The sequence below is a fragment of the Gemmiger formicilis genome (assembly GCF_024462815.1).
Classification (GTDB): Bacteria; Bacillota; Clostridia; order Oscillospirales; family Ruminococcaceae; genus Gemmiger.
The window spans coordinates 113,524-162,588 of the sequence record NZ_JANGCG010000006.1 but is presented as its reverse complement, the minus strand read 5'-3'; the positions used below and the strand labels follow the sequence as shown (position 1 = coordinate 162,588).

Below are 49,065 nucleotides of genomic sequence, written 5' to 3'. Positions count from 1 at the left end.
TAAATCTCTGTAATCACTCAGACACAATCGCTTGCGTCCTGTATGAATTACTTGTAAAATTTGGAATTGATTATCGTGGGTTTCCAAACCCACGTTCAAGGTTCCACAAGTTTCAGTTTTGTTCAATTTTCAAGGTCCTGCTGCGCTGTCGCATCTCTGTGACAGCTTGTATATTATATATCAGATTCTCTTGTTTGTCAAGAGGTTTTCTGAAAGTTTTTTGAAGAAGTTTTCTTCAAAAAACGCCTACAAGCTGTACCTAAAGGCTTCAGCGGCTGTGCTGCGGGCCCCGCCCGCGAGACAACTTTGATATATTACCACACCCCCCTATACTTTGTCAACACCTTTTTTCGGATTTTTTGACAAATTTTGATAGAGGTATTTGGGCAAGGTGTATATTGCGGAGGTGGGGAAGTATGACTACCAAATGTGGGTGCGGAGGGTTCAGCGGTTTACCAGTAACAGCAGATATTGGGAAACAACCGGGCCGGGCACGCCCCGCCCCCTACAGGGGTGGCAAGACAGAAACTGCAACAAAAAAATAGAGCCAAGCATCAGGCTGGCTCTATTATATATAGTATGTAGATTACTTCTTATGGTACATCCGGTCATCCTCTTCATAGAGAGGCTCACAGGTCAGGTACATTCCCAGCTTTTTGAGGGTATCGGCGTCAACGCTGGACAGAATAACCGTAGAGTGGATGTCGCAGCCCTTCAGATTGGGTATCTGGCGCATTGCCTTGGCGGCGTACTCGTTCTCGGACACAGAGCTGGACAGCGCAATCAGAATCTCATCGGTGTGAAGGCATGGGTTTTTGCTGCCCAGATAGGTGGTCTTGAGGGTCTGAATCGGCTCGATGGCGCGGGCGGAGACCAAATCCGTCTCCTGGTCAATACCGGCCAGCTTCTTCAGCGCGTTCAGCAGGGCTGCAGACGCCGCGCCCAGCAGCGGGCCGGTCTTGCCGGTGACAATCGTGCCGTCTGCCAGCTCAATGGCGGCGGCAGGCTTGCCGTTTGTGGCTTCAGAGGTGGCATGGGCGCGCTTTTCGACTTCGCGCTCCCCCAGCGCAATGCCCGCCTGGTTCATCAGCAGCTCGAGCTTGAAGCGCTCCTGCTTAACAATGCCGCTGGCCTTCTGGTCACAGAGACACTTGAAATAGCGGCGGACAATCTCGTTCAGGGACGCCTCGCGGCAGACCTCATCATCAATGATGCAGTTGCCCGCCATATTGACGCCCATATCCGTGGGAGAGCGATAGGGGCTTTTGCCCGCAATCAGCTCAAACATCGCGTTGACAACCGGGAAAATCTCAACATCGCGGTTATAGTTGACCGTGGTCTCGCCGTAGGCCTCCAGATGGAACGGGTCAATCATATTGACATCGTTCAGATCTGCCGTTGCTGCCTCATAGGCCAAGTTGACAGGGTGCTTGAGGGGAAGGTTCCAGATGGGGAAGGTTTCAAACTTGGCATAGCCTGCCTTGACGCCGCGCTTATGCTCATGATAGAGCTGGGACAGGCAGACCGCCATCTTGCCGCTGCCGGGGCCGGGGGCCGTAATGACCACCAGCGGGCGCTCGGTCTCGATATAATCATTCTTGCCGTAGCCCTCATCGCTGACAATGTGGGCCACATCGTTGGGGTAGCCGGGAATCTTGTAATGACGGAAGGTGCGGATGCCCAGACCGTTGAGCTTCTGCTCAAAGGCCGTGACCTCGGGGGCATCGGTATATTTGGTCACGCAGACGCTGCCCACAAAGAGACCGACCCCCTGGAAGGCGTCAATCAGGCGCAGCACATCCGCATCATAAGTAATGCCGTAGTCACCGCGCATCTTGTTGGCCACAATGTCCTCTGCGCTGATGACGATGACAACCTCAGCCTGCTCCTTCAGCTGCAGAAGCATCTGCAGTTTGGAGTCCGGCTGAAAGCCCGGCAGCACGCGGGATGCATGGTAATCGTCAAACAGCTTGCCGCCAAACTCCAGATACAGCTTATTGTCAAACTGTGCAATGCGCTCCCGGATGTGGGCAGACTGCATGGCAAGATATTTGTCATTATCAAATCCAATCTTCATCAACAATCCCCTTTTCCCTAATAGTAAACCAATTCAAATTCAGTATAGCATTTTTTGCGGCCGCTTGCAATGGCATTTTGTGGGTGCGGGCCGCTTCTTATAGTTTTATAATCGTGACAAAGGTTTGAAAACCTTGAACCTGACCGAAAAGTACAAAAAGTAAGTGCTGGCAACAAAGAAAATAAGCCCAGCGGAAAGAGAGAAAGAAAATGCTGTATCAGGTTATTGGCGTTGAGCGTAAAGAGGGCGAGTTCACTCCGCAGGACAAGCCGAACCAGAAGATTCACTATGACAACATCGTGTTCCACGTTGTCGGTCTGAAAAAGTCCATTGGCGTGACCGGCCAGATTGCCGAACAGCTGTCCATCAAAACTGTGGACGCCGGGGAAATCGTCGAAGCTGTCGGCGGCAAGGTCGAAAACGCTGTTGGTCGTCAGTTCGACTTTGAGACTCGCTACGGCAATAAGATTCGCGCGTGGGAGTTGGTTAAGTAATGCTCCCCGCCCCACCAGAAAACGCCCAGCCGTCACCATGTAAATAATTGCCGTCAGCCGCGCGGCTGACACTCCAAAGGCGCTACGTCCTTTGGAGTGTCAGTGTCAGTGCCAAGACACAAAACAAAAATGACAGTAAACAGGATGGTAAAGTTATGGGCGACACAAAAGCTCCACCACGTTTGCGCAGTCGGCAGTGTATGTTTGTACTGTACCCCGAGAGCCAGCAAGCAGCAATCGACTATTGCAAACAAAACCTGCCCTGCGCGTGGGCGCTGCATGATAAAGACGTGTACACGCAAGCGGCGTTCGACGCCTACGTGAAAAAGCACGAGGGCACGCTTCCGGATTGGATGCCGGGCGACCTCAAGAAACCGCACGTTCACTTTGTGTGCAGCTTTCCCAATGCCCGGTATTTCTCCGGCATTGCAAAAGAAATCGGCGTTGAGGTCAACGTCATTCGCAAGGTGAACAACCTTTATAAGGCGTATGTCTATCTGTGGCATATGCTTGACCCCGACAAATATCAGTATAGCAAGGATATCGTCGGCACTCACGAATTTGAAGAACCCAGCGAACACGCCGGTATGTCCCAGATGGAAGATGACCAAGTGCAAATTCTACTGGATATGCCCACGTTCGACACCTTCAACGAACTGTGCCGGTGGGCGTATGAGCAAGGCTGTTGGGCCACCTTCAAAAACAACTACGCCATGTGGCGCGACCAGTTCATTGAACGCCAGCGCCTACGGGATATGGCCCAGACGGCCAGCGAACGGCTAGAAATGCAAGCCCGCCTTGCCGAACTGGGCAACAGCCAAAAGGTCAACGATGTGGACGGCTTTGTTATGATTGCCGATGATTTGAAGGGAAATTTCTAATGAGAATCACACAAAAAACCTTGTATGATTACGGCGAACTTCTTCCGGAGATTTGCCAAGCCTCTATTGATGAAAATCTTGAATTTCTCCTGCTGCTGATTGCCGCGAAAACAGATATCGAACGAGCATACGCCAGCCAGTGCAACAACTATTCCGTGCTGGTTACCTGTTTTGAAGATGAACCGGACGATTACAAAATCGTTCCACACGATTACCAGTTGTAACGCAAGCCCCCAAAAGCAAGCGATTACATAAAAATTCTAGGAAAGGAGAAGCAACTATGTACACCATGTTCGCCGCTGGCGACGGTGCAGAGGTTGCAAAGAGCGCTATGGAAACCGTTATCGCCGCAATGGCCGATGTTTTCACCCTGTCCGGCACCGTCGTTACCGAGATTACCAAGCAGCCCATCCTGCTGTTCTGTCTCGCCGCTGGTCTGGTTCCTGTGGGTATCGGCATCTTCGCCCGCTTGAAGAACGCCGCCCGCGGCTAATCCAGCACGGCCCATGTGGGGCAGGGCGAATGCCCTGCCCCACATTTTTTTGCTTTTTCCTTGAAAGAGGGTTCATATATGAAAAACTACCGCCTTATTGCAATTCGCCGCTTCTGCTCCCGCATTGCTTGCGGTAGACTTTCGCAAATGTACGCGCAAGCGTTCTACGTCCCCAGAAAATAAAAAAGCCGCCAGCGGCGGCGGGTTTAGTGGAAGATTTTAAATAGAAGCCAAATTATCAAGCCGATATTGATAACCAATCCAATCGGCATAAAAACTATATCGCCTAGGGAACCTATAATTAGCAACAAAGCAATTTTTAGGCGTTCTCTGTTTTCGTCCGTCATTCTCAACTTCTCCTTTCGGTGGTGTCTATGAAAAAGCGTCTTGTATCTATAATTTTAACTGTATTTTTGGTTTTGTCAATGATGCCTTTTGCGGCTTTCGCTGATAACGCCATCGTTTGCCCCGCCTGTGGTGGTGAAGTCACAAAAAAGACGTATCACTTGGTCGGTAACTATTGGGATTTCTACAAATGCAATACTTGCGGCAAATGGGCATATTTAAGCGCTGTTGCCGGTCTTAAACTTTTATCTGCTGGTGACCAAGCTATTATAAACGCCGCTGATGCAAACGCAATTCTGAATTTTGCGTTCAACAACGGTCACTTAATTCCAGCCGAAAAAGCCCCCTCCGGCATCGGCCGGAAAGACCTACCGGGTTTTGAAGATGAGGAAGGCACTGCACAAGTCAGCAAAGAGGGAAAACTAACCTATGTTGCACATCCTCGTCTTGCTTTAAATTCTAATTGTGTTTCTGTGCCCTATCAGGATTTTTTTGTTGAACAAGAGTATCATACGGATGACTGTAAAAGAACCGGAAATCATCAATCGTATTGTAAGCATTATCAACTTTCGTTCAATTACAATCAGTACGATTATGATTATATCCTTGTTGATGCTTTACGGCATACTAGAACATATGCTACATTCAATGTTGTTTATGAAGTTCAAAACGGTGTACCCGGCACTTATTATGTCGCGAAGGGTCAACCCCTATTTCGCTATCGAAAATCATTAGGCGCAGATGAACAGATTTTCTACTCGCCTAAACAAGAAACTATGAAGCTCCCGACAGATTCGGCTCGTTATGATGATTATGGAATATCTCGGTATCAAGCGTATGATTTTAGTTATACAGTCTATTCAGCCGCAAAAGGTGAAGCTATTAAAGCTCGTGTTTTTCGCCTTGTAGTAACTTGTGACCCTGATGATAATAAAATCACCTCTGACACAAATATTACAATTACCAATAACACATGGAACGGCAACATCTATGTAGACAACAGCACCAATCTAACTTACATCTACCCGCAGTACACCACCATCAACGAGAAAAACGAAACCGTTACAAACATTTCCAATACGCCCATCATCTACAACAACGAAACCAACAAATATTACACCTACGATTCAGTAACTAACAATTACTACTATATCAATTATGAAGATACCCCGACCCCCACACCTTCGCCCTCGCCGTCTCCTACACCTTCTCCGTCTCCTTCTCCGTCTCCCGACCCTACGGAAACACCCGCTCCCGATGTTACACCTACACCGACAGACCCGCCCACACCCACTACACCGCCTACTCCCGGAGGTGACAATCCGGGTGGCTCTGGCTCCGGCTCTGGTTCTGGTGATAATTCTTGGAATCCGTTCAAATGGCTTGCTGATTTGCTGAAAGACATCGTCGAAAAAATTCTCAAAGCGATATGGAAGCTAATCACGTCAATTTTCAGTTTCCTGCTTTGGCTGCTCTCTCTTGTCGGAAAGCTGTTCCCCTTTATTCCTACGCAAGCCATTACAGCAATAACCGCAGGCGCGGTTATTGTAACAGTTATCCGCATCATCAAATTTATTACAGGTAGGTGATACCATGAAAAAATTGTGCGCTATTCTGGCGCTGTTCTGCGTCCTGATTTGCACGGCCTGCCCGGTCTTTGCGGACGGAGTGGTTAGCGATATTAGCACCAGCGAGACAGCGCAGACCGGTGACGATATGGCCAACGCTACCATGGATTCAGCCGATGCGCTTACAAACCTTATGAACGGAGTAAAAGAAAAATGGGAAGAACTTTTCGGCGGTTTAGAAGGAGTTTTAGAATTTACTACCGTCTGCGTCGGCGGTGTTATCGGTTGTTTACCTTCGTCCTTCGCGCTGTATCTCATTATGTTGTCAGTCTGTGTTGCGGTGGTCGCTATCTTTAATGCCTTGGGCGGAAAGGATAAATAGAAATGTTTGTAGCAGTTATGACAGAAATTGCAAGATTTTTGCAAATCAAAATGGACATATACGGCGCTGTATTCTCGTTTTGGGATTTTATGCTCTGGACGCTGTTAGCCGCGCTGGTCGTCTGGGTAGTAAAGGAGATGCTGTGGTAATGAGCGACAATTTCAATAAATTCTGTGGCGTTCTCATCCTGCTGTTGCTCGGTCTTTCCACGCTGTTCACGCTCCGGGCCAGCGCCGAGGACTACACCCCGCCCGCCGATGTAGCAGAAACGACCGGGGAAGAAACACATGAAGTAATTCAAGTGCAGGGCGTTCAGACTTATGACCCCCAGCTATATGAAAAGCTGGACACCCTGCAAGAATCCATCAACACATTAGTGGACATTCTGACCCCTGCCGAGGATGCAGCCGATGTGCCCGATATGCAAACCGCCGAACCGGCGCAGGATTACACGGCCCAGTTGGACACGATTTCAGAACAACTTGTGGATCTGCGCACAGCTGCGGAAATGGCGACCGCCGAGACGGCCCAGCCCGCCGCATTCGAGAAAGAGTTTTCTGATTACAGCGTATCCGAGGTGCTGCTGTTGGTACTGGCCGCCGTGGTCGTCGGTGCAATCGTTGTCGGTTTGGTTCGTGGCTTTTAAGCAAAAGCGGCAAGCGCGTCCGGGGCGCGGGGGCTATTGCCCCCGCCCCGCGCGCGCGTCGCCGCAAAGTGAGGTGTAAAAAATGGTATCTCTGTTCTATGATTTGCTGGCGTTCTTCGGTATCTCTGCCGACGCGCCGCAAAACCTGTCCGAGTTCTTCCCCTGGTTTCTGGCAATTCTTGTGGCCGTGGCGCTATTTCTGTTCGTGTTCGGCATCATCAAGGATTTCACTCACACATTTGCTCGTGGGGGTCGCTTCTGATGAACGGTTACATGGTTCTGCTTCTGGTCGCTGCGCTCATTACGCTGGGTGTCTCTCGCATTGCGCGGCAAATAACGTTCCATCCCTTCCAAACCGGCTTCAACGCTATCAAAGACCTGTACTATTACCAGCTTCACCGGGGCTGGCATAACTGCCCTGTGGGTGCGCTGGATATCTACTGCGGCTATTTCGGCTCCGGAAAAACTCTGTCTCTGGTACATAAGGTTGTTGGCCTGTATAACTGCTACAATGACAAAGTAGTATGGTGTCCCCGGCGCAAAAAATTTGTTGTGCAGAAAATCAACATTCTTTCAAATGTGGATTTGGCTGTTCCGTACATAAAATTAGAAAGTCTTGCGCAGGTCGTTAAGGCAAGCAAAACCACAAATGTGGTGGACGATGAAAACGATACACTAACTGTTACCATCGTGGCAATGGATGAATTGTCGGTGCAAATGAACAGCCGGTCATTCAAGGACAACTTTAACGCTTATTTCCTCAACACGTTGCTTTGTTGCCGACACTACCATATTAGTTTTTACGGCTCGGCCCAGCGATTTCAGCACGTGGACAAACTGCTGCGGGATGTTACCCATACAGTCATTCAGTGTAACAAGATTTGGCGTTTTCAGCTGTGGGCTAGCTACGACGCGTGGGAAATGGAGAACGCCACCAACGCCGAGATGATACGCCCGCTCCGGCGCGGCCTGTGGTTCGTGCGTGACCGCGATTATAACGCCTATGATACCTTGGCTGTGGTAGATAACTTGCAAAAGAAGTTTGAGGAAGGCGACATTCTCCCTGAAGCGGAAATTATCAGCAATCAGGCACCGGCCGGGCCGCTGGGTCTGGAAGTGGCCAGCAAGCCCACGAAAAAGGCCCAGCGCCGTATGTCCGGGCAAATTAAGAGGTGATCTGTATGACCGAAGAAGAAGTGTATAAATTGGCCCGTAATGCCGCCTTAGTTGGCCTGTACATATCTAACAATTTCATAAGCATACCCCTTGTTTCACAAAGAGTGGAATATCTTGAATCCTGCCTTGTATATCTGAACGAAACCATAAAAGAAAGGTGGCCCGAAGATGAAACAGGTTTGTCGGATGGACAAAACAAATAAGCGTCCTTACTGCCTTCGCAAGCCCTGCAGTTACTTTGCAGACGGTTCGTGCCCCGGGCCTGTTGTGGCCATAGCCAATTACTATAGCCGTGTAAACTGCCCGAACGAACCACGCTCGGGCGGTCTGCCACTCTGCGGCTTGCACCCAGAGTGCGCCTATTGCCGTGAAAATGCAAGCCATATATAATTTTAGCCGTTGCTGTCCTTTCGGATTGCAACGGTTTTTCTTTTTGAGGTGCAATATGTATACAGAACCACGACCAAAAGGCCGACCATTGACAGAGAACGAACGGAATCTAATAGCACATCTGCATAAGATGGGCTACACCCAGACTGCTATAGCAAAAGAGGTCGGCGTCTGGCCCTCTACCATCTGTCGGGAGTTGAAACGCGGAGAAGTTGAACAGCTGAACGGTGATACGTGGGAATACTATACCACTTACAGCCCCCAGAAAGCGCAAGACCGCGCCGATTATATGAGAACCGCCCACGGCCCGGACCTTAAAATAGCAAACCGCCGCGACTACCTCGCCGCGCTGGAGGCGTATATACTGGACGGCTCCAGCCCTGAGGATGCCATTCATCATGTCGGGGACGCTTTCGGAATCACCATAAGCAAGACCACCTGTTACCGATACATAGAAATGAAACTGTTTCAAACCTTGCGGTATAAGCACCTTCCGCAAGGCCACCCTAAGACCGGCAAAGGTAGCGGCTCGCACAGTAACATTGCCAACCCCGGCCACCGAAGTATAGAACGCCGTGCCAAGGAAGTGCAAGACCGTGAAACGGTTGGCCATTGGGAAATAGACAGTGTTATAGGCAAGGCTGTAGGTCAGAAAGAAAGTCTGTTGGTTATCTCTGAGAGAAAAACAAGAACCGAAATCATCTTGAAAGCAGAGAGCAAAACAGCAGCCGAAACCGTGCGCCAGCTCCGCCGTCTGCGCCGATACTTTGGCCGGGATTGGAAAACCATCTTTCACACACTGACTTCCGATAACGGTTCGGAATTTGCAGACCAAAGCGGTATAGACGCGCTGGGCGTTACAATGTTCTATTGCCATCCTCAAAGCCCACACGAACGTGGCACGAACGAGGTCACAAACAAGCTGATTCGCCGCAAATTTCCTAAAGGCCAAAGCCTGGCACACGTCACCCAGACTCAGGCCGCCGAGGTACAGTATTGGGTGAACCACTATTCCCGCCCGATGTTCGGCGGACGTTGTGCCGCCGATGTGCTGAAAGAGGAGCTAGACCGGCTCCCGCTGTACAACCGCGAGAAAGTTTACCGCTTTTTCGGCTTGCTGTAGCCGGACGGCCCTTTGCTTACTAGATTCTGAGCCGGAGAACCTACCGTTTAGCACCGCCTAGGGGGAACGGTTTTTCGTGCTACAATGGGCTGATAGGCGAGGCTCTTTATTTTCCCTTGCTTCCTGAGTTCCTCGCCGTGACTACGGCACGCACGAAAAATCGGCCAAGTCAAGGGCTTGAATTTTTTCCCAATTTATAAAGAAAAAATTTTTGGCGTAAGCCAAACCCTTTACTTGACCGAAGTTCTCCCGAACCCTTTAGCCGCCTGTTTTCGGCAGCATATGAAGGCCGCAAGGCCCGAATGTTTTAAAAGACACTTTAGACGCGCGGCCCGCGCACGCGGGCCTTGTGCATCTTTTGATAGCCGGAACCCTTCAGGGTTTCGGCGTCTGAGCGGCACAAGCGCCGCAGGCTCCTAATTATGCAACATTCATCTATTGACACTTTTCAATTTTTAGTGCAATTTTGTCACGAACCCTTGACAGTAGCGGGTGCGGGCCGCTTTCCTGGCCGGAGGAGGCCCTGCGCGCCAATATTATTGCGCAAGTCAGTCTGGCACTGAACCGTATCTGGACCGAGTGGTACCCCAGCCGGGGCTACAGCTTCAACATTACCGGCTCGCCCGGGTATGACCAGGCCTATGTCAACGGACGAACGGTCTTTGCGGTGATGGAGCGCCTGACCGCAGAGTTGTTCAACACCTACGTGCAGCGCACCGGCGATGTCGAGCCGTATTTTACCGAATACTGCGACGGCAAGACTGTGACCTGTCCCGGCATGAAGCAGTGGGGTACGGTGGACCGTGCGCGGGAGGGCATGAACGCGCTACAGATTCTGCGCTACTACTACGGCAACCGCGTCCAGCTGGTGACCACCGACAGCATTGCGGCCATTCCGTCCAGCTATCCCGGCAGCCCGCTGCGGCGCGGCAGCACCGGCACAAATGTCCGGATCCTGCAAAAGCAGCTGTCCCGCATTGCAAAGGATTACCCCTCCTTCGGCAAACCCACCGTGAACGGTACCTTTGACGAGGCCACCGAGAACAGCGTGAAGAAATTCCAGAAACAGTTCAGCCTGACCGCGGACGGCATTGTGGGCCGGGCCACATGGAACAAGATAAGCTATATCTACGTCAGCGTCAAGGACTTAGCCGAGCTGACCAGCGAGGGTGAAACCGCGGAGGGCACCCAGAGCGCGGGCGGCTGGCCGGGCACGGTGCTGCGGCGCGGGGCCACCGGTAGCAGAGTGGAGCAGGTGCAATTCTGGCTTTCGGACTTGGCGCAGTTTGATTCGTCACTGGTAAGCGTAACCGTGGACGGCAGCTACGGCGCGGCCACCGAGCGTGCGGTCCGCGCCTTTCAGCAAAAGCAGGGGCTGACCGCCGACGGCGCAGTCGGGCAGGCTACGTGGAACGCCCTGTATTCCGCCTGGGTGGATGCGCAGAGTGACCTTGGCGGCACGGCATGGCCGGGCACGGCACTGCGCCGCGGAGCCACCGGGATGGAGGTGCGGCTGGTACAGTTCTGGCTGCGTCTGGCCGCGGGCAACTACAGTGCCCTGCGCACCGTCACGGTGGACGGCAGCTACGGCGCGGCCACCGTGAGCGCGGTGGAGGCATTCCAGAGCCTGTTCGGACTGACGGCAGATGGCGTAGTGGGGCGCAGCACGTGGAACAAGCTGAAGGAGGTCGCCTTGGCCGTGGCCAACAAAATTGTGGCCGCCAACACCGCGCCCGGGCAGTTCACCACCACCGTGCGGGAGGGCAGCACCGGCACGACAGTGCGGGCTGTGCAGTTCTATCTGCGGCGGCTGTCGGCCTATTACAGCGATATTCCCACCGTGACCGTGGATGGGCGCTTCGGCGCGGCTACCACGCGGGCGGTAAAGGCGTGGCAGGCACGGGCCGGGCTGACCGTGGACGGCGTGGTGGGGCGGCTGACTTTCCAGAGTTTGTACGATGCCGTGCAGGCTCTGGACACCAGCGGCCCGGTGGTGCGCACCGTCAGCCTGCCGACGCCCTCTGCCACGCTGCGCCCCGGCAGCACCGGCCCTGCGGTGCTGCGGCTGAACCGGCTGCTGCTGTTTATGAGCCAGTGGATACCGGAAATCAACTTCCCCGCCAGCGATACACCGGCCAACAGCTTTGACCTCGAGCTGGAAACTGCTGTGCGCAGCGCACAGCGGTACTTCGGGCTGACAGAAACCGGCGTGGTAACTGCAGCCGACTGGGAGACTTTCCGCACCGCTGCCGAGGAGCTTCTGGCCGCGAACCCCGCCGCCGCCAGCCCCGAGCCGGGCGGTATCTGGCCCGCCGGGGCGCTGGCGCTGGGCAGTGCCGGGCCCGCCGTGCTGCAGGTGCAGCGGTGGCTCAACGTGATTGCCTCCGCCGACCAGAGCGCTGATTTTGTGCCCGAAACCGGCCAGTTTGACGCCGTGACCGAGGCCGCGCTGGAGAGCTACCAGCTGACCGCCGGGCTGAAAACGCTGGGCGTTGTGGACGCCGACACATGGGAAAGCCTGCGCCTGGCCGCGCAGGAGCTTTGCCGCGAATGCCAGGAGGGATAAGTCATGCCAAAGGTTTTTGTGTACGATTCCTATGACAATAAATTTTTCCGCTACTATCTGAGCGAGAATGATCCCATGCCCTACAGCACCGGCACCACCCTGCGTGTGCGGGAGTTCCGCGGTGCCAGCAAGGGCAACGTGCTGTGGACCACAACCGCCGCCATGGAGGCGTGGAACCTGACCCGCCGTACCTACGGCAGCGGCATCCCGGTGGGGTACGCTTTCCGGCGCATCTGGGAGGGTGGCCACGGCACAACCAGCCAGCACTATGCGGGCGTTGCCTTTGACGTGGGGCAGCGCACCACCGCCGCCAACCGCCGCAAAATTTACAACGCTGCCGTGGCCACCGGCGCATGGGGCTATGTGGAGCCGCTTTCAATGACGCCCACATGGGTACACTTTGACCGGCGGTACGGCAAGCCTGCCTGTGCCAACACCACCGCGGGCTTCCCCACCCTGCGCCGCGGCAGCCGCAGCACCTATGTGCTGGTTCTGCAGGACGCGCTGAACGCGCTGGGGTATTCCACCAACAAGCTGGACGGCATTTTCGGGCAGGCAACCGAAAGCGCGCTGAAGGGCTGCCAGCGCCGGTTCGGGCTGACCGCAGACGGCGTGTGCGGCTGTGCCAGCTGGAAAAAGATTGCCGAAGCCACGGTGGGCATCGGCCGGACGGCAACCGTCATTGACAAGTGAAGGCGGGCGATTATAATTAGGATAAAAGGTCTTTGCAGGGGCTGCCTGCAAGAAGCTACTATATAATAAGGAAGTGTTCCGATATGGATATGATGGAGTTTCTGCGTTCCCGCCGCACTTACCGCCGTTTTGCACAGCGCGCCGTGCCCCATGAGATTCTGACCGAGGCCGTGGACGCGGCCCGCATGGCCAGCTGCGGCGCGAACCGCCAGACCGTGCGGTATATCGTTGTGGAAAGCGCCGATGCCGTGGCCACCGTGCAGCCGCTGGTGCACTGGGCCGCGTATCTGCCGCCGGAACAGGGCACGCCCAAGGCCGACGAGCTGCCCACCGCCTTTATTGCCGTTTTGCAGGATGACAATCTGCCGGGTGCCTCCGATGTGGATGTCGGCCTCGCGCTGGGCAGCCTGACCGCGGCGGCGTGGGCGCACGGCGTGGGCAGCTGCATTATGGGTGCCATCGACCGCCCGGCCCTCAAAGAGCTGCTGGCGCTGCCCGAGGGCGTGCGCCTGTGCTATATGGTAGCCCTCGGCTACCCCACCCATGAGAGCCATCTGGTGGAAATGCAGGACGGCAGCGTGAAGTATTATCTTGACGCCGACCGCAACTACTGCGTGCCCAAGCGTGGGATGGATGAAGTGCTGTTGAAAACCTTATAAACTCGCAAATAAAAAGTGCTGCTTCCTGCAAAGGAGAGCAGCACTTTGTTTTTGCTTTACCCCAGAATTGCGAAGCTCTGGGCACCGAGGGAGAGGGTGTCATTGACAATCTCAGCCTTGCCGATGGTGTACTGAATGTGCAGGTCCTCGGCCAGCTCCAGCGGCAGCTCCGCGGCAACGCCTGCCGGGTTGACGGCGCAAATCAGATCGCCGCGTTGCCACACGAAAGGACGATAGTCCTTCTTGGCCTTGGGGGCGTACAGCACCTTGAACGGTGCATCGGAGTTCAGGTCCTTGTGGGCGTGGCGGAAGGCCAGCAGGCTCTTGACGGTGTTCAGCAGGCTGTCCGGGTCCTCTGTCTGCGCGGCAACCGTGGGCGCATCGGCAGCAGTGTCCACCGGCAGATAGAGGTCCTTTGCTTCGGCTGTCGAGAAGCCGTGGTTGGCTGTGTCATCCCACTGCATCGGCGTGCGGGAGCCGGTGCGGAAGTAGCCGCCCTCCTTGGTGGGCAGAGGCAGATAGCGCATACCGATTTCATCGCCGTAGTAGACGAACGGCGCGCCGGGCAGCGTGAAAATCGTGGCGTAGGCCAGGCGCAGCTCGTCCGGCGTCAGACCCGCGGAGGGGCGGATGGTATCATGGTTGCAGGTGATGAAGCACCACAGGCCGTCCTTGTGGGTGGCCTTGTAGGTGGGCAGATAGTCATCCAGGAACTTGTCGATGCCGGTGCCGGAGTCCTTGCAGAAATAGGCCTTGCCGATGTTGTGCGGGTTGGAGTCGGTCGCGCCGTCATAGTTACGCATCAACCAGCTGTAGCCGTTGCCCTGCCACTCGAGATAGAAGTCCATATCAAAGCCGTTCTTCAGCGACATCTTCGGGCCGTTCCACTCGGAGACGAGGGCCGCCTCGGGGTACTCCTTTTTGAGCATGGCGGAGATATTGCGCCAGACCGCACAGGTGTACTTTTTATTTTTCGTATCGTTCTTGACAAGGCTCGACGCCATATCCACGCGGAAGCCATCACAGCCCATATCCAGCCAGAACCGCATGACGTCCTTCATGGCCTCGACCGTGCCCACACAGGCGGGGTCGGTGGTGGGCTTCTGCCACTTCTGGTTGATTTTGCCGTAGCCGTAGTTCAGTGCGGGCTGACATTTGAAGAAGTTCAGGATATAGGTGCCGTTGCGGTCGGTCTCACCGCCGATGAAGGGCATACCGTCCCCCGCTGTGAAGCAGGAATCCGTCCAGATGAAGCGGTCGGAATATTCGTTGTGCTCGGGCTTGCAGCTCTCCTGGAACCATGCGTGTTCCTCGCTGGTGTGGCCGGGCACAAGGTCAAACAACACGCGGATGCCCTTCTCGTGCGCGGCCTTGAAAAGCGCCTCGGCGTCCTCGTTCGTGCCGTAGCGCGGGGCGATCTTCTTGTAGTCGCGCACATCATAGCCGGCATCCTTGAAAGGTGAGTCAAAGCAGGGGTTAATCCACAGAGCGTTGCAGCCCAGCTCCTTGATATAATCCAGCTTGGCGATAATGCCCTGCAAGTCACCGATGCCGTCACCGTTGGTATCGTAGAAGCTCTGGGGATAGATTTCATAAAAAACTGCGTCTTTGAGCCACTGTTTCATACTGGTTCTCCTTTGCAATGCCTATATACGGCGGAAGCGTCCGCGGGGTGGGTTGGTTTGCCCTGCCGCTTTTGGAAACGTTTCACACCATTCCAGTTTTATACTACCTTCTTCTTTGGCGTTTGTCAACGCCGCAAAGGGTACAAAATAACCTATAATTTTTCTACATTTTGCACCAAAATACAACATATTGCTAAAATGTGAACATTTCATTGACAAATTACGAACATCGCAGTAAAGTAAGTAGCACAAGCGATTGTAAAATCTAACAGGAAAGAGGGATTCATGTAAAATGAATACGCTTGTAATCGTTCTGATTGCCGCGGTCGTTCTGGTATGTGCGTACGCCGGATATGGCCGTTGGCTCGCAAAGACCTGGGGCATCGACCCCAACGCCAAGACTCCTGCTGTGCGGCTGGAGGATGGCAAGGATTACGTTCCCACCAACGGCTGGACGGTGTTTGCCCACCAGTTCTCCTCCATTGCAGGTGCAGGCCCTGTCACCGGTGCCATTCAGGCTGCCGCGTTCGGCTGGCTGCCCGTTCTGCTCTGGGTTCTGATTGGCGGCGTTTTCTTTGGCGCTGTCACCGACTTTGGCGCTCTGTACGCCTCCGTCAAGAATGACGGCAAGTCCATGGGCCTGCTGATTGAGAAGTACATCGGCAAGACCGGCCGCAAGCTGTTCCTGCTGTTCTGCTGGCTGTTCTGCGGTATCGTCATTGCCGCCTTCGCAGATATGGTTGCCGGTACCTTCAACGCCTATGTCACCACCGATGGCGTTACCAGCCTGTCTGACGCCGCTGTCACCAACGGTTCTGCCGGTATGGTCTCCATCATGTTCATGGTGTTCGCCGTTATCTTCGGCCTGATTCAGAAGAAGTTCAACTTCTCCGGCTGGAAAGAAGCCGTCATCGGCATCGTTTTCATCGTCCTCTCCTTCGTGATTGGCATGAACTGCCCGCTGATCTTCGGCAAGGCCGCCTGGAGCTACATCACCTTCGTCTACATCTTCTTCGCTGCTGTTCTGCCCATGTGGCTCCTCAAGCAGCCCCGCGACTATATGACCACCTTTATGTTCGGTGCCATGATTGCCGGTGCCGTTATCGGTCTGGTTGTTGCACACCCCGCGATGAACCTGCCTGTCTTTACCGGCTTCAACAATGAGAAGCTCGGCACGATGTTCCCCATCCTCTTCGTCACGGTTGCCTGCGGCGCGGTTTCCGGCTTCCACGGCCTGGTTTCCTCCGGCACCTCCTCCAAGACCGTTGAGAACGAGAAGGATATGCTGAAGGTTGGCTACGGCGCCATGGTGCTCGAGAGCCTGCTGGCTGTTCTGGCCCTCTGCGTGGCCGGTGCTGCCGCTGCCGCGGACGGCACCCCCGCCTCCGGCACTCCGTTCCAGATTTTCAGCCGCGGCGTTGCCGGCTTCTTTGAGATGTTCGGCGTGCCTGTTTCCGTTGCCACCGTCTTTATGACGATGTGCGTTTCTGCTCTGGCCCTGACCAGTCTGGACGCCGTGGCCCGTATCGGCCGTATGAGCTTCCAGGAGCTGTTCAGCGTTGACGATATGGAGCATACTGAGGGCTGGCGCAAGCTGTTCTGCAACGTCTACTTCTCCACCTTCATCACCCTGGCCTTCGGCTTCCTGCTGACCCAGATTGGTTACGCCAACATCTGGCCGCTGTTCGGCTCTGCCAACCAGCTGCTGAGCGCTCTGGTTCTGGCCACCCTGTGCGTCTTTCTCAAGGTCACCGGCCGCAACAACAAGATGCTGTTCCCGCCGCTGGTCATCATGCTCTGCGTCACCTTCACCGCACTGGTGCAGCGCCTGATTGCCATGGTCAAGGCCATCGCTGCCGCCGCCTCCACCACCATCCCGGCCGGTGAGACGACCTGGGGCGCCGTTTTTATCGCCAACGGTCTGCAGCTGATTCTGGCCATCCTGCTGATTGTTCTGGGCCTGAACATTGTGTTCCACAGTGTCAAGAGCTACAAAACCAGCGAGAAGGGCAGCGAAAAGGCGGCTGTCTGAGCAAAACACTGCTTGACAAATATACACACATAGTGTACTATTTATACGGCCGCAATGGCGCGGCAGCACACTGCACCATTCGGCAGTCATAAAGACATCTAGCCCCGGTGATCCGCACAGTGGAACGCCGGGGCTTTTTGTATGAATATAAGGGAAATTTTATAAAGGTAAAGGAGAACACCAACCATGAAGCTCAAGAACGCGCTGGCCCTTGCTATGGCCGCTGTGCTGGCTGCGGGCCTGACCGCCTGCGGCTCCAGCACTGACACCACCTCCCCTGCTGCAGATTCCACCGCAGCCGAAAGCACCGAGGCCGCCGCGGACACCACCGCTGCCCCGGACGGTGACGGTGACCCCACCACCCTGACCGTTGCTATGGAGTGCGCTTACGCCCCCTACAACTGGACCCAGAGCGATGATGCCAACGGCGCTGTGGAGATCCGCGGCTCCAGCGATTACGCCTACGGCTACGATGTTATGATGGCCAAGAAGATTGGCGAGGCTCTGGGCCAGAAGGTGCAGATCGTCAAGCTGGACTGGGATAGCCTGATTCCCGCCGTCATGAGCGGCGATGTGGACTGCGTCATTGCCGGTCAGTCCATCACGGCTGACCGCGCCGCACAGGTCGATTTCAGTGACCCGTACTACTACGCCTCCATCATCACGCTGACCAAAAAGGACAGCGCCTACGCCAACGCCGCCAGCGTGGCCGATCTGGCCGGCGCTACCGCCACCAGCCAGCTGGGCACCATCTGGTATGACACCTGCCTGCCGCAGATTGAGAACGCCAACATTCTGCCCGCGCAGGAGACTGCCCCCGCCATGCTGGTTGCCCTGAACAGCGGTGCCTGCGACATCGTTGTCACCGACCGTCCCACCGCTCAGGCCGCGCTGGTTGCCTACCCCGACTTCACCCTGCTGGACTTCGGCGGCGGTGACAAGGACTTTGCCGTCAGCGATGAGGACATCAACATCGGCATCTCGATGAAGAAGGGCAACACCGCCCTGAAGGACGCCATCAATGAGGTGCTGGCCACCATGACCACCGATGATTACAACAAGATGATGGATGAAGCCATCAGCGTTCAGCCCCTGAGCGAGTAATTTACCCGCCTGCCCCTGCCGTTTTGCGCGGCAGGGGCCTTGGTGTTGGTGAAGCGGAATTATGGCAACACCGCACAATTCGCGCCTTACGGCTTAAGCGGTATTGCCTTATAAAAGGAGAACTTCCCTATGCAAGACTTTTTCGCAAACTGTGCCACCGTGCTGCAGCGATACGGTTTTTCGTATCTGCGCGGCGCGGGCACAACCCTGCTGCTGGCCCTGGTCGGCACGTTTTTCGGCTGCCTGATTGGCTTTGCAGTCGGCGCTTTGCAGACCATCCCCATTGACAAGCAGCGCGACCCCATCTGGAAGCGCGTGCTGCTGAAAATCCTGCACGTTGTATTGCGCTGCTATGTGGAGCTGTTCCGCGGCACGCCTATGATTGTGCAGGCCGTCTTTATCTACTACGGCCTGCTGCAGGTGTTCGGCATCAAGATGGGTATGTGGCAGGCAGGCTTTTTCATTGTCTCCATCAATACCGGTGCCTATATGGCCGAGACCGTGCGCGGCGGCATTGTCTCCATCGACCCCGGCCAGACCGAGGGTGCCATGGCCATTGGTATGAACCACTGGCAGACGATGCTGCACGTCATTCTGCCGCAGGCACTGCGCAACATCATCCCGCAGATTGGCAACAACTTCATCATCAACATCAAGGACACCTCTGTGCTGAGCGTTATCTCCATCACCGACCTGTTCTTTGTACACAAGAGCGTGGTCGGCGCGCTGTACACCTACTTTGAGAGCGCGGCCATCGTCATGGTGATTTACCTGACGATGACGCTGTTTGCCAGCTATCTACTCCGTTTGTGGGAGAAGGCGCTGGACGGCCCGCAGAACTATGACCTGAACACCACCGACTCACTGGCCTATACCAGCGGTATGTACAATGCCCCCGACCCGAACCATGAGTCCCAGAATCTGGATATGAAGGGAGGCGCAGCCCATGTCTGAGCCTGTTATTGAGGTACGCCACCTCTCCAAGAGCTTCGGCACCCATGTTGTCCTGCGCGATGTGGATTTCACCGTCAATTCCGGCGACGTCACCTGCATCATCGGCGCGTCCGGCAGCGGCAAATCCACCCTGCTGCGCTGCATCAATCTGCTGGAGACCCCCACGAACGGCGCTGTGCTGTTCCACGGCAAGGACATCACGGCCAAGGGCTCTGACCCCTGCGCCTACCGCGCCAAGGTCGGCATGGTATTCCAGAGCTTCAACCTCTTCAACAATATGACCGTGCTGGACAACTGCACCGCGGGCCTGCGGTACGTACTGCATCAGGACAAGGAGACCGCCAGAAAGACCGCCCTTGCCAATTTGGAAAAGGTCGGTATGGCCCCCTACATCCACGCAAAGCCGCGCCAGCTTTCCGGCGGCCAGAAGCAGCGTGTGGCCATTGCCCGTGCTTTGGCCATGCAGCCCGAGGTTCTGCTGTTTGATGAGCCGACCAGCGCACTGGACCCCCAGATGGTAGGCGAGGTGCTGGCCGTTATGCGCCAGCTGGCCAAGGAGGGCCTGACGATGATTGTCGTGACCCACGAGATGGCCTTTGCACGCGATGTTTCGAGCCACGTGGTCTATATGGCGGACGGCGTCATCTGTGAGGAGGGCACCCCCGCCGACATCTTTGAGCACCCCCAGAACCCGAAAACCGTCGAGTTCCTGAGCCGCTTCCGGCAGGCGTAACTTGCACAAATAAAAAGGACGTATCGGCATCCCTTTGCCGATACGTCCTTTTGTTTATCACAGATTTTGTAGGGGCGAGCATCGCTCGCCCGCAGGCCGGCACCAGACACTGCCCCCTGCAAATTACCTCACAGCGGTATGTCAATCTCATCCGCCAGCGCGAAGCTGTAAATCGTCAGCTTTGTCACCGGCACGCTCAGCCGCTGGGCAAAGGCGCGGCGGTAGAGCCGCAGCTGGGCGGCGTACTCATCCACGTAAAACTGCGCGTCACGGCTGCGGTCGGTCTTGTAGTCGAGGATTTCCGCGTGCTCGTCGAACACCAGCACCAAATCCGCAATGCCCTGCACCAGCACCTCGGCTGCGGCGGCACTTCCCTGCCCAGCGGCGGGGGTGATTTCTGCGGCGGGTAGCGCCGTGATGAACGGCTCCTCGCGCAGAATCTGCTTAGCCAGCCGGATACGCCGCCAGACGGCGCTCTCAAAAAACGGCCGCACGGCGTCCAGATCCAGCTTGTCCGCCAGCGCCGGGTCAAGCAGCTGCAGCTCGGTCTGGCGGCGCACCTCGGCGGTAAGGTCGGGGGCCGGGCCGTCAAATGGCACGCTCTGCATAAAGGCATGGATGGCGGTACCGCGCTCGGCCCCGGTCATACCGCTTTTTTGCAGGAAAGCCGGGCGCTCCAGCGCCACGGGCCGCGCCGCGTGGACCACCGCACTGACACTGACCTTGGCGGGGACCTTTTCCAGCGCGGCACGCGGGCTCTGCCAGGCAAAGCTCGCCCGCAGGCGGGCTACCGCCGCCGGGTCTGCGGCGGGTGCGGGCGGCGCAGGTGGCTGCTCGGTCTGCTCGGGCAGGGGCAGCAGCCGGATGCCCAGTGCCACCTTTGTGGGGCGGTGGTGGGGCAGAAAGCTCGTGTAGTTCCACAGCACATCACTGTCCGGGTGCAGCATCGTGGCGGTCAGTATCCAGCCCGCCCAACTGCCCATGCTGCGCATAGCCTCCGGGCCGGTGGCCTCGGCGGCGGCGCAGACCGCGGGTGTTTTCAGCGAACTGGCGGTATTTTTCAGCGGCACCGTGATAATCAGCGCGTCCTGTGCGCGGGTCAGCGCCACATACAAAACGCGCATTTCCTCGCTCAGGGTCTCAGTGCGGATTGCCTGCGCCAGCGCCGCATAGGGCAGCGTCTTGAACCGTTTGGCAGCGCGGGGTGCGCGCAGCATAACGCCAACACCCAGACGGCTGTGGGTCAGCACCGGGCGAATGGCATCGCTCTGGTTGAACTTGTGGTCGGTGTCCGCCACAAAGACGACCGGGAACTCCAGCCCTTTGGAACGGTGCACCGTCATAATCGAGACACAGCCCGGCCGGGTCTGGCCGCCCGCGCTCTGGTTCAGTCCACCGTTGGCCGCGGCGGCGTCCATAGCGCGGATGAGTGCCGGCAGTCCCGCACGCCCCGCGCCAGAGGCCCACGCCGTGAAGCTGAGCAAATCCTCGCGGCAGCGCGCACCGTCCGGCAGGGCTCCCACCGCAGCCAGATACCCGGTGCGGGCCAGCAACTCCTCCAAGAGCTCTGCCACCGGCAGGGTGCGGGCCAGACGGCGGTACTCGGTCAGGGCCGCAATAAACTCCGCAAAGCGGTCTGCAGCATCGCCCAGCACAGCGCCGTACAGGCTGCCCTGCGGGCAGGCGCGGCGCAGGGCCACCAGATCATCGGCCGTATAGGGGAACAGCGGGCTGAGCAGCACCGCCGCCAGCGGAATATCCTGCGCGGGATTGTCAATGACCCGCAGCAACGCCGCAAAGGGGCGGATGTGCGGCTCGTCCAAGAGGTCTGCCGCGGAATCCGCAAACACCGGGATGCCCGCCGTGCGCAGCGCCCCCTCATAGGTGGGAAAGCCCTTGCGACCGCGCAGCAGAATACAGAAATCATCGTACCGGCAGGGACGCACGCCCTCCTTGCCGCGCACAGCGAAGCCGCTTTGCACCATTTCCGCAATGCGGCGGGCGATGTGCTGTGCCTCGGCCTCGGTGTCGGCACCGTCCATCACGTCAACCTCACACATTCCCTGATAGGCGGCGTTCTTGTCGCCGCCCACCACAAGGCGCTGGCCGTCCCCATAATCGACGCCGCCCAGACCCTTTGAGAAGAAGGTCTCAAACAGGTAGTTGATGCCCGCAATCACGCCGGGCGCACTGCGAAAGTTGGCATCCAGCGCGAGGGTTGCCGGGGCAGGTGCGGGCTGCGGGTGGGGCTTCCACTGCTGCTGCTTGCCCACAAAGATGCTGGGGTCCGCAAGGCGGAAGCGATAGATGCTCTGCTTGATATCACCGACAAAAAAGAGGTTGTCCGCCTCGGGCCGGGCCAGCGCAAAATAGATGGCGTCCTGCAGGGCGTTCGTGTCCTGATACTCGTCCACCAGCACGGCCCTGTAGCGGCTGCTGACCGTGCGGCAAAGCGGCGTGCGCTCGTTGCGCTCGTCCAGCAGCAAGTCCAGCGTCAAGTGCTCATAATCGGCGTAGTCCAGCACCTTTTCGGCGCACTTGGCCGCAAAGCAGCTGTCGGCAAAGGTCTGGGCCGCCCGCACCAGCGCCGCCACAAGCGGTGCGGCGCGGCGGCGGTCGGCGGCAAACTCCTCCCCGGTGCAGAGCAGGGCATCCTTGCGCAGGCTTTCCAGCTGCTTTTTGGCGCGGTCGCGCAGCTCGGACGCGGCGGAGGCCGCCTGGTTGCTGTCCTTGCCGCCCTTGACAGCCCCGGCACGCCGCCAGCCGCCAAGCGCCAGCTCCAGCGCGTTCAGGCTGCCCTCCCAGTCCTTTTCGGCCAGACGGTAGCAGAGGTTCTCCACCCGGGCGGCATCGTCCTGCATCACGGCGGTGTAGGCGGCGTCCGCCTTCTCGTCCCGTGCGGCAATCGCAGCGCCGCTTTCCAGCAGCGTTTTGGCCCCCTGTGCGCGGGCCAGCGCAATGCCCAGCAGCTCCTGCCCCCACGGGGTGTCCTGCGGCAGGGCATCGGTCTGCCACATCTCGGCAAACGCCTTCAGCGAAGCCGCCGGGTGAGGCAAAGCGCGGGTGAAGTGGTACAAATCCAGAATGGCGTCCCCCGCCGTGTTGTCGGTGCGGCCCCGGTCATACAAATCCGCAAAGGCACGGAAATCCGGGTCGTTATAGGCTGTTTCCAGCGTGGCGGCCAGCGTTTCCTGCTCAATGCGGGCCAGATCAGCCTCCTCCGCCGTCTCAAAATCCGGTGGCACGTCCAGCATGGCAAAGTGCTGCTGGACAAAATGCAGGCAGAAAGCATCCACCGTGCCGATGGACGCCCGCTGCAAAAGCAGCTGCTGGCGGCGCAGGTTCCTGTCGCCGGGATGGGCGCGCACCTCCTGCGCAAGGCGGGTGGTAATATCCGCCCGCAGCTTGGCCGCCGCCGCGTTGGTAAAGGTCATAATCAGCAGGCTGTCGGCGTCCGCTGGGTGCTCCGGGTCGGTAATCAGGCCGACCACGCGCTCCACCAGCACGCGGGTCTTGCCGGAGCCCGCCGCCGCGGAAACCAGCAAACTGCCCCCGCGGGCCGTGATGGCCGCGGCCTGGGCGTCTGTAAATTTGATTTTGGGTTGTTCAGGCATGGTTACACCTCAAACGGGTCATCTTTCAGGTTGATTGTCCGCTCATGCTCACCATCGCGGTGGGCGCAGGCCGTGCGGAATTCACAGTAGGTGCAGGGGGATTTTGTGCCCACGCAGAGCGGCTCGGCGTCAATGCGCCCGCCGTACAGGTTTTTTGCCATATCAATCAGCAGACCATCCAGATGGTCGCGGATGCGGCCCAGCTTGGCCTCATCGGCCAGCGTGCTCTTGGCGTTTGTCACCCGGCCGGTCTTGGCGTTGAAATTCAGCGGCACAAACTCACCGGTGCCGCGGGTGTCCATCGCACGGTAGATGCTCTCATCATCCAGCAGCAGGCCATTCATCGGGTAGGTCGGCGCGGGGTCTGCGTCCTCGGTCAGTGTACGGCGCTCAACGCTCTCGGGTGCGGGGTCTGCCAGCAGATACTCCACCCCGGCCGCCGCCGCATGGGGGAACAGCGCCCCGCCGTTGCGTTCCAGCGTGAAAAGATAGAGCAGCATCTGGCAATCCAGCCCGCAGTAAACCTCCTTCAGCTTGAACTCCTTGCCGCCGGTCTTGTAGTCCACGACCCTCAGGTAGGTTTTGCCCGGCTTTTCCAGCGGCATGGCGTCCACGCGGTCCACCGTGCCCACAATCCGTATCGTGTGGCCCGCGCCGTCCTCCAGCTGCACCGGGTCAATATGGGGTGCATCGGAGTTGTCGGCATCGGGGCGGTCATCAATGCGCAGCTCAAACGCTACCGGCTGGAAGCCCGACTGCCGCAAGTCCCGCTGGATGAAGCCCAGCAGCCCCACCAAATTGCGGCGGATGCGGCCAATCAGGTATTCCATCCGCACGGTCATACCGGGCAGATTGTCAGCGACATACTCATCGACCAGCGCATTGACCAGCGTCTCCAGCTGTTCCGCATCAAGGTCCTTAAAGGCAGCTCCCTGCCGCCGCAGGGCGTTTTCCAGCACCCAGTGGGTCAGCGTGCCGCTGATGTTGGGGGCCAGCTCGGCCTTCTGGCGCGGCGCGGCCTTTAAAATGTACTGCAAGAAGTAGCCGAAGGGGCAGCTCTGGTATTTTTCAAACCGGGTGGGGCTGATGCGCAGCCCGCGGCCCAGCAGCTTTTCCAGCTCTGCGGTGTTTTCCACACGCTGCTTCTGCCCTGCAGTGTCGGCGGCGCGGCGCACGGCGGCATAGCCGGGGGCCAGCGCCGGGTCGGCGTCAAGCGCGGCGCGCACAGCGGCCCCCTCCCCCGCCTGCGCGGGGTTCTGGCTCATCGGGCCCAGCACGTCCAACGCGGCGGCGGGGCTTGCGGCCAGCTGCTCCGCCGTAGGCGTATAGGGCGGCACCTGTAAGTAATTCAGCACCGGGACCAGCGCGGCACTGGCGGGGGCGGTGTCCTCGGCATGGGCGGCGGTGGGCCAGCTCAGCCAGAGGTATTTCCGCGCCACGGTCAGTGCCTTGTAAAAGCAGATGCCCTCGCGCAGGACCTTGTTGGCAAAGCAATCGGGCAGTTCGGCACCCTGCTCCATCATCATATCGCGGTCGGCGTGGGTCAGCAGGCCCTGGTCGCCGGGCGTCTGGGGGAACTCTCCTTCCAGCAAGCCCACCACAAAGACGGCGTCTGTCTCCGGCAGGCGCATACGGCCCGCCGTGGTCACAATGACACTGTCGAGGCTCTGCGGGATATGCCCCATATCGGTTGTGCGCAGCAGCAGGGTGAAGAGCTCGGCATAGTCCGCGGGGGCAAATACCTCATCCCCCAGCAGGCGGGCCAGCTGGTCGAGCAAGCCCATAACCACGTTCCACTCGCGCAGAGCCTCGTCCGCATCGGGCAGACGGCCCTGTGCGCGCAGCTCCTCCGCCAGCCGGTCAAGGGTCTTTTCCGCGCCGAGCGACTCTAAAAACAGGTAAAGCTGCTTGGTCAGCGCGGCAGCGGGGGCCCCGCTGGCCTTGGGCACAAAGGCGGCAATGCGTTCCATAAGATAGGCGCGGGCGGCCTCGGCATCGGCAAGGGTCTGCTTATCCTGCTCGGTGTCGCGCCCGGCGTAGCCTGCAGCACTGCAGGTAAAGGGGGCACGCCAGTCGGCAGCGGTCAGCTGCCACGTGTAGGCGTAGTTTTCCAGCGCACACTGCTGGGCGTCCGGCAAATCCACCAGCCCGGTCTTGAGCAGGCGCAGAATACTGCGGCTGGACACACCGCGCAGCAAATCCAGCGCCGCGTGCACGGCGCGGGCGGGGGCGGTGTTTTCCGGCGTGGTGGCTTCATCGCAGAACAGTGGGATGCCCTGCAGGCGGAACTCATACCGCAGCGGGGCCAGATACTGCTCCGCATTGCGGCAGATGACCGCCATACGGCTGTAGGGGGTACCGGCGCGGGCGCGGACAGCAATCTCCGCCGCCACGGCCTTGGCTTCGGCCTGCCGGGATGCTGCTGCGTGGTAGGTGATGGCCGGGTGTGCGGGGTCCACGGTATGCTCCGGCGTGTAGGCCGGGTCGGCCAGCAGCAGGTTCAGCTCTGCCAGCGCGGGGGCGTCCGCGTGGCGGCGGTCGGCGGTCAGCACCGTGGTGTGGGTGGGGATGCCGCCCTCCTGCGCCATGCGTTTCAACGTATGTACAACATTTTTAGCACCGCTGAACAGCCCCATACCGCCGTCGGGGTCCTGCTCGCCGTCACAGCAAAGGCAGATGGTCACATCCGCCACCGGCAGCATGGCCGCCAGCAAAGCGCGCTTGGGCGCGTTGAAGGTGTCAAACTCGTCAATAAAGACCGCCCGCCCCGTAAAGAAGGCGGCGTCCAGACGCTCCGCCGCACGCTGCTGGCGGTCGCCGGGGTCCATCGCGCTCTGGGTCAGCATCCCCTCATAGGCGGCATAAATCAGCGCCAGCTCGTCCAGTTTTTCCCGGTCTGCGCCGGGGGTCTTGGCATAATCGGCCAGCATTTCCGGCGTGACACCGGCACTTTTCAGCTCGCTGATGGTCTGGGCCGCCTTCTCACAGAAGGCCGCACTGCGCCGCTGGCGGCTATAGTAGACCACCTTATCCAGCAGCGAGTCGGTAGCGCGGCGCAGCAGCAGGGCGCGCCCAGCCTCGGTCAGGGTGGGCACAGCCGCCCCGCCGTAGCGGCGCAGCAGCGCCTCGGACAGCGAGGTGAAAGAGTAGCTCTCCACATAGGCGGAAAGGCTGTCCCCCAGCGTGCGAAAGAGTACACCTTCCGTGGAGGAGGTAAACTGCTCCGGCACAATGAGGATGCTGCGCTCCCCGCGCTCGGCGCGTGCGCGCAGCGCGGCCAGCATCTGTTGCGATTTGCCCGACCCGGAGGGGCCAAGGATAAAATTCAGCATAGAAGCGTCCTTTCCGTTCGAATTCATTGGATGCGGGCGGCAAGCCCACGCACAAAGTCCACCGCCGCCAGCCGCACCGTAAACCGGCCGAACACCATGGCATTTTCCCCGGCGGTCGGGTAGTCGGCCTGTGCCCCGGCCACGCATAGCGCGGGATAGAGCACGCAGAACCAGTTGTGGCCCGCCGCCGCGCCCAGCTCGACGCGCAGGGCGGTATAGCGGCCGCCGGGCAGAGCAAAGCTGCCGTAATCCCGCGCTGCAAACTCGGCTTGCTCCAGCCGCAGCCGGGCGGTCTGGGCACTGTGGGCACGGTGCAGGGCGGCGTTGGCGGCAGCCTGCAAGGCGGGCAGGGCCTGCCGCAGGGCCGCAGCGGCCTCCTCCGGGCTGGACGCCGCGCAGACCGCGGGCGGCAGGGCATCCAGCACGGCATCCCGCACCTGTAATTTCAGGAGCTGATCCTCCCATGTATCGCTGTTGGCCAGCACGTGCAGCCTCAGCGTGTCAGCGCGCACGCGGGCGGCGGTGCGCTGCCAGCCGGTCAGCGCGGTAAGTACAACGGTCAATGCCAGGCCCAGACCAAAGCCCCATTCCAGCACGCGGCGGGTGTGGTTCATCATAACAGTTCTCCCCTTTCCACCGGTATTGTGGGCAGAAAGGGGAGGCTTTAAACTTACTTCGTTGCTTTTGCGCCAAACACACGGCGCTGCGTTACGCGGGGGCCACCGTGGGTGGGCTTGCAGAGGTACACCTGACGGTAGCTCTTTTTCAGCTCGGCCACCGCGTTGCGGGCGGCGTTCTCCTCGGTAAAGATGCCGAACACCGCCGCACCGCTGCCGGTCATCTGGGCCATGGCCGCACCGTGTGCCCGCAGCGTTCGGCAGATGGCGGGCGTCTCCTCGGCGCCGGAGCAGTGCTCCAGCGCGTTGCCCGCCGCGGCGCAGACCCCGGCCAGATTGCATTGGCGGATGGCCTGTTCCTGTGCCTCGCAGTCGGGGTGAACCGGGCTGCCCATCGTGTCATACCGGGCAAAGGCCTCTGGGGTGGAGACGCCCACACTGGGCATAGCCACCACAAGCCAGCAGTCCGGGCAGGGCGGCAGGGCCTTCATCAAGTCCCCCACGCCGCGCACGCGGCAGGTGCCGCCCAGCAGCGCAAACGGCACGTCCGCGCCGATGCCCGCTCCAATCGCGCAGAGCTCGCTCATCGAGAGGTGCGCGCCGTACAGTTCATTCAGGCCGACCAGCACACCGGCGGCATCGGCACTGCCGCCCGCCATACCGGCACGCACCGGCACGCGCTTGTAAATGGTCATATTCACGCCCGCCAGCAGGCCGGTATAATCAAAAAAGGCCAGCGCCGCCTTGATGGCAGTGTTCTTATCATTGACCGGCACAAAGCTGCCGGGCAGCGTCAGCGACAGGTCATTACTGCGGCGCAGCGTGATTTTCTCATACAAATCAATCGTCTGCATAACCATATCAAGGTCATGGTAGCCGTTGGGCAGCGTGCCCACAACATCCAGCGAAAGATTCAGCTTGGCCGGTGCCAGCACCGTAACGGAACGGTATTGCATAAGGGGTCACTCTCCTGTTTTTACTTCTGTACCCAGCCGTGCTCGGTCAAAAATTCACGGATGCGCTTCATGGCCGTCTGCAGATGGTCCACGCTGTAGGCGTAGCTGATGCGGGCGTATCCCTCGCCGGAGGCACCGAAGGCCGAGCCGGGGATGATGGCGACCTCCTTCTCGCGCAGGAGCCTCTCGCAGAATTCCGCGCTGGTCAGGCCGCTAATCTGGATGGATGGGAACACGTAGAACGCACCCCGCGGCTCAAAGCAGGTCAGGCCCATATCGTTGAGGGCCTTCACCACGTAACGGCGGCGGCGGTTATACTCGTCGCGCATCATCTCAATCTGGTCGTCGCACTGGCGCAGAGCCGTGATGGCGGCGTACTGGCTGGTGGTGGGGGCCGACATAATGCAGCTCTGGTGAATCTTGGTCATCACCTTGATGATGGGCACCGGACCCGCGGCGTAGCCCAGCCGCCAGCCGGTCATGGCGTAGGACTTGGAGAAGCCGTTGACCACAATCGTGCGCTCCGCCATATCGGGCAGCGAGGCGATCGAAACGTGCCGGTCAAGGCCGTAGGTCAGCTCGGAGTAGATTTCATCGGACAGCACCAGAATGTTGTGCTCCCGCAGGACGGCGGCAATCTCCTCCATCTCGGCGGCGCTCATCACGGCGCCGGTGGGGTTGTTCGGGTAGGGGAAGATGACCAGCTTGGTGCGCGGGGTGATAGCCGCCCGCAGCTGGTCAGCCGTCAGGCGGAACTGATCCTCGGCCCGGGTGGCAATGTGCACCGGCACGCCGCCGGTCAGCTGGGTAATCGGCTCATAGCAGACAAAGCATGGCTCCGGGATGATGACCTCATCCCCGGGCTGCACCACCGCACGGATGGCAAGGTCGATGGCCTCGCTGCCGCCGACCGTGACAAGAATGTTTTCCTCTTTATAATGCAGCTCAAAGCGGCGCTGCAGGTAGCTGCAAATCTCGCCGCGCAGCTCCTTCAGGCCGGCGTTGGCCGTGTACTTGGTGCGGCCCAGCTCCAGGCTGCGGATGCCCGCATCGCGGACGCTCCACGGCGTTTTGAAGTCCGGCTCCCCCACGCCCAGTGAGATGCAGTGCGGCATATCCGCCGCCAGATCAAAGAACTTGCGGATGCCGGAGGGGCGCATGGCCTTGGCAGCAGGCGCAAGCAGTTCATCGTAATTCATCACAGGACGGTACACTCTCTTTCATCGGGTTCTTCGGGCAGATAGAGACGCCCGCCGCGCTTGTAGGGGCGCAGCACAAAGCTGGTGGCGGTGGAAAGCACATCGTCCAGCGGAGAGAGCCGCTTTGCCACAAAGATGGCGATTTCCTGGAAGGAGCGGCCCTTGATGATTACCTGTAAATCATAGCTGCCACTCATCAGCAGCACGGTGTCCACCTCGTCAAACTGCGCGATGGTCATACCGATATCGTCAAAGCCGCGGGCCTTGTGGGGGGTCACACGCAGCTCAATCACAGCCTCGACCTGATTGACCCCGGCCTGCTCCCAGTCCACCAGCGTCTCAAAGCCGCGGATATAGCCCTTCTCGGCGGCCTCGTCCATCATGGCGGCAATCTCCTCGGGCGTTTTGTCCAGCATGGCCGCAATGTCCTCAATCGGCATCCGGGCGTTCTTTTCAAGAATACGCAGCAGTTCTTCCATTATGTGCACACCTCTCTAAACTATATATGTAGCTATTATAGCATATCCGGGGGCGGATTGCATCCCTGTTTATGGGATTTTGTGTCCCCGGGGCACAAAAAAATGCCTGCCTCTGCACAGGGCAGAAGCAGGCACGTATAGACATTCAGGCTCAGCCGACGGCAGCCTCATCGGTGGGCTGCTCACCGTCCGTGGGCTGTTCACCCTCGGCAGGCGCGGCATCGCTGCCGTCCTCCGGCAGGGCCTCGCCCTCCGCAGACTGCTGCTCGGGCTGGGCGGCATCCGTGCCCAGCTCCTCATTTTGCAGGCTGTCCACGCTGGCGTCGGTGGGTGCGGGTGTCGGGGTAGCCTCCACCTGCATCTCACTGGTGCGCAGGGCCGTCAGATACCACTGGCGGTTCTCCCCGCGGGTAAAGACATAATCCATATACTTGGTCGGCTCGGTGGGTGCCGTCAGAGAGAGCTCGCCGGTCGCATTGTTGGAGGTGGTGGGCACGTAGCCGACCGTCACAATGCGCTGGCCGTCCTTGCGGGAAATTTTCTCCACCTGCGGGGTGTACAGCGCCACAGAGCTGGTGACCGGCACCAGATAGGCCTGCTTTTCCTCGTCATACTGGTAGACAAATTCCTCGGTGCTGAAGGTACCCTCGGTGATCTTGTAGTCAGGGCCCAGCAGATTGGAGATGTAGGTGTCAATCTCCAGCGCGGGAATCAGCGCCGAGCCGGTGTCGGGGTCGCGCTCATACTGGTCAAGGCTGCCGCCGCTGTTCTGCACCTGATAGACGGTGCCCCAGATGGCAGCCTGCTTGAACACGCCCTCGTCCACGGCGTTGACATCGTCAAAGGCCACCGGGTCCAGCATGACCATACCATACAGGCGGTCGCGGTATTTCAGGCGCAGGTCGCTGTCATCCAACGCCACACGCACCAGCCCGACAATCCAGCCCAGCACGGTGAACAGGCCGATAAACGCCAGCAGCAGGGCCGCCGCGCCTACCATCTGCCGTGCCAGACGGCGGCTATTGCGGATATGTTCTTCTTTGTAATTTGCCATTGTGGAAATGTTGCTCCTTTAGGGGAATTGGTTTGCGCGCAGATCACTTGTTTTTATACATCTGCTCGTAGTATTTCTGGTAATCGCCGCTGGTGACGTGGGCCATCCACTCGGGGTGGGCCAGATACCAGTCGATGGTCAGCACAATGCCCTTCTCAAACGGAGTCTCGGGGTACCAGCCCAGATCCTCCTTGATTTTGGTGGGGTCAATGCCGTAGCGGCGGTCATGGCCCAGACGGTCGGCCACGTGGGTAATCAGCTCCTCGCTGATGCCCTCGTCCTTCAGGCGGTCATGCAGCTGGGCAATGACGGTCTTGACGATGAAGATGTTGGGGCGCTCGTTGTGGCCGCCGACATTGTACACCTCGCCGTCCTTGCCCCCCTGGGCAACCATATCAATGGCCTTGCAGTGGTCCATAACGTATAGCCAGTCACGAATCTGCATACCATCGCCGTAAACCGGCAGGGTCTTGTGCTGTTTGGCGTTGTTGATGAGCAGCGGAATCAGCTTTTCGGGGAACTGGTAGGGGCCGTAGTTGTTGGAGCAGCGGGTGATGTTCATCGGCATACCGTAGGTATCGTGGAACGCCTTGACGAACATATCAGCGCTGGCCTTGGAGGCAGAATACGGGCTGTGCGGGCACAGCGGGGTGGTCTCCATGAAGTAGCCCTCGGCACCCAGTGCGCCGTAGACCTCATCGGTGGAAACCTGCAGGTATTTTTTGCCTTCCTTCCAGGTCTTGGCGGCGGCGTCATACCAAGCATCCTTGCAGCACTGCAGCAGGTTGACCGTGCCCAGGACATTGCTCTCGACAAAGATTTCGGGGTTCTTGATGCTGCGGTCCACGTGGCTCTCAGCGGCAAAGTTGATGACGTAGTCGGGGTCATACTTAGCAATCAGGTCGGTGACCAGCGCCTTGTCGCAGATATCGCCCTGCACAAAGATGTGGCGGGCGTCGTTCTCGATGTCCTGCAGATTCTCCAGGTTGCCGGCGTAGGTCAGCTTGTCGAGGTTAATCAGGCGGATATCCTCATACTTGTCCAGCATATAGTGGACGAAGTTAGAGCCGATGAAACCGGCGCAGCCGGTAACAAGATAGGTTTTCATAGATTAAAGTTCTCCATTCCAGTTTGCAAAATAATCCTTGAGGGCGTCCTGCCAGTCGCGCATTTCATCGCCGACCGTGCAGCGCAGCATACGGTTGTCCAGTGCGCTCCACGCCGGGCGGTTGGCGCTGGCCGGGTTCATGGCCGCGTACTGCTCGCTGGTCACAGGCTCAACCTTGCAGGCCAGCCCTGCGCCCTGCATAATAGCCGTGGCAAAGTCACACCAGCTGCAGATGCCGTTGCCGGTGCAGTGGTAGATGCCGTAGTCATGGCTGACCGCCAGCTTGAGGATGTGGTACGCCAGGTCAACCGCATTGGTCGGGTTGCCCAGCTGGTCATTGACCACGGTAATTTTATCATGGGTCTGGCCCAGGCGGATCATCGTCTTGACGAAGTTCTTGCCATAGTTGCTGTAGAGCCACGCCGTGCGCACAATGAAGTAGCGGCGGCAGAAGCGCTCGACATACTGCTCGCCCAGCAGCTTGGTCTGGCCGTAGGCAGAAATCGGCGCGGGCACGGCGCACTCGTCCAGCGGCACACCGCCGTTGGCCGTGCCGGGGAACACATAGTCGGTGGAAACGTGAATCAGCCGGGCACCGACCTTCTCACAGGCCAGCGCCAGATTGCGCGGCCCGATGGCGTTGACCTTAAAGGCCACGTCACGGTTGGTCTCGCAGCCGTCCACGTTGGTGAAGGCCGCGCAGTTGATAACGGTATCAGGCTGGTGGCGGCGGATATAGTTGATGGTAGCCTCACGGTCGGTAATGTCAAGCTCATCGACATCCACCGGGATGACCGTAGCCTTGCGCAGGCGCTCGGGCAGCGGGCCGAGGGCGCAGCCCTCGTCAGAAAGCTGCTTCTGCAGCTCGGTGCCCAGCTGACCGCGGCAGCCGGTAATCAGAATTTTCATGTCTACTCCCCTACTCTATCAGTATTGCAGCTTGTCGTCGGCGACATTCTTCAGATGCTGACCATAGGGGGATTTGCCATAGCGGGCGGCGCTCTCCAGCAGCTTCTCCTTGGTGATCCAGCCGTATTTGTAGGCGATTTCCTCGGGTGCGGAAATCTTGATGCCCTGGCGCTGCTCCACGGTCTGCACAAAGGTAGCAGCCTCGACCAGAGAATCCATCGTGCCGGTGTCCAGCCAGGCATAGCCGCGGCCGAGCAGCTGGACATCCAGCTTGCCCTCATCGAGGTACATCTGGTTCAGGGTGGTGATTTCCAGCTCGCCGCGGGCGCTGGGCTTGACCTGCTTGGCCATCTTTACGACCTCATTATTGTAGAAGTAAAGGCCGGTGACGGCGTAGTTGCTCTTGGGGTTGGCGGGCTTTTCCTCAATGTCGGTCGCGTGGCCGTCCTTGTCAAAGGCCACCACGCCGAAGCGCTCAGGGTCATTGACATAGTAGCCGAACACGGTGCTGCGGCCGGCGGCGGCGTTGGCGGCGGCGGTTTTCAGCCGCTTGGAGAAGCCTGCGCCGTAGAAGATGTTGTCGCCCAGAACCATGGCGCAGCAGTCATCGCCGATAAACTCCTCGCCCAGAATGAAGGCCTGTGCAAGGCCGTCCGGGCTGGGCTGCACCTTGTACTGCAGGTGCAGGCCATACTGGCTGCCGTCCCCCAGCAGTGCCTCAAAGCGCGGCGTGTCGGTGGGGGTAGAGATAATCAGAATGTCCTGGATGCCCGCCAGCATCAGCGTAGACAGTGGATAATAAATCATCGGCTTGTCATAGACGGGCAGCAGCTGCTTGGATGTGACCATCGTCAGCGGGTAAAGTCGGGTACCGGCACCGCCGGCAAGGATAATACCTTTCATCGTTACAACTCCTTTTACAATTATGGTGCAGTGCGCGCCGCCCATCCCATCGGGGCATAATCTCACACAATACGATTAAAGCTATTATACAGCATTTGCCCCCGCCACGCAAGGGGCAAATCTTGCCGGGTGCGGTGCATTTGTTGCGGGGCGCGCGTGCGGGTTTGTTGCCAATTTGTTACTATTTCTTTGTAAGTCCTTGACGGATACGCCGGACTGTGTTACAATACAGAAAGTATAAATCACGATGTAGTGTGTTTACATCGTTTTCGATAGAGTTCACATTCCCCAAAAAGACTGAAATTAAGGAGGCGTTTTCTCGATGAAACGCTTTTTTTGTGCGGCCTTTTTTGTCGCCATCGTTGTGTTGCTGGCAGCCTGCGGCGCGCTGAATTCCTCTGCCGCTACGGCACAGGCCACGGCCACCCCCACCAGTTCCACCTCCCGCACCCAGAAGAGTGATTCCACGGTCAAGGTCAACGAGACCGCCGCCAAGGTGGAAATTACCACTGCGCAGAACAGCGCCACCCCCACCGCCACGGCAGCCCCTGCCCCGGTTGAGACCCCGGCCACCGGGGATTTCCCTGTTATGTATCTGGTCGGCGTAATCGGATTGATTCTGATTTGCTCCGCCGGGCTTCTGATGCTGCGCAAAATCTGATTTTTCAACGCCCTGCGGGGCGTTTTTTGTTTTCACCACGTTTTAAGGAGGTCTGCCGCCGTGTCCAAGCATTACCGCCGCCTGCGCGGGGACAGCGCCTACTACCCCTTTGCCGCACGCACCGGCCTGCGTGCACGCCAGCGCCGCCGCGCACGGCTGCTGCGCTGTGCGGGTACGGCCGCGCTGGCCCTTGCCGCCGTGCTGCTGGTGCGCCAGAGCCTTTTCCGGGGCGGCCAGCCCGCCGCGCCCGTGGCCGTGCCCACTGTCTGCCCAACCGATGCGCCCGCACCCGCCCACGTGACCGTGCAGCCGCTGGCCGCAACACAGGACGCCCTGGCCGGGACCCAGCAGGCCGACAGCAGCGCCCATACCACGCCGGAGAGCGCCGCGCCGCCTTCCGCCAGCAAAACCGCCGCCGTGCTGCCCCAGTACCGCGCCCTGTACGCCGAGAACCCCGACCTCATCGGCTGGCTGCGGATAGACGGCACTGACATTGACCTGCCGGTGGTGCAGACCCCCGGCGATAACGAATACTATCTGCGCCGCGGTTTTGACCGCTTCTATGCGGTCGGCGGCACCCTTTTTCTGGACGAACGCTGCAGCACTGACCCGGACGCCCCCTCCGCCAACTGGCTTATCTACGGCCACAATATGCGCGATGGCTCGATGTTCGGCCAGTTGACCCGCTACCGGGACGAGGCTTTTTACACCGCACACCCCACCTTCACCTTTGACACCCTCTATGAAACAGCCACGTGGCAGGTGGTGGCCGCCGTGAGCACCACCCTCGGCGCGGATGAGCTGCCCTATTACACGTTTTTTGACGCCGACAACAAGCTGGACTGGCAGCACCGTGTACAGGCCATCACCGGGAGCGCCCTCTATGACACCGGCATAACGCCGGAGTACGGCACGCAGCTGCTGACTCTTTCCACCTGCGGCGACACCCGCCCCGGCACCGAGGCCCGCTTTGCCCTGCTGGCCATGCGGGTAGAGTAACTGCCCGCGCAAATTTTGCCCTTGCATTTTCGGTGCGAATCGGCTATTATGATGCTTGACCTATTTTATTTATAAAAGGAGCCTGTAATCATGGCAGAATTCACCTATGAAGTCACCGAACGCATCGCCGTTCTTTCCACCAACGCCCGCGGCTGGGAGCGTCAGCTGAATATGGTCAGCTGGAACGGCAACCCGCCGAAGTATGATATCCGCGACTGGTCCCCCGACGGCAGCCGTATGGCCAAGGGCATCAGCCTGACCGAGGAAGAGCTCAAGACGCTGAAGGGTATTCTGGACGAAATGGAGCTGTGAGGTTCATATGCAGGACTACCACGCCGAGTTTGTGGCGATTTACAACAAAAACATCACCCGTCCCGGTGCCGACCGCCTGCTGAACTGGCTGGAGACCACGGATTTCTTCACCGCCCCGGCCTCGACCCGCTTCCACGGCGCGTGTGAGTGCGGCCTTGTCATGCACAGTCTGAACGTCTACAACGCCATGATGCAGCATTTCTACACCGAAGGCGAAAACGCTGAGAGCTACGCCATCTGCGGCCTGCTGCACGACCTGTGCAAGGCAAACTTTTACAAGGTGGGCACCCGCAACGTCAAGAATGACGCCACCGGCCAGTGGGAGAAGGTTCCCTTCTATCAGGTAGCCGACCAGCTGCCCTACGGCCACGGTGAAAAAAGCGTCTACCTGATTGAGCATTTTATGCGGCTGAAAACCGCCGAGGCCATCGCCATCCGCTGGCATATGGGCGGCTTTGATGACGCCGTGCGCGGCGGCAGCTATGCCGTCAGCGACGCCTACAACAGTTACCCGCTTGCCGTCAAACTGCACATTGCTGACCTGACCGCCACCTATCTGATGGAGCAGGGCACCAGCGAGGTGGAGAACGGCCACCCCAAAGCCAAATAATCCGCACCCGGCACGCTTTTGCCGAAGGGCATTGTAACCGCACGATTTTTGTGGTATACTAGCCCTTTGGATAGGAGCGTGTTTTTTTATGGATACTAAACAGTCAAAGCGCAGTGCCTTTTCGGGCAAAATTGGATTTGTGCTGTCCGCCGCCGGGGCCTCCGTCGGGCTTGGCAACATCTGGCGTTTCCCCTACCTTGCCGCCAAATACGGCGGCGGTATTTTTCTGCTGGTCTACATTGTGCTGGCCGTAACTTTCGGCTACACAATGATTATGGCGGAAACCGCACTGGGCCGTATGACCCGCAAAAGCCCGGTCGGCGCGTTCGCGGCGTTCGGCAAAAAGGGCGGGCTGCGGTTCGGCGGCTGGATCAACGCCGTCATTCCCATTCTGATTGTGCCGTACTACTCGGTCATCGGCGGATGGGTCATCCGGTATCTGTCCGCCTATGTCAGCGGCCACGGCAGTGAGCTGGCGCAGGACGGCTATTTTGCTGATTTCATCTCCAACGGCTCGTCGGCGGAGGTATGCTTCCTCATCTTCACCGCCTTCACGCTGGCCATCATCTTTGCCGGGGTTCGCAACGGCGTGGAGCGCGTCTCCAAGCTGATGATGCCGGTGCTGGTGGTGCTGTCGGTTATCATTGCCGTCTACTCGGTCACACGCCCGGGCGCACTGGCCGGTGTAAAGTATTTCCTGATTCCCAACGTGTCCAACTTCTCCTGGATGACGGTGGTAGCCGCCATGGGCCAGATGTTCTACTCGCTGTCGATTGCAATGGGCATTCTGGTCACCTTCGGCTCGTATATGAAAAAGGATATCTCGATTGAGGAATCCACCGAGAACGTCGAAATTTTTGACACCGCGATTGCGATTATGGCCGGTCTGATGATTATCCCGGCGGTGTTTTCCTTCTCCGGCGGCGACCCGGACACCCTGCAGGCAGGCCCCTCGCTGATGTTCATCACGATTCCGAAGGTCTTTGAAAGCATGGCCTTCGGGCACGTTGTGGGCGTGCTGTTCTTCCTGCTGGTGCTTTTTGCTGCGGTCACAAGCTCCATTGCCCTGACCGAGAGCGCCGTCTCCACCTTTGAGGATGAGCTCGGCTGGCACCGCCAGAAGGCCACCGGCTGCATCGGCATTATCATGCTGGTGCTGGGCAGCCTGTCCGCGCTGGGCTACGGCCCGCTGGCCGGGGTGACGGTGTTCGGGATGCAGCTGCTTGACTTCTTTGATTTCCTGACGAACTCGGTCATGATGCCAATCGCGGCCATCGCCATCTGCCTGCTCGTCTCCCGCGTCATTGGGGTGGACAAGCTCGAGGAGGAGGTCACCGCCGACGGCAAGCCCTTCCGCCGGAAGAAGATTTTCCGGTTTATGATTCGCTACCTCTGCCCGGTGTTTGCCGCAATCATTCTTGTCAGCTCCGTTGCCAACGCGCTGGGCTGGATTGCGATGTGATTCACTTTTTATAAAGAAAGAGAGCTCCCGGCGGGACTGAACCGTGTCCCGCCGGGAGCTCTCTGCTTAGCTGGCGGTCAGGTCAACCGCCTCCGCCGGGGCTTGCATCAGCACCGTGATGCCCATGGCAAAATGCGGTGTCACCGCAAGAAAATGCAAGTTTTATCAGCAAATCCGCCGCTGCACTTGACAATCTGCCCCGGCGCGGGTATAATATAAAAGTTGAATACGCGCCGGTGTGTTGGAATTGGCAGACGAGACGGACTCAAAATCCGTTGGTGGTGACACCGTATGGGTTCGACCCCCATCACCGGCACTCCTTATACCTAAGCCTTTTAGCGGCTTAGGTATTTTTTGTGTGGCAGACAAGATTTCGTCTTGTCTGCCATTTTGTCTGCCACTTTTGCCCCAAATGGCAGACAAAACGGATTCAATCTCCGCTGGGCTTGTCGGTTCTCTCAAGCGATTTTTTGCTTGGGAGATTTCTTTTTTTTGGGGAGTCCGTTGAGATTGATTTTGCTGGCAATCATGTTCGCGGCTTCCATCTTGCTGTCCACGTCGATGTGGGCGTAAATATTGGCTGTGGTGGAAAAGCTGGAATGCCCCAGCCACATTTGTACCTCTTTCATTGTGACCTTGTTCTTGATAAGCAAGCTGGCGCAGGAGTGGCGAAGATCGTGATAGCGAATCGGGCGGAAACCGTTCTTCAAGAGCATTTCGCGGAAAACCCGTGTTACATAGTCCGGGGTCACAAGATGCCCCATATCGTCCACGCAGATGTAGTCCTTATACTCTTTGCAATAGCTGCCGCCGCAAAGTTTCATTTGCTGGTGCTGGCATTTTTGGGCTTTCAGTAAAGCCTGTTCAACTGCGGGAATCAGAGGCAAACTGCGGAAACTGGCCTTGTTTTTCGTCCGACACTTGGAAACATCCACTACTTTGCCGTCCACATTGATGCGTTCAAAGGTACGCGAAATTGTGATGATTTTTCGATCAAAGTCGATGGCCGACCATTGCAGACCGATTACCTCGCTGCGGCGCAATCCATAGAAAGCGGCAAGCATAACAGGAAGTTCCATCTTGGTATTCGCAAAAATGGGCAGGACCTCCATCAATTCATCCGCTGAATAATAGCTGGCAACATAGTTGTCCTTTTTGGGGCGTTCTACTTCGGCAGCAGGGTTATAGGGAATCAATTTGAGCTTTGCCGCGTCAGATAAAGCCTTGCGGATGTTGGCATGGTAATGGAGTACGGTGTTTCCGCTTACTCCGCGCTGGTTGATTTCATGTGTGTAGAACATTTCAATATCCAGCACTGTGATTTCGTTCAAACGTACTTTCCGTGCGGAAAAATACGGCGCAATCCACGATCTGACATTTTGGCAATAGCCGGAGTAAGTGACCTCTTCCCAACTTTTGCGTTTCCATTGCAACCAAAATTCAAGATAATTGGAGAACAGCATATTGGGATGTGGTGTATTCCAACTTTCCTCGGTATCTTCTGTGGCGGCTGCGGCGACGCGCTCTTTTACACCATGCACTTCTTCTCCGGCGCTGGCCGCGCGGATCATCGTCTGGAGCAGCGCCTTGGCCTTGGTTGCATTGCGGTCGGTGGACAACCCTGTACTCAGCGTTTTGCGGTTTCGCTTTCCTTTTTCATCTGTGGGCAGATTCAGAACGACATAATAGAATCCGTGTTTTTGCGTAAGATAGCCTGTTACTTTCGTTTTCATTGCGTTGCTCCTTTCCGACTATCTAACGGTATAGATGGCATCTATATGATAGCGGATATATGCCTTTTACTCCACACTGTCGGTTGTCGCATTGACAATGTTGCAATCTTCGGGTGTTTCGTTCTGCAAAAAGCGAATTACGTTTACCTTGGGGATGCGGTAACTACGCCCAATGCGAAACGCCTTGATTTTTCCTGCATTCAGCATACGATATGCCGTTTTCTTGCTCACGGGCCGCGAACCGCCCAGCATTTCGCAAAGCTGCGGTACGTCCACCACATCGGGATATTTGCGGAAAATTTCTCGTTTTCCAAGCGACTCTCCCATAGTCGTCAACTCCTCTCATAATAATTGCGGATTTGATTCCACAAGCATAGCGGCCACTTGTGGAAAACAAGTGACCGCCATAATCTGAAATCAAATTGTATGTCCTATTCGACACTACTCCCCGGACATACGAGGGCGAACCACCGACCCGGCTGCTGGAAACAGCTCCCGCTTCCTGTACCACATTGTTGGCAGTACCGCCGACGCCTTGAGAGCATCGCCACGGTGCGTATCATGATTGCTGACCCTTCGCTTGAGGTATGTGTTCCACGCCACCTCTCCCGCCTCTGGGGGCGCTCCACCGCCGTGAAAGCAGTATCATCGCGTCAGAGCCGGGACGCACCTGCCGAAGCGCTCCTTGGGTTGCGGCAGGGCCAGTTTTATGTAGCCGGTGATTCGGATATTCTGCTTTCAAGGTTCTCAAGGGGAGAGGGTCTTTTTTGTCCCTCTATATATATCATCGCAATTAAAAACCAAATCGTGCAAAAAATCAAAAAAATTTTATATTTTTTCAAGTCCCCCCCAAAAAGTCCCCAAAAGCTATCAAATTTTGCCATAATAAAGTTAAATATAGAATCAGCCTAAAAGAGAAAGTGGCCGCCGCACTGAATTGCGACAGCCACTTTTTTAGTTAAATTTTGAATGCGGATACAGCCCGCACAAATTCAAGAATCAAGGACTGATATAAATCTTCATCGAAGTGTCCTTGTATAATGCTGCACTTTTTCAGCAGAGGATCGTAGCGATTAAGTAATTTCTCCATTGCCTTTTCATTACCCTGCTGGGCCAGCAAAAGGGTGTTTTTGAACATTCCCATTTTATTTTTCCTCCATTGCTTTGCGAATTTTGTCACAGGCGCTGTCACGGCGGCGCCTGACCGTACTGGCATCAACTTTCAACTTAGCAGCCGTAGCCGTAACGGAAAGACGGTCAATGTACAAGGCTATCATAACCTCGCACTCTTTCAGTTCCAGTTTGGGCAAATATTTTCGAATAGCTTCCCACATCAGCTTGGATTCAATACTTTCCTCCAATGAATTACCTGAGCGCATGGATTGAGATTCAATATCCGAATCACAATCTTCAATCGAGCACTCATGTTCCTTAATCTTCATTAGTGCGCGGATATAATTTGCTCGCTGATTGTATACCACTCTTGTCAAATAGCTTGTAAGGCGCGCGGCTAATTCTGCATCCTCGCCGTAAATCCAATACTTATCGGCAATATTTTTCTTTGCCATCGTAAACCTCCTGAATTTTGAGTTTCATTGAATAGACCTCAAAACTCGGAGGGGCGCGGGCAGAAAACGGCGGTCCTCTGCCGCCAAAACGAAAAAGAAACAAAAAAATACGCCAGATGGTTATAAAAACCATCTGGCATACGAATAATATACGAAAAACTACGCGGCGAAGGGACTTTTGAAAGGACACAGTAGCGCTTGAAGTTTTCCCTGCCTTAATACGGCATGGCTCCGCCTACCGGAGCGTCAAGCACATCTGCCATGCAATACGCCTTTCAACTAAATATGTCCCACAAAAAGAAAAAGCCCGGCAAGCCAAAACTTGTCGGGCAGAAAGTGGATTTACTTTTCTTCCATCCAACCAAGGAATGTCTGCAATTTCTGTATGTCACCGTCATCGAGGTCTTGCAGTCGGTTAAAGATATTGATACGGTCGGTTTCATCCCCGGCACCGGTAAAGAATTCCTGCGGGGTTACGCCGAGGTATTCACAGATGCGCAGAAATTCGTGCATCGAGGGCATTGCCTTGCCGATTGAAATACTGCGCATATAGCTGCCGCTTTTGCCAAGGTCAAGGCTCATTTTATGTTCAGAAACGTGGAGGCGATGGCGCAGCTGCGTGATGCGCTTACGGACAAAATTCTCATATTCGGCTACCTGTAGCAAGCAGATACACCCTTTCCGATTTATACTATAATATGTAAATATTGTAATATAAATCGCGGTGGAGCGTTCAGCATTGATGTATCAGTTTTCGTGGGATTGCCAATATGTTGACGATTGAATACTTAATTTTGAAAAAAGTTTTTTCAGGCGCGGTGTTTCAAATGATAAGCAGCAGGTCGGGAAAGCGTAAAATATGGTCGATATGCGCAATCGCCTCGGCTAATGTATCAAAGCGCCCCTCGCACGGATCGGACACCTCAGTTAAGGCGGTGGGGTCTGCCGTAAGACCGTTTTCCTCCAGCCACGCATCAAACGCCTTGCGCATTGCTGCGGCGTTGGCGCGCTTATCCTCGTTGGTGACACGCTCATCAAGGTAGATAATGGCATCATATTTGTGGGCTGCGGTGTTATGGGTAATTTCAGCAAAGGTGAACCTGTCTATATAGGTATGGAATAAGAGTTCCACGCCCAACTTGCGCAGCTCGGTTTCCGCGCGCTGGCGTTCGGAAATTTGCGCTTTTTCGCCCAACGCAGTGCGCAGCTTCCGGAACAATTCATCCCCGTTTGCAGGATAGAACGCAGTACCCTTGGTGTCCCCGATTTCCTCAAAGCAGTATGCCTGCTGCGAGGGCGACAGCATCCCCTGTTCAGCCAGCTGTGTGGCATCGAGAAGGTCCTGCCGATAGGATTGCGATAACGACATTGCGAATTCCTTTTTCATAAACGATCACTCCTTGTTTATAATTGGTGAATCTAGTATGAATTATAGTTCTTATTCGTGTCGAAATCGCTCGAAAGCAAGGATACGAAGGGGAAAATTCATACAACAATCATCAAGAAGAAAAGGAGCAGTTTCCAACAAACATCCGGTGTCACGATATGCTAGTAATGGAAGAGGCAATGCGTTTAGAATAGTGACCGACAATATTTTGAACGTTACTTGTGGTTTTATGGAGAATCTGCTATAATATCTATGTATATTTGTGAGGAATGGGATTGACATTCTTTTCTTACTAAAATTACGGAAGGAGGGCTTGACAATGATACTCAAAGGCGCGAAAATGGCTCGGCTCGGCTCGGCTCGGCTCGGCTCGGCTCGGCTCGGCTCGGCTCGGCAGTAGTATTGCGCCTTTTATTCAGTGTGTCAAGCTCTATTACATCATATCGTCAGGTAAAATCCGGAAGCAGGGTGAACTATGCCTTGATTTCGGATTTTTTATTTTGTGGGAAGGGGGCTTGTTGCTGAGGCTTTGCACCTGATTGTCAGGTGTTGCGGATGCTTCAATCTATTTTATCGGTACACTTACTGCGGCAACAATTTTTGATGATTTAAACACACAGGAGGAATGAAAATGAAGAAAAAAATTCTTAGCCTTCTGCTGACGCTTTGCCTTGCTATGACTTTCGTGCCAATGGCAGCGTTTGCAGAGGAGACACAGAACATAAGTGTCTGGGATGGCAATACAGCGGCAGCGTTCGCAGGTGGAACAGGTACCGCAGAGGATCCTTATCAGATTGCTAACGGAGCACAGCTTGCATATCTTGCAAGCTCTGTGAATAACGGAGAAACCTACGAAGCGAAGAACTTTGTTTTGACGGCTAACATAGACCTGAACGGGCTGCCTTGGACACCGATTGCAAATTCTTTTTCTGATGCACTGTTGGGAGGTTCGAATTATCGCGTCTTCGCCGGTAATTTTGACGGTAAGGGATATACCATCTCTAATGTTTCCATTGGGTCAGAGACCACACCGCTTGAATCGGATGTATTTGGGTTGTTTGGCGCAACAGAGGGAAAAATCAGTAACCTGAATCTGGATACTGTTTCTATCCACGGTGTAGCAAAGATTGCTTCGATAGGTGCTGTCGTCGGCTTTGCCGGCGGTCTGGTTGGTTCTTCAGGTGGATCCATTGAAAACTGTCATGTGACAGGTTTGGCTATGGATATGAGCGCACCGAGCAACGTTTATGCTGCTGCATACTGGGTCGGCGGGCTTGTAGGTGCACTGGATGGAGCGCAGCTCATCAACGAGTGCAGTGTATCCGGCAGCATTACGGAAAAAGCCGGCAAGGGGTCTATCGGCGGACTGATTGGTGAATTGGGAAAAGCAGCGAAAATCACATACAGCAGATCCGATGTGACGGTAAATGTGAAGGCAGATTCCCGTGGCGGTGCGAATGTCGGCGGATTTATCGGCAAAGGAAACGGCAAAACAGATGCAGAAACGATTATTCGAAATTGTTACGCCACGGGCAATGTTACCGGCGGCGCATATACAGGCGGCTTTGCCGGCGGCCTTTGGGGTCTGAATATCAAAAACTGCTATGCAAGTGGCAATGTATCACAGGCTGCGGCTGCTATGGCCTCTTTTGTAGGTACCGATGCCTCTGACACAAATTACTATGGCTCCATTACAAACTGCTTTGCAACCGGCAGCGTAACAGGCTCATCATCCTTTCAGTATGCCTTTGCAGAGCAGTCGTCTGCGACCAAGAGAAGCGAAATAACCAACTGCTATTTTGCAGAGGAAAACTCCGGTATTAAAACACAGTACGAATCTGCAACTGCAAAGTCGCAGGATGAAATGAAAACCGAAGCTTTTGCAGCCGAACTGAATAACGGCGACAACAGCAACGGATGGTCTTTTGTGAACGGACAGGTTCTCGGCGGTGCAGAACCGGCAGATTACAGTGCTGTGGAAGCAGCGATGGCAGCCATTCCCACTGATTTGACTGTCTATACCGACGAATCTGTTGCCGCATTGAATACGGCGGTGGACGGAGTTGTCAGGGGCAAAGCTTTGGCGAGTCAGGCTAATGTCAACGCAATGGCACAGGCTATCGAAAACGCGATTGTTGCCCTGCAATACAAGGGTGCTGACTACACCAAAGTAGACGCAGCCATTGCCAAGGCAAAGGCTTTGAAGAAGGAGGACTACAAGGATTTTTCCGGTGTGGAAACTGCCGTCAATGCTGTTGTCCGTGACAAGAACATCACTGAACAGAGCGACGTTGATACAATGGCGAAAGCTATTGAAGATGCGATTGCTGCCCTGCAATACAAGGACGCCGACTACACCAAGGTTGATGCAGCCATTGCCAAAGCAAATGCACTAAACAAGGACAACTACAAGGACTTCACCGGCGTGGAAGCCGCCGTCAATGCCGTTGCCCGTGGCAAGGACATTACCCGGCAGGCAGAGGTTGACGCTATGGCAAAGGCTATTGAAGATGCGATTGCTGCCCTGCAATACAAGGACGCCGACAAGGCCACCCCGGCACCTGCCGCCACGGCTACCCCGGCACCTGCTGCAACGACCACTCCGGCACCTGTTGCAACAGCCACACCGGCACCTGCTGCCACGGCCACACCTCAGTACACCATTCCGCAGACCGGCGACACCAGCAACCCTGCTTTGCTGGTTGTCCTTATGCTTGTCAGCGGTAGTGCAGCCATTGGAACAGCCGTTGTTGCCAGCAAGAGAAAGAACAACAGATAACTGAACAGCCCCCGTTCCATCTTCCGGGCAAAGCAAAAGCGCCGCAGCGATGCGGCGCTTTTCTATTGCCACAAAGCAGCAAATATGGAGATTGTTTCAAACGATTTGATTTACGCATAACACGCTATCGATAAGGCTGCTGTAAAGCGACAGCGGCTTTTCTTTTTCGGGAAGTATTCAAGAAGTCATAAAGTTCTGTGAGTAATGGAAGAAGGCGGCATTGGCGAAAATGGCACAATTCAACGCAACGCAGAAAAACCTCAAATACCACTTGTCTTTTCATTCTCGAGATGTTATTATTAGTACGAATACTAACACTTTTATGGTGAGGTGATTTATTTGCGGAGAAGCAGCAGCGAAACAAGGAAGAAAATCCTGACCGCCTGCGTTCGTCTTTTTTTGGAGCAGGGGTATAAAAACACCTCGGTCAGTCAGATTGTTGACGAAGCGGGCGTTGCAAGAGGAAGCTATTTGAATCTGTTTCCGACCAAGGATAAAATTTTGCTGGATTTGACTGAAACGATGTTCGACGGTCAGTTCGGTGTGGCACGAAGCATTGCGGACAGCAAGCTGCCGTCGGTGTATGCCTATGCGGTGGATACGGCGATCCAGCTCACCCTCACCGAGTTGAACGAGAATCTGCGGGAGATTTATATCGAAGCCTATACCGCCCCGGATACGGCGGAATATATCTATGTGCATACCACGGTGGAATTAAAAGAGATTTTCGGCGGGAATTTCCCCGATTACACCGACAGCGATTTTTATGAAATGGACATCGGCACGGCGGGGCTGATGCGCAGCTATATGGCACGCAAATGTGACATTCATTTCCCGCTGGAGCGAAAAATCAGCCGCTTTCTGACGGCGGAACTGAGAGTGTACAAGGTGCCGGAGGAGGAGCAGGCCAAAGTGCTTGCCTTTATTCAGACACTGGATATCAAGGCGATTGCCACAGAGGTTATGTATAAGCTGTTTGCTATGCTGGAAATGAAATACGATTTTAAGCTGTCGAGCGGCAGCGAAACGGAGAAAACGAAATGAGAAAACGAATTTTAAGTCTTCTACTCTGCTGTGTGATGTTGATAGGGTTGCTGCCCACGACAGCATTTGCGGAGGACAGTGCGGAAGAGCCACCTGTTTGCACCTGCGAAACCGCCTGCACGACGGACAACATGAACAAGGAATGCCCTGTCTGTGGAGCGGAGAATGCTATACCGCAGAACTGCGGTCAATACATCCCTGTTGAGGACAGAACCGGCGAAAACGGCAGCACCGAGAGAGCCGATGATCCGAATGGTTCCACAGAGCTGAGTGCCGCAGATCAGGTACAGGCCATGATCGACGGTTTACCGAACGCAGAAGAAATCACTGAAGAGAACGCCGAGGAAGTCAAAGAGCAGCTTGAGGCCATCGACGAGGCGAAGGAGAAGCTCTCCGACGAGGAAATCGATGAGCTGGATATGACCCGGTATGCGGAAGCTGCCGCTGCATTGGGGGCGCTGGCTGCGCCAATGCTATTGGCTAATGATTCGCCTGACGAGCAGTTTTCCCTCAAGCCCGACGGCACCTATTACTTTGACCTATCGGCGATGAACATATCTGGAACGGCAAACGGCGATCTGCCGGACAGCACCCTGCACTATGTGCCTTTCACCTATGCCGGCACGGTGAATGCCTATTCAAATGAAAGAACTTCATCACCGGAGGAGCGGACGCGGAAAGGACTATTGTATGAGCAGACATGAGAAAAACGGAATCACCTTAAAGCCGATTCACATTGTTATCGGTGTGGTGGCTGCGGTAATCGTTATTACGGCGGCGGTGCTGTTTGGCTTACAGCAGCGCCCCACGCAGGCAGAAAGCGGCTTTACGCCGGATTTGCAGGAGGGCACAAGCGCGTGGAGCGGCGACACCCTACCGGACAAGACCCCCGAAAGCAACGGCGAGGCGGTGGGCATCAAGATACCGGGGTATCCGTCCATCAGCCTGCCCGCAAACAAACAGGACGCGGAAGTCGCGCTGCTGAACCCCGAGGGCAACCCCTGCTATTTCACCTTTGAACTGGTGCTGACCGACACCGACGAGGTGCTTTACACCTCCAAGCAGGTCGAGCCGGGGCAGATGATTACTAACATCACGCTGAACCGCGCCCTGCCAGCCGGGCAGTACAATGCGGAGCTGCGCATCACAACGGCCTCGCTGCAGGACGGCAGCGCCATGAACGGGGCAAATGTTGTGACCGTGCTGGACGTACAGTAACACACAGCGGTACAAGCTGTTCAACAAACCGTTATAGAATAGGAGTAACCCCATGAAAAAACTTGCATCTTTTGTTTTGGCTTTGGCTATGGCTGCTGTGTGCGCTGCACCGGCAATGGCGGATAACAATCAGATTACACAGGAATCCGACCCCAAAAGCTGCGATACCACGGTCACCTTTACCATTGCCCCCTCTTACACGGTAACAATTCCGGCTGCAACAGACATTCCCTTCAACAGCACCGGCGCCGACACCAACTTGAAAGGCACCCTGCGCCTTGATGCAGCCCAGCTGGAACTCAACCATAAAATTACGGTTTCCGCAGCGGTGACCCCGCTGCACGATTCCGCAAAACCAGCCCATACGATTCCCTTTACCCTGCGCAAAGACGGTGCCGAATTCACCTCTGTCGAATTTACCAAGGCAGGCGAAGAAGTCCAACTCAGCGTACATATTGACGAAAACGCTTGGAAAACCGTTCCCGCTGGCAAGTACGAGGGCTCTGTAACCTTCGAAATCCGCTACCAGTAAAGTGAGGTGATGTCTGTGAAAAAGTTAGCAGGTCTGCTATGCGCGCTTGCACTGGTTTTCGGCTTTTGCCTGCCCGTCTTTGCGGATAACAACGACAACACGGCAAAAATCACCACCACAGTGCCCAGCACGCACACCATTACCGTGGCACAGGCAGACGGTGCCGCCGTGTTCTGCAACGGCCAGCCCGGCACGGCCTTCACGGTTGAGCGCCTCAGCCAGCCGCAGCTGCTTGTCCGCCCGGATTCCGGCAGGGTGCTTACCCGTTTGCTGGTCAACGGGGCGGATGTCACCGGCTCCGTGCAGGGCGGCTATTACACGCTGCCCGCCGTGTATGAGGATTTGACCCTGCAAATCGAAACCGGCGCAGCAGCGCCCGTTTATGGTGACCGCTACATCGTGCAGGGTAAGGTAACGCGCAACGGTGCGCCCGTTTCCGGTGTCACGCTGGAGCTGCGCTCCACCCTAAAAACCTGTGTCACCGGCAGTGACGGCAGCTTCCGCTTTGACGATGTCGAAACCGGCCACCACACCATGACCGCGCTGGAAAACGGCAAGGTCGTGGGGTACATGGCGTTCTATCTGACCGAGGACGTAACCACCTACCTCAGCGTAAGCGGCGGTGCGCAGGTCATATATGTGGACAAA

The 49,065-nt window shown here is 56.7% G+C and carries 49 protein-coding genes and 1 tRNA gene (1 of these 50 only partly in view); 31 read left to right on the top strand and 19 right to left on the bottom strand.

Translation table 11 applies throughout. From position 1 onward, the window contains the following. Positions 1-586: 586 nt before the first annotated feature. A complete protein-coding gene (locus NE623_RS07345) occupies positions 587-2,077 on the bottom strand; it encodes a DUF1846 domain-containing protein (RefSeq protein ID WP_256273008.1) in 1,491 nt (496 codons plus the stop codon). Positions 2,078-2,286: 209 nt separating this feature from the next. Between NE623_RS07345 and NE623_RS07340 the strand changes: the two genes are divergently transcribed. From NE623_RS07340 to NE623_RS07325, 4 genes are all read left to right on the top strand, one after another. Beyond that, complete coding sequence (locus NE623_RS07340) at positions 2,287-2,571, top strand: hypothetical protein (RefSeq protein ID WP_256273009.1); 285 nt, start codon at positions 2,287-2,289, stop codon at positions 2,569-2,571. A 155-nt stretch (positions 2,572-2,726) separates the two neighbouring features. Continuing rightward, entirely contained in the window at positions 2,727-3,452 is a 726-nt protein-coding gene (locus NE623_RS07335) for a Rep family protein (RefSeq protein WP_256273010.1), read from the top strand. Next, positions 3,452-3,676 carry a hypothetical protein gene (locus tag NE623_RS07330; protein ID WP_256273012.1) on the top strand — a complete coding sequence of 75 codons (225 nt, stop codon included), beginning with the start codon at positions 3,452-3,454 and terminating at the stop codon, positions 3,674-3,676. Before NE623_RS07335 ends, NE623_RS07330 begins: the two co-directional genes overlap by 1 nt. 56 nt (positions 3,677-3,732) lie before the next feature. Then, the gene (locus NE623_RS07325) at positions 3,733-3,945 is read left to right on the top strand and encodes a hypothetical protein (protein ID WP_256273013.1); all 213 of its coding nucleotides are present in this window, start codon (positions 3,733-3,735) and stop codon (positions 3,943-3,945) included. A 206-nt stretch (positions 3,946-4,151) separates the two neighbouring features. Here the strand turns inward: NE623_RS07325 and NE623_RS07320 are convergent, their stop codons facing one another. Further along, complete coding sequence (locus NE623_RS07320) at positions 4,152-4,292, bottom strand: hypothetical protein (RefSeq protein WP_256273015.1); 141 nt, start codon at positions 4,290-4,292, stop codon at positions 4,152-4,154. Positions 4,293-4,319: 27 nt separating this feature from the next. Between NE623_RS07320 and NE623_RS07315 the strand changes: the two genes are divergently transcribed. From NE623_RS07315 to NE623_RS07265, 11 genes are all read left to right on the top strand, one after another. Then, positions 4,320-5,879 carry a hypothetical protein gene (locus NE623_RS07315; protein WP_256273016.1) on the top strand — a complete coding sequence of 520 codons (1,560 nt, stop codon included), beginning with the start codon at positions 4,320-4,322 and terminating at the stop codon, positions 5,877-5,879. 4 nt (positions 5,880-5,883) lie between these two features. Continuing rightward, the gene (locus NE623_RS07310) at positions 5,884-6,240 is read left to right on the top strand and encodes a hypothetical protein (RefSeq protein ID WP_256273017.1); all 357 of its coding nucleotides are present in this window, start codon (positions 5,884-5,886) and stop codon (positions 6,238-6,240) included. 2 nt (positions 6,241-6,242) lie between these two features. Then, positions 6,243-6,389, top strand: a complete 147-nt coding sequence (locus NE623_RS07305; RefSeq protein ID WP_256273018.1) for a hypothetical protein — start codon at positions 6,243-6,245, stop codon at positions 6,387-6,389. Then, complete coding sequence (locus NE623_RS07300) at positions 6,389-6,886, top strand: hypothetical protein (protein ID WP_256273019.1); 498 nt, start codon at positions 6,389-6,391, stop codon at positions 6,884-6,886. The genes NE623_RS07305 and NE623_RS07300 overlap by 1 nt, the downstream gene beginning before the upstream one ends. An 82-nt stretch (positions 6,887-6,968) precedes the next feature. Beyond that, the gene (locus NE623_RS07295) at positions 6,969-7,148 is read left to right on the top strand and encodes a hypothetical protein (protein WP_256273020.1); all 180 of its coding nucleotides are present in this window, start codon (positions 6,969-6,971) and stop codon (positions 7,146-7,148) included. Continuing rightward, entirely contained in the window at positions 7,148-8,062 is a 915-nt protein-coding gene (locus NE623_RS07290) for a hypothetical protein (protein ID WP_256273021.1), read from the top strand. Before NE623_RS07295 ends, NE623_RS07290 begins: the two co-directional genes overlap by 1 nt. A 5-nt stretch (positions 8,063-8,067) precedes the next feature. Continuing rightward, the gene (locus NE623_RS07285; RefSeq protein ID WP_256273022.1) at positions 8,068-8,265 is read left to right on the top strand and encodes a hypothetical protein; all 198 of its coding nucleotides are present in this window, start codon (positions 8,068-8,070) and stop codon (positions 8,263-8,265) included. 275 nt (positions 8,266-8,540) lie between these two features. Then, the gene (locus NE623_RS07280; RefSeq protein WP_256273023.1) at positions 8,541-9,575 is read left to right on the top strand and encodes an IS30 family transposase; all 1,035 of its coding nucleotides are present in this window, start codon (positions 8,541-8,543) and stop codon (positions 9,573-9,575) included. A gap of 466 nt (positions 9,576-10,041) precedes the next feature. Continuing rightward, positions 10,042-12,141, top strand: coding sequence for a peptidoglycan-binding domain-containing protein (locus tag NE623_RS07275; protein ID WP_256273024.1), 2,100 nt, complete (start codon positions 10,042-10,044; stop codon positions 12,139-12,141). 3 nt (positions 12,142-12,144) lie between these two features. Further along, positions 12,145-12,834, top strand: coding sequence for a peptidoglycan-binding domain-containing protein (locus NE623_RS07270; protein WP_256273025.1), 690 nt, complete (start codon positions 12,145-12,147; stop codon positions 12,832-12,834). 83 nt (positions 12,835-12,917) lie between these two features. Beyond that, complete coding sequence (locus NE623_RS07265) at positions 12,918-13,493, top strand: nitroreductase family protein (RefSeq protein WP_256273026.1); 576 nt, start codon at positions 12,918-12,920, stop codon at positions 13,491-13,493. Positions 13,494-13,549: 56 nt separating this feature from the next. Here the strand turns inward: NE623_RS07265 and NE623_RS07260 are convergent, their stop codons facing one another. Continuing rightward, on the bottom strand, positions 13,550-15,118 hold the full coding sequence (locus tag NE623_RS07260) for an alpha-amylase family glycosyl hydrolase (protein ID WP_256273027.1): 1,569 nt from the start codon (positions 15,116-15,118) through the stop codon (positions 13,550-13,552). A gap of 292 nt (positions 15,119-15,410) precedes the next feature. On the opposite strand from NE623_RS07260, the gene NE623_RS07255 reads away from it, so the two are divergent. From NE623_RS07255 to NE623_RS07240, 4 genes are all read left to right on the top strand, one after another. Next, the gene (locus tag NE623_RS07255) at positions 15,411-17,150 is read left to right on the top strand and encodes a carbon starvation CstA family protein (protein ID WP_256273028.1); all 1,740 of its coding nucleotides are present in this window, start codon (positions 15,411-15,413) and stop codon (positions 17,148-17,150) included. Positions 17,151-17,336: 186 nt separating this feature from the next. Then, positions 17,337-18,254, top strand: coding sequence for a transporter substrate-binding domain-containing protein (locus NE623_RS07250; protein WP_256273029.1), 918 nt, complete (start codon positions 17,337-17,339; stop codon positions 18,252-18,254). Between the two features lie 129 nt (positions 18,255-18,383). Beyond that, positions 18,384-19,208 carry an amino acid ABC transporter permease gene (locus NE623_RS07245; RefSeq protein WP_256273030.1) on the top strand — a complete coding sequence of 275 codons (825 nt, stop codon included), beginning with the start codon at positions 18,384-18,386 and terminating at the stop codon, positions 19,206-19,208. Continuing rightward, a complete protein-coding gene (locus NE623_RS07240; protein ID WP_256273031.1) occupies positions 19,201-19,941 on the top strand; it encodes an amino acid ABC transporter ATP-binding protein in 741 nt (246 codons plus the stop codon). Before NE623_RS07245 ends, NE623_RS07240 begins: the two co-directional genes overlap by 8 nt. A gap of 128 nt (positions 19,942-20,069) precedes the next feature. On the opposite strand, the gene NE623_RS07235 is transcribed toward NE623_RS07240, so the two are convergent. The 10 genes from NE623_RS07235 to rfbA all read right to left on the bottom strand — a co-directional run bounded on the left by NE623_RS07235 (position 20,070) and on the right by rfbA (position 34,112). Next, the gene (locus tag NE623_RS07235) at positions 20,070-23,555 is read right to left on the bottom strand and encodes a UvrD-helicase domain-containing protein (RefSeq protein WP_256273033.1); all 3,486 of its coding nucleotides are present in this window, start codon (positions 23,553-23,555) and stop codon (positions 20,070-20,072) included. A gap of 2 nt (positions 23,556-23,557) precedes the next feature. After that, positions 23,558-26,887 carry a PD-(D/E)XK nuclease family protein gene (locus NE623_RS07230; RefSeq protein WP_256273035.1) on the bottom strand — a complete coding sequence of 1,110 codons (3,330 nt, stop codon included), beginning with the start codon at positions 26,885-26,887 and terminating at the stop codon, positions 23,558-23,560. Positions 26,888-26,910: 23 nt separating this feature from the next. Beyond that, positions 26,911-27,504, bottom strand: a complete 594-nt coding sequence (locus NE623_RS07225; protein WP_256273036.1) for a stage II sporulation protein R — start codon at positions 27,502-27,504, stop codon at positions 26,911-26,913. Positions 27,505-27,557: 53 nt separating this feature from the next. Continuing rightward, positions 27,558-28,460 (bottom strand): 4-(cytidine 5'-diphospho)-2-C-methyl-D-erythritol kinase, encoded by a 903-nt coding sequence (gene ispE, locus NE623_RS07220; RefSeq protein ID WP_256273037.1) that lies wholly within the window; start codon positions 28,458-28,460, stop codon positions 27,558-27,560. 20 nt (positions 28,461-28,480) lie between these two features. Beyond that, positions 28,481-29,659: a pyridoxal phosphate-dependent aminotransferase gene (locus tag NE623_RS07215; protein ID WP_256273039.1), complete on the bottom strand. Its 1,179-nt coding sequence runs from the start codon at positions 29,657-29,659 to the stop codon at positions 28,481-28,483. Then, positions 29,659-30,138, bottom strand: a complete 480-nt coding sequence (locus NE623_RS07210) for an Lrp/AsnC family transcriptional regulator (protein WP_256273041.1) — start codon at positions 30,136-30,138, stop codon at positions 29,659-29,661. The genes NE623_RS07215 and NE623_RS07210 overlap by 1 nt, the downstream gene beginning before the upstream one ends. Positions 30,139-30,289: 151 nt before the next feature. Next, complete coding sequence (locus tag NE623_RS07205; RefSeq protein ID WP_256273042.1) at positions 30,290-31,192, bottom strand: YgaP family membrane protein; 903 nt, start codon at positions 31,190-31,192, stop codon at positions 30,290-30,292. Positions 31,193-31,235: 43 nt separating this feature from the next. Next, positions 31,236-32,300: a dTDP-glucose 4,6-dehydratase gene (gene rfbB / locus NE623_RS07200; protein WP_256273043.1), complete on the bottom strand. Its 1,065-nt coding sequence runs from the start codon at positions 32,298-32,300 to the stop codon at positions 31,236-31,238. Between the two features lie 3 nt (positions 32,301-32,303). Further along, positions 32,304-33,209, bottom strand: a complete 906-nt coding sequence (gene rfbD / locus NE623_RS07195) for a dTDP-4-dehydrorhamnose reductase (protein WP_256273044.1) — start codon at positions 33,207-33,209, stop codon at positions 32,304-32,306. An 18-nt stretch (positions 33,210-33,227) separates the two neighbouring features. Beyond that, positions 33,228-34,112, bottom strand: a complete 885-nt coding sequence (rfbA, locus tag NE623_RS07190) for a glucose-1-phosphate thymidylyltransferase RfbA (protein ID WP_256273045.1) — start codon at positions 34,110-34,112, stop codon at positions 33,228-33,230. Positions 34,113-34,434: 322 nt separating this feature from the next. Here rfbA and NE623_RS07185 point away from each other — a divergent pair, with 322 nt between their 5' ends. The 6 genes from NE623_RS07185 to NE623_RS07160 all read left to right on the top strand — a co-directional run bounded on the left by NE623_RS07185 (position 34,435) and on the right by NE623_RS07160 (position 38,472). Next, positions 34,435-34,773: a hypothetical protein gene (locus NE623_RS07185; protein ID WP_256273046.1), complete on the top strand. Its 339-nt coding sequence runs from the start codon at positions 34,435-34,437 to the stop codon at positions 34,771-34,773. 60 nt (positions 34,774-34,833) lie between these two features. Continuing rightward, complete coding sequence (locus NE623_RS14880) at positions 34,834-35,772, top strand: class B sortase (protein ID WP_256273047.1); 939 nt, start codon at positions 34,834-34,836, stop codon at positions 35,770-35,772. A 90-nt stretch (positions 35,773-35,862) separates the two neighbouring features. Further along, on the top strand, positions 35,863-36,084 hold the full coding sequence (locus NE623_RS07175; protein ID WP_256273049.1) for a YdbC family protein: 222 nt from the start codon (positions 35,863-35,865) through the stop codon (positions 36,082-36,084). 7 nt (positions 36,085-36,091) lie between these two features. After that, positions 36,092-36,694 carry an HD domain-containing protein gene (locus tag NE623_RS07170; protein WP_256273050.1) on the top strand — a complete coding sequence of 201 codons (603 nt, stop codon included), beginning with the start codon at positions 36,092-36,094 and terminating at the stop codon, positions 36,692-36,694. A gap of 88 nt (positions 36,695-36,782) precedes the next feature. Beyond that, the gene (locus tag NE623_RS07165) at positions 36,783-38,156 is read left to right on the top strand and encodes a sodium-dependent transporter (RefSeq protein WP_256273051.1); all 1,374 of its coding nucleotides are present in this window, start codon (positions 36,783-36,785) and stop codon (positions 38,154-38,156) included. Positions 38,157-38,388: 232 nt separating this feature from the next. Further along, a tRNA-Leu gene (locus NE623_RS07160) sits at positions 38,389-38,472 on the top strand. 142 nt (positions 38,473-38,614) lie between these two features. Here the strand turns inward: NE623_RS07160 and NE623_RS07155 are convergent. From NE623_RS07155 to NE623_RS07130, 6 genes are all read right to left on the bottom strand, one after another. After that, a complete protein-coding gene (locus NE623_RS07155; protein WP_256273053.1) occupies positions 38,615-39,889 on the bottom strand; it encodes a tyrosine-type recombinase/integrase in 1,275 nt (424 codons plus the stop codon). Between the two features lie 66 nt (positions 39,890-39,955). Continuing rightward, positions 39,956-40,216 carry a helix-turn-helix domain-containing protein gene (locus NE623_RS07150; protein WP_256273054.1) on the bottom strand — a complete coding sequence of 87 codons (261 nt, stop codon included), beginning with the start codon at positions 40,214-40,216 and terminating at the stop codon, positions 39,956-39,958. A gap of 631 nt (positions 40,217-40,847) precedes the next feature. Then, positions 40,848-41,033: a helix-turn-helix domain-containing protein gene (locus tag NE623_RS07145; protein ID WP_159447014.1), complete on the bottom strand. Its 186-nt coding sequence runs from the start codon at positions 41,031-41,033 to the stop codon at positions 40,848-40,850. A 1-nt stretch (position 41,034) separates the two neighbouring features. Beyond that, the gene (locus NE623_RS07140) at positions 41,035-41,457 is read right to left on the bottom strand and encodes an RNA polymerase sigma factor (protein WP_256273055.1); all 423 of its coding nucleotides are present in this window, start codon (positions 41,455-41,457) and stop codon (positions 41,035-41,037) included. 342 nt (positions 41,458-41,799) lie between these two features. Next, a complete protein-coding gene (locus NE623_RS07135; RefSeq protein ID WP_177607751.1) occupies positions 41,800-42,123 on the bottom strand; it encodes a helix-turn-helix domain-containing protein in 324 nt (107 codons plus the stop codon). A 157-nt stretch (positions 42,124-42,280) separates the two neighbouring features. Further along, entirely contained in the window at positions 42,281-42,844 is a 564-nt protein-coding gene (locus NE623_RS07130) for a hypothetical protein (RefSeq protein WP_256273057.1), read from the bottom strand. A gap of 631 nt (positions 42,845-43,475) precedes the next feature. Between NE623_RS07130 and NE623_RS07125 the strand changes: the two genes are divergently transcribed. The 6 genes from NE623_RS07125 to NE623_RS07100 form a co-directional block, all read left to right on the top strand. Beyond that, the gene (locus tag NE623_RS07125; RefSeq protein ID WP_256272963.1) at positions 43,476-45,623 is read left to right on the top strand and encodes a GLUG motif-containing protein; all 2,148 of its coding nucleotides are present in this window, start codon (positions 43,476-43,478) and stop codon (positions 45,621-45,623) included. Between the two features lie 330 nt (positions 45,624-45,953). Further along, positions 45,954-46,667, top strand: coding sequence for a TetR/AcrR family transcriptional regulator (locus NE623_RS07120; protein ID WP_256272961.1), 714 nt, complete (start codon positions 45,954-45,956; stop codon positions 46,665-46,667). After that, complete coding sequence (locus tag NE623_RS07115) at positions 46,664-47,371, top strand: hypothetical protein (RefSeq protein ID WP_256272960.1); 708 nt, start codon at positions 46,664-46,666, stop codon at positions 47,369-47,371. The genes NE623_RS07120 and NE623_RS07115 overlap by 4 nt, the downstream gene beginning before the upstream one ends. Continuing rightward, positions 47,358-47,885: a hypothetical protein gene (locus NE623_RS07110; RefSeq protein WP_256272959.1), complete on the top strand. Its 528-nt coding sequence runs from the start codon at positions 47,358-47,360 to the stop codon at positions 47,883-47,885. Before NE623_RS07115 ends, NE623_RS07110 begins: the two co-directional genes overlap by 14 nt. 52 nt (positions 47,886-47,937) lie before the next feature. Continuing rightward, a complete protein-coding gene (locus NE623_RS07105; RefSeq protein ID WP_256272958.1) occupies positions 47,938-48,417 on the top strand; it encodes a hypothetical protein in 480 nt (159 codons plus the stop codon). Between the two features lie 15 nt (positions 48,418-48,432). Continuing rightward, positions 48,433-49,065, top strand: partial view of a carboxypeptidase-like regulatory domain-containing protein gene (locus NE623_RS07100; protein WP_256272957.1) — the 5' portion only. The gene runs 264 nt beyond the window's last position; 633 of the gene's 897 nt are visible here — the first part of the coding sequence; its start codon is at positions 48,433-48,435; its stop codon lies off the right edge, out of view.

Coding starts and splice junctions, on each gene's coding strand:
- NE623_RS07315 (WP_256273016.1), top strand. CDS start 4,320: ATGAAAAAGCGTCTTGTATCTATAATTTTAACTGTATTTTTGGTTTTG.
- NE623_RS07285 (WP_256273022.1), top strand. CDS start 8,068: ATGACCGAAGAAGAAGTGTATAAATTGGCCCGTAATGCCGCCTTAGTT.
- NE623_RS07245 (WP_256273030.1), top strand. CDS start 18,384: ATGCAAGACTTTTTCGCAAACTGTGCCACCGTGCTGCAGCGATACGGT.
- NE623_RS07105 (WP_256272958.1), top strand. CDS start 47,938: ATGAAAAAACTTGCATCTTTTGTTTTGGCTTTGGCTATGGCTGCTGTG.
- NE623_RS07295 (WP_256273020.1), top strand. CDS start 6,969: ATGGTATCTCTGTTCTATGATTTGCTGGCGTTCTTCGGTATCTCTGCC.
- rfbB (WP_256273043.1), bottom strand. CDS start 32,300: ATGAAAACCTATCTTGTTACCGGCTGCGCCGGTTTCATCGGCTCTAAC.
- NE623_RS07335 (WP_256273010.1), top strand. CDS start 2,727: ATGGGCGACACAAAAGCTCCACCACGTTTGCGCAGTCGGCAGTGTATG.
- NE623_RS07345 (WP_256273008.1), bottom strand. CDS start 2,077: ATGAAGATTGGATTTGATAATGACAAATATCTTGCCATGCAGTCTGCC.
- NE623_RS07250 (WP_256273029.1), top strand. CDS start 17,337: ATGAAGCTCAAGAACGCGCTGGCCCTTGCTATGGCCGCTGTGCTGGCT.
- NE623_RS07140 (WP_256273055.1), bottom strand. CDS start 41,457: ATGGCAAAGAAAAATATTGCCGATAAGTATTGGATTTACGGCGAGGAT.
- NE623_RS07305 (WP_256273018.1), top strand. CDS start 6,243: ATGTTTGTAGCAGTTATGACAGAAATTGCAAGATTTTTGCAAATCAAA.
- NE623_RS07115 (WP_256272960.1), top strand. CDS start 46,664: ATGAGAAAACGAATTTTAAGTCTTCTACTCTGCTGTGTGATGTTGATA.
- NE623_RS07230 (WP_256273035.1), bottom strand. CDS start 26,887: ATGCTGAATTTTATCCTTGGCCCCTCCGGGTCGGGCAAATCGCAACAG.
- NE623_RS07330 (WP_256273012.1), top strand. CDS start 3,452: ATGAGAATCACACAAAAAACCTTGTATGATTACGGCGAACTTCTTCCG.
- NE623_RS07150 (WP_256273054.1), bottom strand. CDS start 40,216: ATGGGAGAGTCGCTTGGAAAACGAGAAATTTTCCGCAAATATCCCGAT.
- NE623_RS07170 (WP_256273050.1), top strand. CDS start 36,092: ATGCAGGACTACCACGCCGAGTTTGTGGCGATTTACAACAAAAACATC.
- NE623_RS07130 (WP_256273057.1), bottom strand. CDS start 42,844: ATGAAAAAGGAATTCGCAATGTCGTTATCGCAATCCTATCGGCAGGAC.
- NE623_RS07270 (WP_256273025.1), top strand. CDS start 12,145: ATGCCAAAGGTTTTTGTGTACGATTCCTATGACAATAAATTTTTCCGC.
- NE623_RS07175 (WP_256273049.1), top strand. CDS start 35,863: ATGGCAGAATTCACCTATGAAGTCACCGAACGCATCGCCGTTCTTTCC.
- NE623_RS07145 (WP_159447014.1), bottom strand. CDS start 41,033: ATGGGAATGTTCAAAAACACCCTTTTGCTGGCCCAGCAGGGTAATGAA.
- NE623_RS07210 (WP_256273041.1), bottom strand. CDS start 30,138: ATGGAAGAACTGCTGCGTATTCTTGAAAAGAACGCCCGGATGCCGATT.
- NE623_RS07325 (WP_256273013.1), top strand. CDS start 3,733: ATGTACACCATGTTCGCCGCTGGCGACGGTGCAGAGGTTGCAAAGAGC.
- NE623_RS07185 (WP_256273046.1), top strand. CDS start 34,435: ATGAAACGCTTTTTTTGTGCGGCCTTTTTTGTCGCCATCGTTGTGTTG.
- rfbD (WP_256273044.1), bottom strand. CDS start 33,209: ATGAAAATTCTGATTACCGGCTGCCGCGGTCAGCTGGGCACCGAGCTG.
- NE623_RS07300 (WP_256273019.1), top strand. CDS start 6,389: ATGAGCGACAATTTCAATAAATTCTGTGGCGTTCTCATCCTGCTGTTG.
- NE623_RS07205 (WP_256273042.1), bottom strand. CDS start 31,192: ATGGCAAATTACAAAGAAGAACATATCCGCAATAGCCGCCGTCTGGCA.
- NE623_RS07125 (WP_256272963.1), top strand. CDS start 43,476: ATGAAGAAAAAAATTCTTAGCCTTCTGCTGACGCTTTGCCTTGCTATG.
- NE623_RS07165 (WP_256273051.1), top strand. CDS start 36,783: ATGGATACTAAACAGTCAAAGCGCAGTGCCTTTTCGGGCAAAATTGGA.
- NE623_RS07225 (WP_256273036.1), bottom strand. CDS start 27,504: ATGATGAACCACACCCGCCGCGTGCTGGAATGGGGCTTTGGTCTGGGC.
- NE623_RS07260 (WP_256273027.1), bottom strand. CDS start 15,118: ATGAAACAGTGGCTCAAAGACGCAGTTTTTTATGAAATCTATCCCCAG.
- NE623_RS07215 (WP_256273039.1), bottom strand. CDS start 29,659: ATGAATTACGATGAACTGCTTGCGCCTGCTGCCAAGGCCATGCGCCCC.
- NE623_RS07240 (WP_256273031.1), top strand. CDS start 19,201: ATGTCTGAGCCTGTTATTGAGGTACGCCACCTCTCCAAGAGCTTCGGC.
- NE623_RS07265 (WP_256273026.1), top strand. CDS start 12,918: ATGGATATGATGGAGTTTCTGCGTTCCCGCCGCACTTACCGCCGTTTT.
- rfbA (WP_256273045.1), bottom strand. CDS start 34,112: ATGAAAGGTATTATCCTTGCCGGCGGTGCCGGTACCCGACTTTACCCG.
- NE623_RS07340 (WP_256273009.1), top strand. CDS start 2,287: ATGCTGTATCAGGTTATTGGCGTTGAGCGTAAAGAGGGCGAGTTCACT.
- NE623_RS07310 (WP_256273017.1), top strand. CDS start 5,884: ATGAAAAAATTGTGCGCTATTCTGGCGCTGTTCTGCGTCCTGATTTGC.
- NE623_RS07320 (WP_256273015.1), bottom strand. CDS start 4,292: ATGACGGACGAAAACAGAGAACGCCTAAAAATTGCTTTGTTGCTAATT.
- NE623_RS07235 (WP_256273033.1), bottom strand. CDS start 23,555: ATGCCTGAACAACCCAAAATCAAATTTACAGACGCCCAGGCCGCGGCC.
- NE623_RS07155 (WP_256273053.1), bottom strand. CDS start 39,889: ATGAAAACGAAAGTAACAGGCTATCTTACGCAAAAACACGGATTCTAT.
- NE623_RS07255 (WP_256273028.1), top strand. CDS start 15,411: ATGAATACGCTTGTAATCGTTCTGATTGCCGCGGTCGTTCTGGTATGT.
- NE623_RS07110 (WP_256272959.1), top strand. CDS start 47,358: ATGAGCAGACATGAGAAAAACGGAATCACCTTAAAGCCGATTCACATT.
- ispE (WP_256273037.1), bottom strand. CDS start 28,460: ATGCAATACCGTTCCGTTACGGTGCTGGCACCGGCCAAGCTGAATCTT.
- NE623_RS07290 (WP_256273021.1), top strand. CDS start 7,148: ATGAACGGTTACATGGTTCTGCTTCTGGTCGCTGCGCTCATTACGCTG.